The 49895-nt window shown below is 73.4% G+C and carries 36 protein-coding genes (1 of these 36 only partly in view); 10 read left to right on the top strand and 26 right to left on the bottom strand.

Annotated elements, in window-relative coordinates; all coding sequences use genetic code 11:
• From IE106_RS21475 to IE106_RS21430, 10 genes are all read right to left on the bottom strand, one after another.
• On the bottom strand, positions 1–658 hold a 658-nt coding region (locus IE106_RS21475; protein WP_189536524.1), incomplete at its 3' end, for a helix-turn-helix domain-containing protein.
• A gap of 103 nt (positions 659–761) precedes the next feature.
• On the bottom strand, positions 762–1964 hold the full coding sequence (locus tag IE106_RS21470) for a sensor histidine kinase (RefSeq protein ID WP_189536522.1): 1203 nt from the start codon (positions 1962–1964) through the stop codon (positions 762–764).
• Positions 1961–3694, bottom strand: a complete 1734-nt coding sequence (locus IE106_RS21465; RefSeq protein ID WP_189536520.1) for a sodium/solute symporter — start codon at positions 3692–3694, stop codon at positions 1961–1963. The genes IE106_RS21470 and IE106_RS21465 overlap by 4 nt, the downstream gene beginning before the upstream one ends.
• Before the next feature lie 9 nt (positions 3695–3703).
• A complete protein-coding gene (locus tag IE106_RS21460) occupies positions 3704–4105 on the bottom strand; it encodes a hypothetical protein (RefSeq protein ID WP_189536518.1) in 402 nt (133 codons plus the stop codon).
• Between the two features lie 120 nt (positions 4106–4225).
• Positions 4226–4510 carry a hypothetical protein gene (locus IE106_RS21455; protein ID WP_189536515.1) on the bottom strand — a complete coding sequence of 95 codons (285 nt, stop codon included), beginning with the start codon at positions 4508–4510 and terminating at the stop codon, positions 4226–4228.
• 136 nt (positions 4511–4646) lie between these two features.
• Positions 4647–5393: a LytR/AlgR family response regulator transcription factor gene (locus tag IE106_RS21450; protein WP_189536513.1), complete on the bottom strand. Its 747-nt coding sequence runs from the start codon at positions 5391–5393 to the stop codon at positions 4647–4649.
• A gap of 81 nt (positions 5394–5474) precedes the next feature.
• Positions 5475–6332, bottom strand: a complete 858-nt coding sequence (locus IE106_RS21445; RefSeq protein WP_189536511.1) for an amidohydrolase family protein — start codon at positions 6330–6332, stop codon at positions 5475–5477.
• A complete protein-coding gene (locus IE106_RS21440) occupies positions 6329–7294 on the bottom strand; it encodes an aldo/keto reductase (RefSeq protein WP_189536509.1) in 966 nt (321 codons plus the stop codon). Before IE106_RS21440 ends, IE106_RS21445 begins: the two co-directional genes overlap by 4 nt.
• A 102-nt stretch (positions 7295–7396) precedes the next feature.
• Positions 7397–9541: a SpoIIE family protein phosphatase gene (locus IE106_RS21435; RefSeq protein WP_189536507.1), complete on the bottom strand. Its 2145-nt coding sequence runs from the start codon at positions 9539–9541 to the stop codon at positions 7397–7399.
• A gap of 76 nt (positions 9542–9617) precedes the next feature.
• Positions 9618–10832: a DUF6777 domain-containing protein gene (locus tag IE106_RS21430; RefSeq protein ID WP_189536505.1), complete on the bottom strand. Its 1215-nt coding sequence runs from the start codon at positions 10830–10832 to the stop codon at positions 9618–9620.
• A 190-nt stretch (positions 10833–11022) separates the two neighbouring features.
• On the opposite strand from IE106_RS21430, the gene IE106_RS21425 reads away from it, so the two are divergent.
• Genes IE106_RS21425 through IE106_RS21415 form a run of 3 tightly spaced genes read left to right on the top strand, consistent with a single transcriptional unit; the run spans position 11023 to position 13879 of the window.
• Positions 11023–11880, top strand: coding sequence for a YndJ family protein (locus IE106_RS21425; protein ID WP_189536503.1), 858 nt, complete (start codon positions 11023–11025; stop codon positions 11878–11880).
• Positions 11877–12428 carry a DUF1990 domain-containing protein gene (locus IE106_RS21420; RefSeq protein WP_189536501.1) on the top strand — a complete coding sequence of 184 codons (552 nt, stop codon included), beginning with the start codon at positions 11877–11879 and terminating at the stop codon, positions 12426–12428. The genes IE106_RS21425 and IE106_RS21420 overlap by 4 nt, the downstream gene beginning before the upstream one ends.
• Positions 12429–12439: 11 nt before the next feature.
• The gene (locus tag IE106_RS21415; protein ID WP_189536499.1) at positions 12440–13879 is read left to right on the top strand and encodes a lipase maturation factor family protein; all 1440 of its coding nucleotides are present in this window, start codon (positions 12440–12442) and stop codon (positions 13877–13879) included.
• A 229-nt stretch (positions 13880–14108) separates the two neighbouring features.
• On the opposite strand, the gene IE106_RS21410 is transcribed toward IE106_RS21415, so the two are convergent.
• From IE106_RS21410 to IE106_RS21360, 11 genes are all read right to left on the bottom strand, one after another.
• On the bottom strand, positions 14109–14276 hold the full coding sequence (locus IE106_RS21410; RefSeq protein WP_189536497.1) for a hypothetical protein: 168 nt from the start codon (positions 14274–14276) through the stop codon (positions 14109–14111).
• A 287-nt stretch (positions 14277–14563) separates the two neighbouring features.
• Positions 14564–16030, bottom strand: a complete 1467-nt coding sequence (locus IE106_RS21405; RefSeq protein ID WP_189536495.1) for an SDR family NAD(P)-dependent oxidoreductase — start codon at positions 16028–16030, stop codon at positions 14564–14566.
• A gap of 51 nt (positions 16031–16081) precedes the next feature.
• The gene (locus IE106_RS21400; protein ID WP_189536493.1) at positions 16082–16861 is read right to left on the bottom strand and encodes a (2Fe-2S)-binding protein; all 780 of its coding nucleotides are present in this window, start codon (positions 16859–16861) and stop codon (positions 16082–16084) included.
• A 220-nt stretch (positions 16862–17081) separates the two neighbouring features.
• Positions 17082–18410 carry a transglycosylase family protein gene (locus tag IE106_RS21395; protein WP_189536492.1) on the bottom strand — a complete coding sequence of 443 codons (1329 nt, stop codon included), beginning with the start codon at positions 18408–18410 and terminating at the stop codon, positions 17082–17084.
• Positions 18411–19056: 646 nt separating this feature from the next.
• Positions 19057–19482: an aspartate 1-decarboxylase gene (gene panD / locus IE106_RS21390; RefSeq protein ID WP_189536490.1), complete on the bottom strand. Its 426-nt coding sequence runs from the start codon at positions 19480–19482 to the stop codon at positions 19057–19059.
• 651 nt (positions 19483–20133) lie between these two features.
• Positions 20134–26121: a hypothetical protein gene (locus IE106_RS21385; protein ID WP_189536488.1), complete on the bottom strand. Its 5988-nt coding sequence runs from the start codon at positions 26119–26121 to the stop codon at positions 20134–20136.
• Between the two features lie 88 nt (positions 26122–26209).
• On the bottom strand, positions 26210–28540 hold the full coding sequence (locus IE106_RS21380) for a hypothetical protein (protein ID WP_229840664.1): 2331 nt from the start codon (positions 28538–28540) through the stop codon (positions 26210–26212).
• On the bottom strand, positions 28537–32922 hold the full coding sequence (locus tag IE106_RS21375) for a DEAD/DEAH box helicase (RefSeq protein WP_189536486.1): 4386 nt from the start codon (positions 32920–32922) through the stop codon (positions 28537–28539). Before IE106_RS21375 ends, IE106_RS21380 begins: the two co-directional genes overlap by 4 nt.
• Positions 32840–34528, bottom strand: a complete 1689-nt coding sequence (locus IE106_RS21370; RefSeq protein WP_189536484.1) for a DEAD/DEAH box helicase family protein — start codon at positions 34526–34528, stop codon at positions 32840–32842. The genes IE106_RS21375 and IE106_RS21370 overlap by 83 nt, the downstream gene beginning before the upstream one ends.
• 677 nt (positions 34529–35205) lie before the next feature.
• The gene (locus IE106_RS21365) at positions 35206–35865 is read right to left on the bottom strand and encodes a nucleotidyl transferase AbiEii/AbiGii toxin family protein (RefSeq protein ID WP_189536481.1); all 660 of its coding nucleotides are present in this window, start codon (positions 35863–35865) and stop codon (positions 35206–35208) included.
• Positions 35862–36224 (bottom strand): hypothetical protein, encoded by a 363-nt coding sequence (locus tag IE106_RS21360; RefSeq protein ID WP_189536479.1) that lies wholly within the window; start codon positions 36222–36224, stop codon positions 35862–35864. The genes IE106_RS21365 and IE106_RS21360 overlap by 4 nt, the downstream gene beginning before the upstream one ends.
• A 346-nt stretch (positions 36225–36570) precedes the next feature.
• Between IE106_RS21360 and IE106_RS21355 the strand changes: the two genes are divergently transcribed.
• The gene (locus tag IE106_RS21355) at positions 36571–37791 is read left to right on the top strand and encodes a metallophosphoesterase (protein WP_189536477.1); all 1221 of its coding nucleotides are present in this window, start codon (positions 36571–36573) and stop codon (positions 37789–37791) included.
• 311 nt (positions 37792–38102) lie between these two features.
• Here the strand turns inward: IE106_RS21355 and IE106_RS21350 are convergent, their stop codons facing one another.
• Both IE106_RS21350 and IE106_RS21345 read right to left on the bottom strand, forming a co-directional pair.
• Positions 38103–38972, bottom strand: a complete 870-nt coding sequence (locus IE106_RS21350) for a universal stress protein (protein ID WP_189536475.1) — start codon at positions 38970–38972, stop codon at positions 38103–38105.
• Between the two features lie 244 nt (positions 38973–39216).
• Positions 39217–40104, bottom strand: coding sequence for a universal stress protein (locus tag IE106_RS21345; protein ID WP_189536472.1), 888 nt, complete (start codon positions 40102–40104; stop codon positions 39217–39219).
• 495 nt (positions 40105–40599) lie between these two features.
• Here IE106_RS21345 and IE106_RS21340 point away from each other — a divergent pair, with 495 nt between their 5' ends.
• The 4 genes from IE106_RS21340 (at position 40600) to IE106_RS21325 (ending at position 44126) form a co-directional block, all read left to right on the top strand.
• Positions 40600–41805, top strand: coding sequence for a globin domain-containing protein (locus IE106_RS21340; protein WP_189536470.1), 1206 nt, complete (start codon positions 40600–40602; stop codon positions 41803–41805).
• Between the two features lie 264 nt (positions 41806–42069).
• The gene (locus tag IE106_RS21335; protein ID WP_189536469.1) at positions 42070–42939 is read left to right on the top strand and encodes a universal stress protein; all 870 of its coding nucleotides are present in this window, start codon (positions 42070–42072) and stop codon (positions 42937–42939) included.
• A 201-nt stretch (positions 42940–43140) separates the two neighbouring features.
• On the top strand, positions 43141–43467 hold the full coding sequence (locus tag IE106_RS21330) for an STAS domain-containing protein (protein WP_189536467.1): 327 nt from the start codon (positions 43141–43143) through the stop codon (positions 43465–43467).
• Positions 43468–43610: 143 nt separating this feature from the next.
• A complete protein-coding gene (locus IE106_RS21325) occupies positions 43611–44126 on the top strand; it encodes a pyridoxamine 5'-phosphate oxidase family protein (protein ID WP_189536465.1) in 516 nt (171 codons plus the stop codon).
• Between the two features lie 65 nt (positions 44127–44191).
• On the opposite strand, the gene IE106_RS21320 is transcribed toward IE106_RS21325, so the two are convergent.
• A complete protein-coding gene (locus IE106_RS21320) occupies positions 44192–45889 on the bottom strand; it encodes a sensor histidine kinase (protein WP_444545531.1) in 1698 nt (565 codons plus the stop codon).
• Between the two features lie 295 nt (positions 45890–46184).
• Complete coding sequence (locus IE106_RS21315) at positions 46185–46904, bottom strand: response regulator (RefSeq protein ID WP_189536576.1); 720 nt, start codon at positions 46902–46904, stop codon at positions 46185–46187.
• A gap of 295 nt (positions 46905–47199) precedes the next feature.
• On the opposite strand from IE106_RS21315, the gene IE106_RS21310 reads away from it, so the two are divergent.
• A complete protein-coding gene (locus IE106_RS21310; protein ID WP_189536463.1) occupies positions 47200–47880 on the top strand; it encodes a CBS domain-containing protein in 681 nt (226 codons plus the stop codon).
• A gap of 475 nt (positions 47881–48355) precedes the next feature.
• On the opposite strand, the gene IE106_RS21305 is transcribed toward IE106_RS21310, so the two are convergent.
• Positions 48356–49219, bottom strand: a complete 864-nt coding sequence (locus IE106_RS21305) for a universal stress protein (protein WP_189536461.1) — start codon at positions 49217–49219, stop codon at positions 48356–48358.
• Between the two features lie 373 nt (positions 49220–49592).
• On the opposite strand from IE106_RS21305, the gene IE106_RS21300 reads away from it, so the two are divergent.
• A protein-coding gene (locus tag IE106_RS21300; protein WP_189536459.1) for a CHAT domain-containing protein crosses the window boundary here: on the top strand, positions 49593–49895 show its start. It continues 2625 nt past the right edge of the window; 303 of the gene's 2928 nt are visible here — the first part of the coding sequence; the start codon lies at positions 49593–49595; its stop codon lies off the right edge, out of view.

Here is a 49895-nt window from a genome sequence, read left to right as displayed (position 1 = left end):
CGAAGAAGGCGTTCGCCCGCTGCCAGAAGCCGGCGGCGGTTTCCTTGCGCTCGTCGGTGAGAACCTCGCTGTAGGCCAGGCGGGAGTGGTCGTCGACGGCGGAGTGGATGAACGAGTAACCGATCACCGGCTTGCAGCTGCGGCGTCGGTCGGTGGTGGCGAGTTTGTTGTCCATCGCCGAGCGGCGGTCCATGACCTTGTGACCGCCGCCGTCGGGGATGTTGCCGAGCTTTTTGATGTCGACGTGGACGAGTTCACCCGGCCGGGCGCGTTCGTAGCGGCGGACGATCACGCCGGTGGGCCGGTCGAGCCAGGCCAGTCGGTTGAGGCCGTGACGGGCCAGGATGCGGTGCACGGTCGAAGCGGGCAGGCCCAGAACCGGTCCGATGCGGGCCGGGCCGAGCTTCCGCTCCGTCCTCAGACGGCAGACCCGGGCCTCGAGCGCGGGTGGTGTGCGATGGGGTGTGGTTCGAGGCTTGCTGGAGCGGTCGTGCAGCCCGACCTCGCCCTCGGCCCGCCAGCGGCGGACCCACTTGTGGGCGGTGGGCCGCGATATGCCCATCTCGGCCGCCACGTGCGCGACCGGACGACCGGCCAGGACCCGCTCGACCAGGATCCGTCTGCCGTGAACGGTCAGACGGGCATTACGGTGGGACACGAAGACCTCCGTGTGCGGTGCAGCTTAGACACCTCCACCACACCGGAGGTCTTCGCCATGATCAAGACCCCGGCCCTGTTAACAACGCTCGTGATCAATACACCTAGGGCGGGTCGCGGTGGACGCCCGCCCGGTACTTGGGGACGCGGACGGTGACCTTCATGCCCGCGTCGATGCCCGTCTCCACCACCAGGCCGTAGTCGTCGCCGTACACCTGGCGCAGCCGCTCGTCGACGTTGGGCAGGCCGATGCCGGACGACTGCGGGCGCTCGCCCGCGAGGACGGCGCGCAGCACGTCCGGATCCATGCCGACGCCGTCGTCCTCGATGGTCACGACGGCCTCGGCGCCCGCGTCCCGGGCGGCGATGGTGATCCGGCACGTCCTGCGGGAGTCCTCCAGGCCGTGCTTGACGGCGTTCTCCACCAGCGGCTGGAGGCACAGGAACGGCAGGGTCACCGGCAGCACCTCCGGCGCCACCTGCAGCGTCACCTGGAGCCGGTCGCCGAAGCGGGCCCCGGCCAGCGCCAGGTACTGCTCGATGGCGCGCAGTTCGTCGGCGAGCTGCGCGAAGTCGCCGTGCCGGCGGAACGAGTACCGGGTGAAGTCCGCGAACTCCAGCAGCAGTTCCCGCGCCCGCTCCGGGTCGGTGCGGACGAACGACGCGATCGCGGCGAGCGAGTTGTAGACGAAGTGCGGGGAGATCTGGGCGCGCAGGGCGCGGATCTCCGCCTCGATGAGCCGCGTCCGGGACAGGTCGAGCTCGGCCAGCTCCAGTTGCACGGAGACCCAGCGGGCGACCTCCGTCGCGGCCCGCACGAGGACGGCGGACTCGTGGGACCCGTACGCGACGAGCGCGCCGACGACGCCCTCCTCGCCGGTGAGCGGGGCGATGACGGCCCAGCGCAGGGGGCAGCCGGGATCGGCGCACCCGGCCCGCACGCTCTGCCCGCGGCCCGAGGCGAGGACCTGCGCGACGTACTCCCCCACCTGCTCGGCGTGGTGGCCGCCGGTGCCGTCCCAGGCGAGGACGGCCGTGCGGTCGGTGAGGGCGAGGGCCTCGGTGCCCAGGAGGGGGCGCAGCCGGCGGGCGGCCTTGCGGGCGGTGTCCTCGGTGAGCCCGGCGCGCAGGGGCGGGGCGGCGAGGGACGCGGTGTGCAGGGTGTGGAAGGTGGCGCGTTCGACGGGCGTGCCCAGGTCGAGGCCGTCGCGCCCCTCGCGCCGGGCGGCGAGCCGGCCGAGGACGAACCCGGCGGCGAGCAGCAGCGTCCCGGTGGCGGCGAGCGCGGCGAGGAGCGTCCCGGTCACCGCTCGGCCCCCTCGGGGTGGGGGCGGCCGATCAGCCCTTCGGGCAGGTGCAGCCGGGCGAGGGTGGCCGGGGTGCCGGGCGGGACGTGGCGGGGGGTGGCCAGCGACACGCCGACCATGGTGAGGAAGCCGAGGGGTACGGACCACACGGCCGGCCAGGCCATCAGGGTGTGCGGCCAGCCGTCGGGGGCGAGTCCGGCGCGGGTCGCCATGACGGCCGTGAGCGCGGCGCCCCCGCCCGCGAGGAGGCCGGCGACGGCGCCCGGCGGGGTGAGGCGCCGCCACCAGATGCCCAGGACCAGCAGCGGGCAGAAGGAGGAGGCGGACACCGCGAAGGCGAGGCCCACCGCGTCGGCGACCGGCACGTTCGTCGCGACGACGCTCAGTCCGAGCGGCACGGCCATGGCGAGGGGGGTCGCCAGCCGGAAGTGGCGCACGCCCCGCGACGGCAGCACGTCCTGGCCGAGGACCCCGGCGACCGACATGGTCAGCCCGGACGCCGTCGACAGGAACGCGGCGAACGCGCCGCCCGCCAGCAGCGCCCCCAGCAGTTCCCCGGCCAGGCCGCCGACGAGCCGGTCCGGCAGGACCAACACGGCCGCGTCGGCGTCACCGGTGAGGGCCAGCTCGGGCGCGTAGATCCGGCCGAGCGCCCCGTACACGGGCGGCAGCAGGTAGAACGCGCCGACCAGGCCGAGGACGACGAGGGTGGTGCGGCGCGCGGCCCGCCCGTGGGGGCTGGTGTAGAACCGCACGGCGACGTGCGGCAGGCCCATGGTGCCGAGGAACGTGGCGAGGATGAGCCCGTACGTCGCGTAGAGCCGCTGCCCGTCGGGTTCGCCGGACAGGGAGCCGGACCAGCCGAGCGGGTCGTCCGGGTCGGGGGAGCGTTCGGGGACGCGGGCGCCGGACGGGAAGCCGAGGGTGGTGCCGGCCTCGACGCGGTGCAGGCCCTCCCCGAGGGTGGTCCGCCGCCCGTCGTACGTCGTGGAGTCGACCGTGCCGGAGACGGTCACGGTCAGCGGGGCGTCGAGGGCGAGGCGGACCGTGTCGTCGACGCGGACGGAGGTGTGCTCGCGGAAGACGGCGGGCGCGTCGAACCGGGCGCGCGGCGCGTCGTCCGCGACCCAGGCGGTGACCAGGAAGAGGGCGGGGAGGAGCAGCGCGGTCAGCTTGAGCCAGTACTGGAAGGCCTGGACGAAGGTGATGCTGCGCATCCCGCCCGCGGCGACGGCGCCGGTGACGACGAGGGCGACGAGGAGGCCGCCGAACCAGTCGGGCGCGCCGGTGAGGACCTCCAGGGTGAGGCCCGCGCCCTGGAGCTGCGGCAGCAGGTAGAGCCAGCCGATGCCGACGACGAAGAGGCTGGCGAGGCGGCGGACGTACGGCGACTCCAGGCGGGCCTCGGCGAAGTCGGAGAGGGTGTACGCCCCGGAGCGGCGCAGCGGGGCGGCGACGAGGACCAGCAGGACCAGGTAGCCGGCGGTGTAGCCGACCGGGTACCAGAGCATGGCGGGGCCCTGGAGGAGGACCAGGCCCGCGATGCCGAGGAAGGAGGCCGCCGAGAGGTACTCCCCGCTGATGGCGGCGGCGTTGAGGGCCGGCTTGACCGACCGGGAGGCGACGTAGAAGTCGGAGGTGGTGCGGGAGATGCGCAGGCCGAGGGAGCCGATGAGGACGGTGGCGGCGACGACGGCGGCGACCGCCGCCATCGCGTAGGTCTGGTTCACCGGCCCGGCTCACCTGCCTTCGACGAGGCCGGTGAAGTCGCGCTCGTTGCGCTCGGCCCGGCGTACGTACCAGCGGGCGATGAGCCACAGGACCGGGTGGACGACGGCGCCGAGCGCCGCCCAGAGGAACGGTTCGGCGGACGGGGCGGGGCCGTCGGGGGCGAGCGCGGCGGGGAGGGTGAGGAGCAGCGGCAGGGAGCCGACGAGCAGGGCGAGGGTGGCGAGGGCCGAGAGCGCGGCGCGCAGCTGGCTGCGCATCAGGGACCGGACGTAGGTGTGGCCCAGGGTCGTCTGCTCGCTGATCTCGGAGCGGGCGGGCGCGTGGCCCGGCGGCCGGCGGCCGGAGCGGGGCACTCCGGTGACGGTCTCGCGCCGGGGCCGGCGCGTCGCGGGCTGCGGCTCTGGGGGCATCGGTGTCCGGGGGTCGGCGGTGCGGCGGGGTTCCGGGGCCCTGGGGGCCCGGGGGGTGGAGTCTACGCAGATCCCGTCCGCGCAGGTAGGCGGATGGTCATACCCGTGACCCGCGGGTGCCTACCCCGCCCGGGTGGTGTCGCCGAGCGCGATCTCCAGCTCCACGTACGACTCCTCGGCCCTGCGGAACGCCAGCTCCAGGGCGGCGGCGCCGCACGGCCCGACCAGGCCCCGCGACGTCTCACGGAGTTCGTCCAGCACGTCCGCCCAGCGCCCGGCGGCGCTCCGGGCCCCGGCGAGCAGCGCGGCGAACTCCCCGGGGCGGGCCGGGTGCGGCGCGGGCAGGGCGCGCAGGGCGCTCAGTTCGCGCTGCAACGCGTCGATCTCCGCTTCGAGTTCCGGCACTCCGGCGCCCCCTCCCCCGCTCCGGTGATCAAGGGTAGGGGCGGTACCGCCCACCGGTGGCGCCGGCCCGGCGGGCGGTCGGCGAACGGCCCGATCCGCGCGTCGAACGGTCGGCTCCGCACGGGCGGCCCGCGGGCTACCCGCGCACGTGCCGCATCAGCAGCTCGCGCAGCTGGCGGGCGTGGCGGCGGCTGACGGACAGCTCGGCGCTGCCGACCCGTACCGTCGTGGCGCCGCCGTCCAGCCGCAGCTCGTCGATGCGGCCGAGCGCGACGAGGTGGCTGCGGTGTATGCGGACGAAGCCGCGCGCCGCCCAGCGCTCCTCCAGCGTGGACAGCGGGATGCGGACGAGGTGGCTGCCCTCGTCGGTGTGCAGGCGCGCGTAGTCGCCCTGCGCCTCGACGTACGCGATGTCGTCGACCGGGACGAACCGGGTGACGCCCCCCAGCTCCACGGGGACCTGCTCGGCCACCGCCGGGGCGGCCGGGGCGGGCCCGGACAGGTCGCTGACCCGGCGGACGGCCTCCGCGAGGCGTTCCCTGCGGACGGGCTTGAGGACGTAGTCGACCGCCTTCAGGTCGAACGCCTGCACCGCGAACCCCTCGTGGGCGGTGACGAACACGACGAGCGGCGGTCTGGCGAACCCGGCGAGCAGCCGCGCGACGTCCAGTCCGGTCAGCCCCGCCATGTGGATGTCGAGGAAGACCACGTCGATGGCGTCCTCGCCGTCCGGTCCCGCCTCCAGGGCCCGGCCGATGCGGCGCAGTGCCTCGGTGGCGTCGGTGGCGCCCTCCGCGCTGCGGACCCGGGGGTCGGAGCGCAGCAGGTACAGCAGTTCCTCCAGGGCGGGCTTCTCGTCGTCGACGGCCAGTACGCGCAGCATGCAGCGGAGTGTAGGCGGGCGCCCGTCGGGCGAGAAGCGGTCGCCGCGCGCACGGGTCCGGGCGGCCCGTGCCGCCGGCGGTCAGGGGGCCGGCAGGCCGTAGACGCGGGTGGCGGTGCCCGCGAACACGGCGGCGCGCTCGGCGGGTGAGAGCCCGCCGGTGAGGTCGCGGGCGGCGGTGACGACCTCGTCGTACCGGGCGGCGAGGAGGCACACGGGCCAGTCGGAGCCGAACATCAGCCGGGTGGGGCCGAAGGCGTCGAGGACGGTGTCGGCGTACGGGCGGAGGTCCGCGGTGGTCCAGGCGGCGTGGTCGGCCTCGGTGACGAGGCCGGAGAGCTTGCAGACGGTGTGGGGGAGCGCGGCGAGGGCGCGGACGTGCCCGGCCCACGGTTCGAGCGCGCCGGACGCGACGGGCGGTTTGCCGAGGTGGTCGAGGACGAAGGTCAGTCCGGGCAGCAGGGCGGCGGCGCGGGTCGCGGCGGGCAGCTGGTGGGGGCGGACGACCAGGTCGTAGGCGAGTCCCGCGGCGGCGACGGCGGCCAGGCCGCGCAACACCGCGGGGCGCAGCAGCCAGTCGGGGTCCGGTTCGTCCTGGACCTGGTGGCGGACGCCGGCGAGGCGGTCCCCGCCGGGCAGGGCGCGCAGCGCGGCGAGGGAGTCGGCGACGCCGGGCGCGGTGAGGTCGGCCCAGCCGACGACGGCGCCCACCAGGGGGTGACGGTCGGCGAGGGCGAGGAGCTCCGGCGTCTCGCCGGGCCCGGTGACGGTCTGGACGACGACGCTGGTGCGGACCCCGGCCGCGCGGGCCGCGGGTGCCAGGTCGTCGGCGGCGAAGGCGCGCCGCAGTGGGGCCGTGCCGGGCCCGTCGAGCCACGGCTGGTCGCGTACGGCGAGGTCCCAGACGTGGTGGTGGGCGTCGACGAGGCCGGCGGTCACGGCAGGATCCCCTCGGCGCGCAGGTCGTCCCAGACGGCGTCGGGCACCGGGTGGCGGTGGTGGGCGACCGCGTCGCGGACCTCGTCGGCGGACCGGCAGCCCAGGACCACGGAGGTGACGGCGGGGTGCCGCAGCGGGTAGCGCAGGGCGGCGGCGCGGAGCGGTACCCCGTGCCGTTCGGTGACGGCCCGGGCGTGCAGGGCCCGTTCGAGGAGGGCGAGGGGCGCGGCGCGGTAGTCGTAGCGGGCGCCCGGCCGGGGGTCGGCGAGGAGCCCGGAGTTGAAGACCCCGGCGGCGAGGACGCTCCGGCCGCGCGCGGCGGCCTCCGGGAGGAGCGCGTCGAGGGCGGACTGGTCGAGCAGGGTGAGGCGGCCGGCGCACAGCACGGCGTCCACGTCGGTGTCCCGCAGGAAGCGGGTGAGCATGGCCGTGCTGTTCATGCCGACGCCGACGGCCCGGACGACGCCTTCCCCGCGCAGCCGCTCCAGCGCCGGGTACGCCTCGCGGAACGCGGTGTCCTCGTGGTCGTCGGGGTCGTGGAGGTGGACGACGTCGACCCGGTCGAGGCCGAGCCGCAGGAGGCTCTCCTCGATGCCGCGGCGCACCCCGTCGGCGCTGAAGTCCCACACGCGCCGGTGCGTGGCGGGGACGGCGAAGCCGTGCGCCAGGTCGTCGCCCCCCGGGTCGCCCCCGTACGGGACGAGGAGCCGCCCGACCTTGGTGGCGACGGTGTACGTGTCGCGGGGGCGGCCGCGCAGGGCCTCGCCGAGGCGCCGCTCGGAGAGGCCGAGGCCGTAGTGCGGGGCCGTGTCGAAGTGGCGGACGCCCGCCTCCCAGGCGGCGTCGACCGCGGCGGCGGCGGCCTCCGGGGTGACGGGCGCGTAGAGGTTGCCGATGCCCGCCGTGCCGAACGACAGCTCGGTGACCGTGACCCCGCTCCGCCCGAGCGTGCCGCGCCGCATCGCCCCTCCCCCGTCCCGTACCGGCCGGTCGGCGGACGCAGCACGACCGCCGACCGCACTATTCATCCGAGGGATGCCGGTCGTCAAGACGTCCCGCGCACGCTACGACCGCCACCGGCGGCTGCCCGTTTCGTTTCCCGGCCCGACTGGTCCGATGTCTCGCCGGATCTCGCGGGCCTCCCCGGACCGGTCGGGGAGGGTGAACTCGCACCACACGCACTTCCCGCCGCCGCGCGACTCGACACCCCAGACGTCGGCCATCCGGTCCACGAGCAGCAGCCCGCGCCCCGACAGGCCGCTCGGATCCGCGTCGCGGCGGCGCGGCAGGGCGCTGGAGCGGTCCTCCACCTCGACGCGGAGCCGCCGTTCGTGCCCGGTGAGCATCCGCAGGGTGACGATGGCCCCGCCGTCGGTGTGCAGCAGCGCGTTGGTGATCAGTTCGTCGGCGGCCAGTTCGATCTCGTCGGACCGCTCCTGCCCGCCCCAGGCCCGGACGGCCGCGCGGATCATGTGGCGGGCGGAGCGCAGCGCCTCGGGGTCGTTCTGGGCGACGTGCTGCCGGAGCCTGCCGCCCGCCTGCGGGGCGTGGCCGCCCCGGCGGCGCAGCAGCAGGATCGCCACGTCGTCGTCGCCGCCCCGCTCGTCCACCACCTCGCACAGCTGGTCGGCGAGGAGCCGGAGGTCGGCGGGGCCGTTGCGGACGAGGGCGGTGAGCCACTGCATGCCCTCGTCGAGGTCGGTGCCGGGCTGCTCGACGAGGCCGTCGGTGTACAGGACGAGGGTCTGCCCGGGGTCGAGTTCGAGGACGCTGACCGGGTAGTCGAGCGCGCCGAACTCGGCGGACAGCCCGAGGGGCAGCGCGCCCGGCACGGGCAGCCGGCGGCAGTCGCCGTCCGCGTCGCGCAGCAGCGGGTCGACGTGGCCGGCCCGGACGACCTGGACGACGCCGGTCGCCAGGTCGACCTCCATGTAGGTGCAGGTGGCGAAGCGGTCCGTGTCCAGTTCGCGGAGGAAGACCGAGGCGCGGGCCATGACGGTGGCGGGGGTGTGGCCCTCGGCGGCGTACGCGCGCAGGACGATCCGCAGCTGGCCCATGACGGCGGCGGCGTGGGTGTCGTGGCCCTGGACGTCGCCGATGACGGCGCCGACGCGGCCGCCGGGGAGGGGGATCACGTCGTACCAGTCGCCGCCGATGTCCCGGCCGAGCCGGGCGGCCCGGTAGCGGACGGCGACCTGCGCGCCGGGGATGTCGGGGATGCGGCGCGGGAGCATGGCCTGCTGGAGGCCCTCGGCGAGGTCGTGCTCCTGCTCGAACAGCATGGCGCGCTGGAGGCTCTGGGCGATGCTGCTGCCGAGGGCGACGAGGACGTTGCGCTCGTCGGGCGTGAAGCCGTTCTTGTCGCTGTAGAGCAGCCCCAGGGCGCCGATCGGCCGGGCCTGCGCGATGAGGGGCAGGTAGGCGGCGGCGGTGATCCCGAGGTGGGTGATGTGCGGCCACAGGAGCGGGTAGGAGCCGGCGAAGTCCTCGGGGGACTCGATGAAGCGGGGGGCGAGGGTCCGGACGACCTCGCTCATGGGGTAGTTCTCGTCCACGCGCGTGTAGCGGGTGCCGGGGACGAAGGAGCCCTCGGGCCCGTCGGCGACGAGGTGGATGCGGCCGGCCTCCAGGAGGCCCATGACGACGCTGGTCGCGCCGAGGTGCTCCAGGCCGTGCGAGTCCTTCAGCACGTCGATGACGTCCTGGACGGTGCGGGCGTGGGCGAGGGCGGCGGTGGTGGACTCCACGACGCTGGTCTGGCGGCGGCGTTCGACGTCGACCTCCCGCCGGCTGGCGGACTCGGCCAGCTCCTGGGTGGCGTCGCGGACGATGCCGATGATCCGGTGGGGGCGCCCGTTCCCGTCGCGGCGGATGAACCCCTGGGTGTGGGTCCAGCGCAGTCCGCCGTCGCGGGTGCGGATGCGGAAGTACGTGCCGTAGTGCGTGCTGCCGTTCTTGAGGGCCTGCGCCACCATGCCGTCGAGGCGTACGGACTCACTGGGCGGGACCCTGCGCCCCAGGGACTCGGGCCGTCCGTCGTACTCGGCCGGGTCCATGTCGAACACGGCGAGGGCGACCTCGTCCATGTGCATCAGCCCGGCGTCGAGGTCCCAGTCGAAGCTGCCCATGCGGTTGAGGGACAGGCTCAGATCCGGGTGGGCGGGCCAGTCCTCGGGAAGCGACAGGGCATCCGCTGCCGGATCAACCATGGAGCCACTCTGCCATCATTTGTCGGGTTTATCGACCGATGAGGAACCGGGCGGGAGGGCGCGGCGCCCCTCCGCCTCACTCCTCGGCGGCCGGGTCCGGGAGCGGCCCGTACAGGGCGTCGCCCTCGGACGGCCCGTCCGACAGGGGCCCGTCCGGTACGGTCCCGTCCGGCACGGCCCCTGCCTCGGACCCGTCCGCCTCGGACCCGTCAGGCGCGTACCCGTCCGACCCGGACCCCTCGGGCTCGGGCGCCTCCCGGGGCGGGGCGTCGGGCACCGCGGCGTCCGGCGCCCCGGGGTCGGGCGCGGACGGCGGGTTCGGCGCCGGCGGCCCCGGGACCCGGGAGGTGGACGGCTCCTGCGGGGCGGCGGACGCGGCGGGACGCCCGCCCGCCTCCGCCCTGGCCCCGCCCGGCGCGGGCCCGTCCGCGACGTGCCGGTCGCCGGGGTCGTACGCCGGGGGGACGGCGGGCTTGCGGTCCTCGCCTCCCCGGGTGCCGGCCCCGCGCTCGAGCCAGGTGCCGTTGAGGACGTTCACGAGGAGGAGGCTGTCCAGGACCCGCTGGGTGGGGCTGATCAGCACGACCCGCTCGGGGCGGAACCCGGGCCAGGGCTCGCCCCGGTACCCGGTGGGCGACCGCGTCTCCGCGGGGGTGCGCAGCGGGTTGCCGCCGGCGCAGCGGACGCGGGGCGCGCCGTACTGGTCGACGAGGACCGCGGTGCCCGCCTGGAGGACGGCCTGGTACGGGACGGCCGCGCCGTCGCGGTAGCCGTGGCCGGTGACGCGGGTGTCGGCGCGCAGCATCACGGGCGTGAGGTCGCGCAGCCAGGCGCCGAGCCCGCTCGGGGTGACCCCGGCGGCCTGGGCGAAGGCGCGGGTCCTGGCCCCGTCGGCGGTGAGGAACCGCGCCTGCTGGTCCACGTCGCAGCTCGGCAGCGAGTGCGTACCGCCGTACAGGCCGGGGGTGGCGCCGTCGACGGCGCGCGGCGCCCGCCCGGCGGTGGCGGACGGGCCGCCCGGTCCGGCGGGGGACGGCGAGCGGTCCGCGGCGGGGCGGCCGGAGAGGTGCTCGGAGGCGGGGGCGGCGGTGAGGGCGGTGGAGGCGGTGAAGGGGTACGGCCCGGGTTCGGCGGCCGGCTGGAGGAGGGAGACCGGGTCGGCCGCGGCGGGGCGGGCGGCGGGGCGGCCGTCGTCGCCGCAGCCGGCGGCGAGCAGCCCGGCGAGGACCGCCAGGGAGACGGCTCCGGGGCGGCGGGCACGTGCCGAGGGTCGGCGTGTGGGTGGACGCACGCGAATCTCCCGCCTTTCCGCCGATCTGACCGTACGAGTCCTTCCATGTCTGCCGGACCGAGGGGCGGGCCGCAACCGGAGGTTCGCCTCCCGGGGGGCCGCACGGCCGACTTGAACATGTTCAAGTCGTGGCGCTACGCTCCGTGCGTCATCCTTGTTGAACACGTTCAAAGAAGGGGGGTGTGCCGCGATGGCGGTCCTCGTCGACCTGGTCGTGACGCTCGGCATGCTCGTGGTCGTCCCGCTGGGGCTGCGTCTGGCGGCCGTGCCCGAGACGGCCGCCGCCGTACGGCTCTGGCCGCTTTTCGCCATACCCGGCGCGGTGTCGCTGTGGCTGCCGCGCGGCGCCCTCGCCACCGCCCTCGCCTGCTGCTACGCGGCGGGCACCCTCCTGCCGGCGCTCGCCGCGCCGCGCCGCCTCGCCGCGACGCGGTCCCTCGCGCCCGCCGAGGTGGCCCTGTGCACCGCCCTGGTGAGCCCCGCCGTCGCCGCGACCGCGCTGGTCGCCGAGCGGTGGGGGTACCGGCTGTTCGGGTTCGACCTGGAGATCCTGGACCTGACCGTGCCGCACTTCCACTTCGCCGGGTTCGCCGCCGCGCTCGTCGCCGGGCTGGCGCACCGCGCCGCCCCCGGCCGCCGGCTGGGCGCGTTCGCCGCGCTGAGCGTCCCGCTCGGCACCCTGCTGGTGCTCCTGGGGTACTTCGTCGACGACTGGGCCGAGCTGGCCGGGGCCGTCGTGCTGACCGCCGGGATGTGGGCCGTCGCCCTGGTCACCTGGCGGGACGTGCGGGCCGGCACCGACGACCGGCTCACCGGGGCGCTGCTCGCCGTCTCCGCCGGCGTGCTGGTGGCGACCATGCTGCTGGCCCTGAGCTGGGCGGTCGGCGAGGCGACCGGGCTGCCCCACCCGAGCCTGGCGTGGATGACCGCCACCCACGGCGTCGCCAACGCCCTGGGCTTCGCGCTCTGCTCGCTCCTGGCCTGGCGCCGCCTGCAGACCCCCCGGCCCCGTACCACCGCCCCGGACCACGAGGAGGTCCCCGCATGAACCGGCCCGCCCCCGGCCCCCGCCGCCCCGGCGCCGCGTCCCCGCGCCGCTTCACCTACCCGGAGGTCGGCGCGACCCGCTCCCCCGCCCTCCCCGACGGCTACCACCACCTGCGCCACCGCACCCTGGTCGGCCACGGCCGAGGCGCCTTCGAGGCGGCGGGCGCCGCCGTCACCACCTGGCGGATGCACCGCGCGTCCGGCGCCCGCCTGCGGACCGACGCCGTCCGGGCGGAGCCCGGCGTGCGCGTGCGGGTCTCGGTGGGCGCGGGCCCGCTGCAGTACGGCGTGCCGTGCGAGGTGGTGTGGACCGCGTACGAGGAGAGGCGCACCGGCTTCGCCTACGGCACCCTCACCGGGCACCCCGAGAGCGGCGAGGAGGCGTTCGTCGTCGAGCAGCTGCCCGACGGCTCGGTGTGGTTCACGGTCACCGCGTTCAGCCGCCCCGCCCGCTGGTACACCCGGGTGGCGGGGCCGCTCGTCCCCGTCGCCCAGCGGTGGTACGCGCGCCGCCTCGGCCGCACGGTGCGCCGGATCGCGCGCGGCTGATACTGGAGGGGATGGAGCCGTTCGCCTGGTTCGCCTCGTCCGACCACTGGCTGGGCCGCCTGCTCTTCCAGCGGGGCCTCGCCGGTCTCTACCTCGTCGCGTTCCTGTGCGCCGCGCTCCAGTTCCGGGCGCTGATCGGCGAGCGGGGGATGACCCCCGTGCCGGAGTACCTCCGGCGGGTGCCCGCGCGGCGGGCGCCCAGCCTGTTCCGCCTGCACTACTCCGACCGGTTCTTCGCGCTCTGCGCCTGGACGGGCGCGGCCCTCGCCCTGGCGCTGGCCGCCGGCGCGGGGGACGCCGTGCCGCTGGCCGCGTCGATGGCGATGTGGGCGGTGCTGTGGGGGCTGTACCTGTCGATCGTGAACGTCGGCCAGACCTGGTACGGCTTCGGCTGGGAGTCGCTGCTGCTGGAGGCCGGCTTCCTCGCGGTCTTCCTCGGCAACGACGAGACCGCGCCGCCCGTGCTGGTGATGTGGCTGCTGCGCTGGCTGGTGTTCCGCGTCGAGTTCGGCGCGGGACTGATCAAGCTGCGCGGGGACCGGTGCTGGCGCGATCTGACCTGCCTGTACTACCACCACGAGACCCAGCCGATGCCGGGCCCGCTGAGCTGGTTCTTCCACCACCTGCCGCGCCCCCTGCACCGCGTCGAGACGGCCGCCAACCACGTCACGCAGCTGGCCGTCCCCTTCCTGCTGTTCGCCCCGCAGCCCGTGGCGACCGCCGCGGCCGGGCTGATCGTGCTGACCCAGCTGTGGCTGGTGCTGTCCGGGAACTTCGCCTGGCTGAACTGGATCACCATCGTCCTGGCCCTGTCCGCCGTCGACGGCACCCTCCTCGGCGCCCCGCCGGACCTGCCGCGGCCGCCGCTCTGGTACGGCGTCCTGGTCGTCGCCCTGACCGTCCTGGTCCTGGCGCTGAGCGTGCGCCCGGTGCGCAACCTGCTCTCCCGGCACCAGGCGATGAACCGCTCCTTCGACCCGCTGCACCTGGTCAACACGTACGGCGCCTTCGGCACGGTCGGCCGGGTCCGGTACGAGATCGTCGTCGAGGGCACCGACGAGCCGGTGGCGCACGCGGGGACGGTGTGGCGCGCCTACGAGTTCAAGGGCAAGCCCGGCGACGTGCGGCGGCTGCCGCGCCAGTTCGCCCCGTACCACCTGCGGCTCGACTGGCTGATGTGGTTCGCGGCGCTGTCCCCGGCGTACGCGGCGGAGTGGTTCGGGCCGTTCGTGGAGCGGCTCCTCGAAGGGGACCGGGACACCCTGCGGCTGCTGCGCCGCAACCCGTTCCCCGACGCGCCCCCGGCGCTGGTCAGGGCGCGGTTGTACCGGTACCGCTTCACGACCTGGCGGGAGCTGCGGTCCACGGGCGCGTGGTGGCACCGGACCCCGGTGCGCGACTTCCTGCCGCCGACGCGGCTGGCCGGGACGCCCCACCGGGCCCGGCCCTGACGCGCTGGGTGAAGCCCTGGGCAAAGCTGGTGGCCGGGGGTGGTCTCCGCTACGTTTCACCGGCAGTGAGCCGGGCCGAGCGGATGCCGATGACGCTCGGCCCGGCCGTCTGCCCCGTCGCGGCAGTCCCGTCCGGCGCTCCCTCCCGTGTGGGCGCCGGGCGGACAGAGACCCGTGCCCCCCGCCTCGGCGGCGGGGGGCACGGGTGGGGCACGGCGTGCGGGCCGGGTCAGTCGATGCCGGGCAGGATGTGCGGCTCCGCGAGGTCGTCCTCGTACCCGGCGAGGCGGATCGGGGCCGAACGGGCCCACACCTCCAGACTGCCGAGCTCGTCCGAACGGGTGGACCGGCCGGGGAACTCCGCCGGCTGCTCCTGCGTGGTCGCTTCTGGTGTCACCGCGCACTCCTTAGTGTCGCGAACCTGTGGGACGTGTACTGCCGTTCGGTCGCGGTGGCGCCGGTCTCCGGGCGGGACCGCGACCCCTCGGTGGCAGGCCGGTCCCGCGGTCGGCGCCAGGGAGTTCGTGGATCCCGGTCGGCCGACCGTTGGGCTCAGAGTAACCACATGAGCGCGATGCCGCTCGATGGAACGCGTCACACCATCGATAACCGGACACAGTGGCCCGGAGTGCCCCATCTCGGGGCACTCCGTGCCGTCTCACGGGGTGTGCGGGACGCCGGCCCCTACCACTTGCCGGGCGCGTAGTCCTTCAGGAAGCAGCCGTACAGGTCCTCGCCGGCCTCGCCGCGCACGATCGGGTCGTAGACCCGGGCGGCGCCGTCGACGAGGTCGAGCGGGGCGTGGAAGCCGGCCTCCGCGAGGCGCATCTTGTCCGGGTGCGGCCGCTCGTCGGTGATCCAGCCCGTGTCGACGGCCGTCATGAGGATGCCGTCCGCCTCGAACATCTCCTGGGCGCTGGTGCGCGTCAGCATGTTGAGCGCGGCCTTCGCCATGTTGGTGTGCGGGTGCCCCGCGCCCTTGTAGCCGCGGCCGAAGACGCCCTCCATGGCGGAGACGTTCACCACGTACTTGCGGCGGGCCGTGGAGGCGGCCATCGCCGGGCGCAGTCGGCTGATCAGGATGAACGGGGCCGTCGAGTTGCAGAGCTGGACCTCCAGCAGCTCGACCGGGTCGACCTGCTCGACGGTCTGGATCCAGCTGTTCACCGGCGCCAGGTCGGGCACCAGGCCGCCCGCGTCGATGGCGGTGCCCGCGGCGATCCGCGCCGGGGTCGCCGAACCGCTCACCAGCGCGAGGTCCGTGACGTCCTGCGCGGTCAGCGCGTCGCCGCTCCGCGCGGAGGGCAGGGCGGCCACCTTCTCGACGGCGCCGCTGCCGAACGTGCCGATGACCTCCGCCGCGGGCAGCTCACCGGCGGGCAGCGGGGCCGCCTCGGCGGCGAGCAGCTCGCTGTACGCGCGGCGGGACCGGCGCACGGTCTGCGCGGCGTTGTTGATCAGGATGTCGAGCGGGCCGGCCGCGGAGACGGAGTCCGCGAGGGCGACGACCTGCGCCGGGTCGCGCAGGTCGATCCCGACGATCTTCAGCCGGTGGATCCACTCGTCGCTGTCCGGCTGCGCCTTGAAGCGGCGGATCGCGTCGTTGGGGAAGCGCGTGGTCACCGTGGTGTGCGCGCCGTCACGCAGGAGCCGCAGCGCGATGTACATGCCGATCTTGGCGCGGCCGCCGGTGAGCAGCGCGCGGCGGCCCGTGAGGTCGGTGCGGGCGTCGCGGCGGGCCCGGTTCTCCAGCGCGCACGACGGGCACAGCTGGTGGTAGAACGCGTCGACCTGCACGTACCGGTCCTTGCAGGTGTAGCAGGACCGGGGGCGCTGCAGGATGCCCGCGATCTCGCCGGCGGTGGAGGAACTGGGCAGCAGGCCCTGCGTCTCGTCGTCGATGCGCTCGGCGGAGCCCGTCGCGGTGGCCTCGGTGACCGCCCGGTCGTGCGCCGTCTTCGCGGCCCGGCGCTCCTGGCGGCGGCGCTGCTTGACGGTCCGGTAGACACCGGCCGTGGCGCGCCGGACGGCGACCGCGTCCGGGTGGTCGACCTCCAGCTTGTCGAGCTCCTCGAGCACGCTCAGGCAGACGGCCAGACGCTCGGGGTCGATTCCCGGCCCGTACGCGTGGTTGTCTTCTGTCACCGTCATGGCCGCTGCCGTTCCTCGATCACTCGTTTGCCACGTTCCAAAAGTGGCACTTTACGGAGCCGACGCCCCACCCGCCAAACCCGGACCGGCGGCGGCGCTCCGCGGCGGGGCGTCGAAGACGCAGTCGCCGCACAGCCCGCCGCCCGGGCAGCGGTAGTACAGGCAGCAGGTACGGCGCCGGAGGGCGGGCCCCTGGAGCGTCCCGGCCAGGTCCGGGTGGTCGAGCAGCCCGGCGGCGAGCGCGGCGGCCCGCTCGGCCACGTCGGCGCGGCCGCGGCGGTGCGCCCAGCGGGTGAGTTCGCGCACGGCGCCGCCCAGCGCCGAGCCCGCGTTGCCCCACAGCAGGCGCGACGACACGGGCCCGGCGGCCCGCAGGGCGTCGCCGAGCGGGCGGAGGTGGCCCTCCTGGACCACCTGCCGCAGCTCCCGCGCGGTGCCGGGGCGGGTGGCGGTGCCCGACCACCACAGCTCGTCGGGCGTGGAGCGCGCGGGGTCCCAGTGCAGCGTCGCGGGAGACACGTCCGGGAAGGCCCCGTGCAGCGCGGCCGCGCCCAGCGTCACCGACCAGAGCCGCGCGGCGAGCCCGAGCTGCACGGCGGACGCCGCGACCCGGTACTCGGAGGTCCGCAGGCCCTCCGCGACCCGGGCCACCCGCACGGCGAGGGGCGGGCTCAGGCCCGGGGCGTCCTCCGCCGGCCGGGGGGCGTACGCCTCGGCGAGCGGGACGTACGCGCCGGGGCCCGGCGGCTCGGCGCGGAGCACGAAGAAGCCGCCCACCTCGCTCACGGTTCGCAGTCCGGCGGCGGTCGGCCCCCGCCCCTCCGCTTCCATCCCGCCCGCTCCTCCCCTGGGCCGCCGGCGTCCGGCCCGGCACCACCGTAGCGGCGCGCGCCCGGGGCACGTGCCCCGGGCTTCCTGCTTCGGTGCTCCGGGCTCCGCGCTCCGTGCTCCGGCAGCGGGACCCCGACGGCGCCGCGGGCGGGCCGGCGGCGGTCACGCGGCGCCGTGCCCCGCCGCGCCGCCTCCGGCCGGACCGCCGCGTGCCCGGCGGTCAGAGGCCGACGCCGCCCCTCCTCAGGTAGGCGAGGGGGTCGATGTCGGAGCCGTAACCGGGCCCGGTGCGCACCTCGAAGTGCAGGTGCGGGCCACTGCTGTTGCCGGTCGAACCGGACCGGCCGATGCGCTGGCCGCTGCCGACGCTCTGGCCCTCGCGGACGGCGAGCGCGGACAGGTGCGCGTACTGGCTGTACTTGCCGTCGTGGTGCCGGATGACGATCTGGTAGCCGTACGCCCCGGCCCACCCGGCGGAGACGACGCGGCCGGAGGCGACCGCCCTCACGGAGGTGCCGGTGGGCACCGGGAAGTCGACGCCCGTGTGGTAGCCGGAGGACCAGGCGGAACCGGCCTTGCCGTACGCCGTGCCGGGCGCGGAGTCGACGGGCGCGCTGAGGCCGCCGGTGCGGGGCTTGGCGGCGGCGGGCTTGGCCGCGGGCCGGGTGCGGGGCTTGGTCTTCGCGGCGGGCTGCGTCCTCGGCTTGGCCGCGGGCTGGGTCCTCGGCTTGGTCTTCGCGGCGGGCTGGGTGCGGGGCTTGGCGACGGGCGCGGGCTGCGTCCGGGGCTTCGGGTCGGCGCGGGGGACCGTGGCCTCCGGCTTCGGCTGGGTCCTGGGCTTCGGCTGGGTCCGGTCCTGGGACGTAGGCGCCGCCGCGGGTCTGTCCGGGGCCTTGGTGCCCGGCCGGGTGCCGGACCCGGGCTTCGCGGGCGCCGTCGCGCGGAGCGTCAGTCTCTGGCCAGGGAAGATGAGGTCCGGGTCCTCCCCGATGACCGTGCGGTTCTGCGCGTACAGCCGCTTCCACCCGCCGGGGAGGCGCTCGTCGTCGGCGATCCGGGAGAGCGTGTCGCCGTGGGCGACGGTGTAGCTCTCGCGGCGCTGGTTCGGGATGGTGGTCGGCGTGGTGGGCCGGTCGGCGCGGTCGCCGCGGGTCTCCGTCCGGACGACGGGCGCCTCGCCGCCACGGGTGAGCCCGGCCCGCTCGGAGCAGGTGGGCCAGGCGCGCGGGCCCTGGCCCTTGAGCACCTTCTCGGCGACGGCGATCTGCTGGTCCTTGGTGGCCTGGTCGGCTCGGGCCGCGTAGCGCGTGCCGCCGTACGCCTCCCAGGTGGACTGGGTGAACTGGAGCCCGCCGTAGTGGCCGTTGCCCGTGTTGGTCTGCCAGCGGCTGGTGGACTCGCAGGCCGCGACCTTCTCCCAGACGTCGACGGACGCCGCGTGGGCCGTCCCGGCGCCGATCAGCGGCAGGGCGCTGCCGATGGTGACGGTCAACGACGCGCGGTTGAGACGGCTCGGCTGCTGCCGGCGGTGTCGTCCCCGTACGGCCATGGCGGTTCCCCCCTGTGCACAGGTCAGCAGCCGCCCAAGCTAGAGGCGGGCGCCGAGGCGTGACAAGGGGGCGCACAGGGCGCAAGGGCGCGACTTGCCCGTCGGATGGCCGAAAGTCGCGGTGTCGGGGCGGCCCGCGGGTCGGGGGGAGCCCGCGGGTCCGCACGCGGGCACACGTACGGCGCGTCCGCGCTCCGGGGGCCCCGGCGGTCCGGCGACGCGGGCGTCAGGCGCCGCCGAGGGGGCCCGGAGCCGGGTCCGGGTCGGGCACGGGGTCCGGGCCGGGCGGCTTCGGGACGGGGTCCGGGGTGGGCACCGGCCCGGGCGCCGGGTGCGGCGGCGCCGGTGTCGGCACGGGCCCGGGGCCCGGGGCCGGCGGCTCCGGAACGGGGGCCGGGTCGGGCATGGGCGGCACGGGGTCGGGTCGGGGCTCGGTCATGGCCTCTCCCTGGGGGTGTTCGTCGCTCCCTGTCGGGGATCTCGTCCCGCGCGTTCCCCGGCACGCCGGAACCATGCCCGCCGCACCCGCCCGGACACCCGATCCGACGCGGAGCCGCCACCGAACGCGGTCAGTGGGGGCCCACCGCCGGAGCGGCGGGCGGCCGTCCCCGTACGCCTCCGGGCGGCCGCCCGCCGGCCCTCCCGGTCAGCGGGCGGCCGGTACGGCGTGGGGGCTGCGCGCGGTGTCGCTGCCCGGCACCGGGGCGGAGGCGTCGGAGCCGAGCTCCACGATGCGGTTGGCGGCGTCGACGTGGACGACGCGCGGCACGAGCGCACGGGCCTCGGCGTCGTCGACCTGGGCGTAGCTGATGAGGATGACCAGGTCACCGGGGTGGACGAGGTGCGCGGCGGCGCCGTTGATGCCGATGACCCCGGAGCCGCGCTCGCCCTCGATGACGTACGTCTCCAGGCGGGAGCCGTTGTCGATGTCGACGATGTGGACGAGCTCACCGGGCAGGAGGTCGGCGGCGTCCATCAGGTCGGCGTCGATGGTGACGGACCCCACGTAGTGGAGATCGGCCTGGGTCACCGTGGCCCGATGGATCTTGGACTTGAACATGGTGCGCAGCATGTTGAACTCCTGGAAGACGGCTCCCTGCCTGCTTTGTGCAGGTCAAGGGCGGTCTTCACTCTACACGGGCACGCCGGGGTCGATGATTGTGAGGAACATCGCTTCTCAGCGGGGATAGCGCTCCCTGCCTGGGCTTCCGCGCCGACCAGGCTGTTGGGACGCCATCGACCAAGCGCCTGCCGGACAGCCGTATCAGGCTGTTCGGGAACTGATGCTGACCAGATGCCGACTTACCTGACGCCACATCAGGTGCATGCGGGTCACAGGACGACTCGCTGACCGGGAGCACGACTGCAGCCCGAGAGCTCCGCGAGGAGCTCACACAGCCAGCGTCAGGCGCACGGCCTTCGTGTCGTACCAGCGGATTTCCGCAATCTTCACTTCGACAACCGAGAAGCCCCCGACGCTCTCTCGACCAGTGAACCGTCTCGTTCCGTTACCCCGACGGGGCCGACAGAATGCTTAACCCTCTCCCCGGTCATCGCTATCAGCGCCAAGGGTCTCCCATGGCAGAGCAAGCTCGGCAGCGAGTTGGAAAAGGGGCAACAGTAGATCGCCCCGTCGGCACTCCTATTGTGGCCGCCGACAGGACGCGAGTGTGCTTGTCGAGTCTCGGTGGGGCCAGGCGCAACCCCGGCCCCACCCGGTTGGTCAAACCTTGGCCTCAAGTACGCCCAGCGCCGTATGGAGAACCGACTCCACGCGCAGGCGCGTCCCGTCCCGGTCGAACACCTGGAGGGCTTCCAGGCAGACAACGGCCCGGCATGCCTCCCCGGACGAGAGACCTGCCATCTCGGCCGCGGTGACGAGGTAGGCGTCGTCATGCCAATCGGTACCGAGCTGCTCGACGACCCCGTCGTAGGCGGCCTTGAGGGTGTCGTTCTCCAGCAGCCCCACGGCATCGACGAACTGTTCGGCGCCGCTGCTCTGCCCAAGCCACGACGCCAGGTCCGCCAGCACCCGGTCCTGGTCCGGTCGGCGATCACGCAGGTGCAGCGCCTTGTCCAGCAGGTACGGCCAGCCACCGGTCGCCTTCGCCAGACGCATCAGCCGTTCCTCCGTCTCGCACAGGCTGTGGCGCTGCGTCCAGTCCTTCAGGCTGCGCAGGTCATGCCGGCGCAGCACCATGATGGTGTCGTGGTCGGCGTCGGGACCGGTGAGGAGGCCGGACCAGAAGCCGAGCTGTTCCACACCCGACACGAGGACCACCGAGCGGGTCGCCTCGGCGGCGTCGGGCAGCACTGCCCTGGCCAGGTCGAAGGACTCCCGGCAGGACTTCTCGCTGCCCAGAGAGAGATCGCTGATGAGCAGTCGCCGCTCGCCAGCGCGGCCAGCGGCGAGCTCCTTGCGGAACGTCTTGGCACTTCCGATGGCGGGCACAGACCAGCCCGCCACCCTGCCCGTCACCTCACGCAGGGTCCGTTCCACATCGGCGACGCCCGTCGCCTGTGTACCGAGAACAACGCGGACTTGGTTCACGTATTCGCCCAGCAGGTAGTCGATCTGGTTGACGGTGAGCGGGGCGGACCTGCCGTCGTAGAGGTCCGGACGGCTCTCCAGGACAACGGTCTCCTCAAGCCGGGACTCCGTCTCCGCCCGCAGCAACCGCGCCTCGATCTCCTGGGCGGTACCGATCATGCGCAGCGCGTTGGGCCCTCGCAGATGCCAGCCCTGACCGTCGTTGTTCGGCGCCAGGACACCGAGGCCGACCATCTCCTGCAGATAGGCGCGAAACCCCTCGCTGTCCAGGTGCTCGAAGCCGCGGGGCCACCAGCCAGCACATTCCTCCCGCAACTCCCTGTCACTGAGGCGGGTTTCCAGACCGTTGTCCCGAGCGTGCTGGGCAAGCACATTGGCGATGACGTGGTAGCGGTCGTCCAGGGCAAGGGTGTCCTTGAAGGCCGCGGTGATGTCCGAACGCAGCGAGGTGTCCTGTTCTACCGCGTCGACATCGGAATCCTCGATCGTGTATGGAGGCGGCGCGAGCGGTGCTCGCGCCCGCTTGTCCTGCATGACCTGCACCATCCTGCTGCCGAAGATCTGCAGCAGGAAGGGCTGGTACGAGCAGAAGCCGAGCACGCGGTTGACGAGGTCGACGTCAGCGAACTCGAAGCCGAGCGCACGCATCGGGTGCACGATCAGGTCGGCGGCGAACTGGGGGGCGAGCGGTCCCACGACCGTCGGGGTCTGCGCCAGGTGGCTGAACGGGCCGTTCCTGGCGAGCCGGGTGAAGCGCTGCACCGAGTGCAGACCGGCGAACACGACCTTGGCCCGGCCGCGCGAGTCCTCACCCAGACCGCGCAGCCGACGGGTCTCCGTGCACTCGGGAACGTCTGCCTCGAAGAAGCGGTCGCACTCGTCGAGGAGGATGAGCAGCCGCCGGTCGGGATCCTGAGCGAGCCACCGGGCGATCCCGTCGGTGACCCGTTGCCATGATTCCTGTTGTGGGCCCCGGCGTCGGGGCTCCTCCAGAACGCCCTGCCTGATCAGCTCCTGGTCGAGCGTGGGCCAGATGGCCTCGGCACCGAGTGCAGTGCCCCGGCCGATGCCGATCTTGTCCAGGTTGAGGTAGAGCTTGCGGTAGGCCCCCGGCCGCTGTTCCTCGAAGCGGTCCCCCGCGTCGGCAAGTAGGGCCGACTTGCCGAGACCCCGGCCGCCGTAGAGGATCTGGGTCCCCGCCGGGTCGTGGATGCTCTTGCGCTCGCGGTCCCGTCCGTAGAACATCTCCCGGCCGATTTGGCCCCGCTTCTCCTTGATGTATGGGTTCACCGCGGAGAACGGAAGCAGCGTCTCGGTCGTGGCGTCCACCCGCCGGTTGCCGTGCGCGATGAGGTAGGCCAGCGCGGCGTCGTCCACCACCATGACCGGCTTGGTGTCCTGGGAGGCGGCGGCCAGCTCATTACGGGTTCTGCTGTCCAGCGTCCCGAAGTGGACGACGAGCAGACTGCTCTCGTCGGGGTCCTGCAGAGCGCGAGTGATGAGCAGTTTGGCCGCGGGCCGGCCCCAGATCAACAGGGCGCGGAGCTTGCCGCCACGGTCCTTGATCTGCGATCCGAACGCGGGCGCCCAGGCACGGCCGGTGACGTGCACGGGCGCGAGTTCGAAGAACCGGTAGTCCTTACCACGCGGCAGATCGTCCAGAGGCCGTGCGCGCCGGGCCTCGTATCCGAGGAGAGCCAGAGCCGGATTGAGGCTCTCGCGCGGATTGATGTTGATACGGTCCTTCGTCGCGGCGAGCGTGCTCCACAAGTTCAGGGCCGCGGCGGCCCGTTCGGCCTCCTCCTCCGAGAGTCCTGCATAGTCCAGCACGGCGCGGTCGCCGTATCGGCCACGGGCGCGGACGGTCGCGATCAGGTCAGCGTCGATGCCGCCCGGCAACGAGTCCGGCACGGCGGGGAAGAACGCCTCCAGGTGCGAGTCCTCGGACCTGATCTCGGGTACCGGTTCGCCGAGTTCGAGGAAGTAGACGAGTTCGGCCGCGGTAGCCAGGCTGTCGGTGTCCAGGTTGCGCAGGACTCGTTCGCGGTCCTCCGCGCTCACGTCCGTCAGCGCCGCCAGCCGGGCGCGCAGCCGGTCGGCGGCTTCCTCACGGTAACGGGGCAGCAGTTCTTCGACTCGGTCGAGGTTGCGCCGGACTGCGGCCAGTTCGCCCGGCCGGTCGTGCTCCAGGTGTGCTCGGGCGTCGGCGAGCAACTCCTGGAGGCTGACGTCCTGTTCGACGGTGAGTGCCTCGTCGGCCTGGGACCGGCGGAGCCGGGCGGCCAGTTGCCGATGTTTCTCGGCGAGCGCGGCGCGGCGCTCCTTCTGGATCGCGCTGAGGCGTGCGCGACGCTCCTCCGAGAGCGACAAGGTGTGGGCTGCAGGAAGGACGTCGAAGTCCGCGAGGTCCGTGATGGTGCGAATCACGCCAAATTCGTCACGGGCGAGCTGCCGTTCGATCGCGTCGTCCCAGGTACGGTCCACTGCCTTCAGCAAGCCGTCCAAGGTCGGCTTCTCTCCCGGCACGGCCGACTCGGCCTTGTGGAGCTCGGCGTCCAGAACCGTCTGAACGTCCGGCTCGGATCCCGTCTCGACCGGTCGACTATTCGCATCCAACCCGTCGAAGACCTCGGCGAACAGGTCCCGCGCCACGTAGGCGGTGGCTTTCGCCAAGACGGCGGAGCTGCGTTCGGCCGCGGTGAGGTCGTCGGCGACCCGCTCGCGCAGGCCGAGGAGGGAGAGGCGCAGGGATGCAATGGACTGGAACGCCCACACATTCTCCTCGGAGCGTCCTGCTTCCAGGTCGCGCTTGACCGTACGCCACTGCCGAACGGCGTCCCGGACGCGGTCGAGGCAGTGGCGGACGTTGTTGCGGCCCGACCCCTGGATGCCACGACCGCCCGGCCCGCGCAGTGCAGCGTCCATCTCGTCGATCGCCGCCTCGACCTGAGCTCGGCGGGCGAGGTTTTCCAGCAGCTCGTCGGCCAGGTGCTCGGCGTCCGGGGCCCCGGCCACGATTGCGGTCAGCACGCTGCCGAGCAGACCGGTCGGCGCCAGCCAGCGCTGCACCATGGCGCTGGCCCGTTGGAAGCGCATTCGAGGGACAGTGAGCATAGCCTGGCAGGCGTCCACGGCCGCGCGCAGCTCGCCCTCGGTGTGGGAGACATCGGCGACAACGGCATGGGGCGGCGCGATGAGCAGTGCGCCCTGCAGTGCACGTTCTGCCACCATGGTGGCCACCTCGTGCAGGGCATCGGGCAGTTGCGGGGTGAGCGCCCTCAGCTGTGCACCGACCACGGGTGCACCCGTCACTAGGGCTGCCCGGACCAGCGTGGGCAGCAGGAGCAGGGACAGCGCGTCACTGTCGCTCTCCTTACGGGCCTCCCACTCGTGCAGCGCCTCTTCGATGATCTGAGCCGCTCGGCCGGTCCTGGAGTGCAGCAGTGTCGCCGCGGCGGCCAGGCGCAGGACCGCGGCCTCGGTGTCCGGGCGGTCGGCGGCCTGCGACAGGTGAGCGGCAAGTCCGAAGCGCTTCTCGGCGATGAGACGGGCGAGGACGGGTTCGATGCTCTTCGTTTCCGTGCCGTCGGCTGTTTCCGTGGTGGTGTCGACGGCCGCGGTCGCTGCGGGGGCGGCGAAGACCCGCCGTTCCGGCGCGTGCTGCTGCTCAGCGGTGTCGGCGGACCGGGGAGGTCGCTCGGCCGGGACGCAATCGGCGGTGCTGTGGTCCCGCGTTTCAGGCACGCCGGTGTCAGCCTGCGCGGCGGTGGCCGTCTCCGGGGATATGGCCCCTTCCGGCGCCTCGGGAACCTCGGCGGATTCCTCGCCCTGCGGGGCAGCGGCCGTGTCGGGGTGAGGGGTCCTGTGCTCGCTCAACGTGATCTGCTGGTACAGGACGGCGGCCACAGCGTACGGCGGATGTGCAACCGACAACTGCTGTTGGAGCTCGATGATCTCCTGCTGTGCGTCGGACCGGTCCTTCATGTCGGCGAGGCGCACCAGCAGCGTGAGAATGTGTGCGCACACGTCGTCCTGTTCGTCCCACTCTTGCTTCGCGAGCAGTGCCTCCGCGCTGTGCCTGGCGTCCGCGATCACCGCGGCCACCGCACTGTCCGGAGCGCAGCCCAGGGCCGTCACCGTCTGCACCACTTGACGGGCCTCGGCATTCCTCTCCTTCCGTTCGACGCGCGCACGAACCTCGTCGATCGACCTCAGGACATCGGTGAGGCGATCGGTGACGCCGGTGACGCCGAGTTCTGAGAGCACACCCCGCACGTGGGAGAACGCCGGGGCGACCGCGGCGAGCGGCACCAAATCAGTGTCGGTGGGCGGGCACCCGTCCAGCAGGGCGGCGCGCACGCGGTCGACGGCGCCTCGTGCCTCCTCGACGACGTGCTTGAGCTCCTCCTCGGCCGAGGCCAGATCGTCTAGGGAGCGCCCCTCACCAGGGGGCTGCTCTCCCTGCTGCGCTGAGGACTCGGCCAGTTCTGGAGCCGAGATGTGATCGGGCAGCCGGGGAGCCGGGACCGCAGCGGTCGGCTGTGGTTCCTCAGCCGCCGCGTCCTCGCCAAGCGCAGTGAGGTGGTCAAACCCGGGAGTCGCGTCGATTACCTGCTGAGCGGCCTTGAGTACTGCGGCCAGTGCCGCCTCGTCCGCCTCCATACCGAACCAGTCGTGTTCCGCGGCCCATACGAGCAGTCGGGCGTCGTGCGCCGAAGCCTGGAGGTGGGAGAAGAGCGCCAGGCGGAGCAGGCATGCGCCCCAGCGGCCCACGAGACCGGGGCTCGTACCCGCGGCCCCGTGCTCAGCGACCTCGTGATCGATGTCGTTCATGATCCGGGCGGTGAGGTGGGACACCGCATGCCTGTGGTGGGTCGGCTCCACCCGTTGCAATCGCTTGAGCACTTGCTCGCTGAGCACGCGCCCGAACCGCCGCGGTTCGACCTTGCGGAAGCCGAGAGCCCTCATGATGGCCTGACGATCCTTGGGCCCGAGGGAGTTCAGCGCGAGTTCCGTCTCGCCGACTGTGAGGGCGTCGAGGGCGGCGTCCAGGATCTGGCCGAGTCCGTCGAGCGTTACGGCGAGTTCCTTAAGCAGTCCAACCGGTGTGCCGTGCGGGGAGGACGGTGGTTTGGCGACCACGGCGTAGCTGGCGGTCATTCAGTCCCGATCTCTTGTTTCCTGTGATGTGGATGCGGGGGGTGTGGCGTGCGGCCCGCCCATGTCGGGCCGGTCCGGCCGGGGCGGGTCAGCGCCGGCGAGAGTGTTCCGTGACGAAGGTGTAGCCGGGTGGCAGTTCCCAGCCGTCCGCCTTTCCGACGTGGCGGCAGTGCTCGCGGTAGGCAGCGCGCTGTGCATTGGTCGGTTTCGAGCCCGCGGGCAGCCTCCGCAGAAAGCCGTGGACGAAGTGCTCCACGCCGTGGACCTGCGGCGGCGCGCCGGCACGCGAGCCCGGTCGTGGCACCACCACGGGGTTCGGCGCGTAACCGATCAGGGCGATGGGCGGCTCACCGTCGCGGGCAGGGTGGTGGGGCTCGCCGCCCACACCGCGGCTGCCGATGGCCGGGTACAGGTGGTGTTCGGCGAGGAGCTCGTCAACGACCTGCTCCAGTGCGGTGACTTGCTGGGGGGCGGGAGTTGTGTCGTAGACGCCTCGAGGGAGGGCGGCCCGGTCAAGGAGAGCATGTCCGTCGGGCGTGAGGCGGCCGAAGCGTCGTACGGTACGCAGGACGATACGCCGGGTGTCGAGGCCGGCGGACGAGTCGCCGTCCCGCTCACTACCCGGCGCTCCTTCCCGGGTGAGCACTCCCGAGTCGTAGCGATGCGCGACGAGCTGCCCGTCGATGTCGACAGGGTGTTCCAGTTCGACGGTGTGGACCCGGAAGACGGTACCGCCGCGCGGCCACTGGATGTACAGACACAGCCCGGGGAAGAAATCGATGGGCCACTGGACGTTCCGGAGCATGCCGGTCTCATCGGTGAGATCCAGAAGCACCTCCTGGACCTCCTCGGACGCGTCGAGCTCGCCGCCGGGATGGCTGAGTTCCAGGCGTACGCGCACGGAGCCGGTATCCGTGCCGAGATATGCCAACCCGTCCCGGGCCCTGGGGCTCAACGGCAGTCGGTCCTCCATGAGGTGGGCGAGCCGCAGCGGGATCTGCCAGCAGACCTCGCTGTCGTTGATCCTCAGGTAGTTCGGCGGACCGATCCGGTCACCGTCCGCGAGCGGGGTGTCCGCGGGTTCGGCATCGACGTACCTTTCGTCCTCCGGCTGTTCCTCTCGGGGGACGATCTGTGCGTGCGGCACCGCGACAGGCCGAGGCGGCGCGGGTGGATGCACCGTGTCATGCCAGCCGCGTCCCGCTGGGCGTAGCGGATCACTGTCGTCCGCCTCCTCCGAGCCCGGGTGGTGGGACCGCCAGATGCCACCGTTCTGGAAGTCGTCGTCGAGGGTGATCCGTACGTCGCTCCCGGCGCGTATGCCGTTGTCCGTGTCTCCCCGGACGAAGTCCGCGACCGCCAGGTTGGCGCGGCACACCGAGACCGCGTATTCCACTCCGCTCAGCAGTGGTTCGGCACCGTCGACGCCGCGCAGCCACGCCCCGATCGCCGTGTACACGGTGCGGGAACCGTTCACGCCGTGCCGTCGGTGGGTGGCAGGGGCCGCACTGCGTTCCAGGGAGCTGGCGAGGGCTTTCAGGTCGTCGCCGCCCAGCGGCCCGTCGTGGCCCAGGGCGGCCCCGATGCGGGTACGGGTCAGTGCGTAGTGGCCCCAGCTGCGCAGACTGTCGCTGGTGCGCAAGGCGTGATCGACGGTGTCCAGCAGCCCGCTGAGGGCGCTCTTCAGCCGCTCCTCCGTGCCACCCCCGGCCAGGTGGGCGACGGACGCGGGAACGAGGGGGCTCAGCAGTGCTTCGCGCTGGTGGGTCAGCAGATGCTGCACGAAGGCGGTGCAGTCGTCAAGCCCGGCGTGCGGCGCCGAGCCGTAGCGGGCGTCGACGACGACGTGGCCGTCCTTGTTGAGCCACTTCTGGCGGGACCGGAACCGCTGCAACTTCGCCTCGCTGAGCTGCAGCGCGGGGCCGAACGCCGTGAGATCAGGGACCAGCAGCTCCCGGCGCACTGGGTGCGGTGCCTCCGACAGCTCGCTCGGTCCTCGGACACCGGCCGGTACCCCGGACACCCACGCGGGTACGTCGGCACCCTCTTCGACGCCGGGGTGGCGGCCCTCCTTGTAGACGATCTCCGCGTACAGCGGGTCGGATCCTGTTTCGATGCGAACGAGTGCCCCGACGGGTACGGCCGGTACTTCGTCGCCCAGCGTCAGGGAGGGGAACGCGTCCAGGTCGAAGGGGCCGTTGCCGTGACCTTCGCCACTGAGCTCGTAGCCGAAATAGGCCGCATTGAAGGCGACCGCGGTGTGCACCGGACACACGCGGTCGGACACGACCGCCTCCAGGTAGCGACGCAACCGTTCCAGTTCCTCGGCGGGTGTGCTGCGGTGTCCGCCGGTCATGGCGGGAGTAAGCACAGGCTCGCCGTCGAACGGCCGCCAGATGTCCGGTCCAGTGCTGATCATCGTGGCCACGCCCAGCTGTCCTTCCGTTCGGGTCCGCTTCCCGCCCGGCGGGATCTCATGTTTCGGACTGGGCGGACAGCTCGCCAGAGGCTGTCCGGGCCCTCGACTGCGGCTCCGGCTGCGGCCAGCCGTGTGAGGCTCGCGCCCACCGCCGTATAGGACAGATCCGCACGACCGCCGAAGTGGCGGCTTTCCCGGATCGCCTTCGGCAGGGGGACCATCTTTCGATTCCTCGGGTTGTAGGAGGATTCGTCGCCGCGCAGTGCGTGCCAGAGCCGGCGCGGGTGTGCGCCCTGCGGCTGGAGCTGCAGCAGCCGGTGGACCTGGAGGTCGACGCGCTGGTCGCGCAGTGAGGTGTCGGTACCGCCTCCCTCGCGGGGGCGCGGGCTGTCGAATGCCTGGGCGACGGCAGGGCGCCGCTCCTCCACGGGCCAGCGGCCGGTGTCCCAGCAGGCCGAGCAGCGGCAGCGGGCCGTGGTGCAGCACCCCTCGGGCAGGTCGCTGACGCCGAAGTAATCGGCGAAGACCCGTTGGGCGCATACCGTGCTCGCGTCGAAGAAGTTTCGGAGCCTGGCCAGTTCCTCGGCGGCCCGGCGCCCGCGTCGGCCGAGCAGCGGGAGGAACCCGTCGGGCAGGGTGCCGGTGCGGGTGGTCAGACCGGTGACCAGGCGGCGGCTGGGTGCCGCTGAGACGTCCAGGAGCCCACGGTCGTGGAAGTCGGCGAGCAGTTCCCAGGTCGCCGACGGTCCATCGGCGACCGAGCGGTAGTCGGGGCACCGGGCGGCGAGTTCCCCGTCGAGAGCTCGGACGTCGACCTGTCGTGGGGTGTCCCAGGACAGGGCGGTGTCGATGACGGTCTGCTCCAGCCGCACGGACCCGGCCGCTTCCTCGTCGCGCTCCGCTGCAGTGGTAGGCGTCTGTCCCCCGCCGTGGCCGGCCGGTCGGAGGTCGCCGGGTTTGACCGCGCAGAACGGTGGGTGGTCGCCGAGGTCCTCGACGGCGCCGAGGTCGGCGAGCGCGCTGAATGCCCGCATGATGCCGCCCTGGTAGCGCTCCTGGGTGTGCCGGTCGTCCAGCTCAGCCTCGCTCAGCGCACCGCTCGCGGCGTCCTCGGCCATAAGCAGGTCGGCCAGCCGTACCGGATCGAGCGTGCCGTCCCGCTGGGCAAGGACAAGGTTGCCCATGCGCCGGAGCAGCGACGCGGGCAATTCCTGGCCCGTCATGAAACGGACCATGCGCAGGCCCCGGCTCGTCGCGAGGGCGAGACCGCTGTTGACGGGGCCGTCGTCGGCCGTCCCCCGGCCCGCGCCGTCCCGCCCCGCCCGACCCAACTGCTGGTAGAGCGCGGCCAGGTCGGTAGGCGGCGACACGCACATCACGGTGCGTACGTCGGGCCGGTTGACACCGAGCCCGAACGCGGAGGTGGCCACCACCACGACCGGGACGAAGCCGTCGTCGCCTCCCCGGGGCGCCTCCCGGAACTCAGTCATGACGGCCGCCTTCTCCGCCTCCGTCAGACGGCCGTGGAACCGCAGCACGCGGACGCCAGCGTCACCCACGTACTCGCGCAGGTGGGTGTAGAGGGTGTTGACCTCCTTGACGGTGAGGCAGTAGAAGATGGCGTGACCGTCGAGCGCGTCGACGACGCGCTCGACCAGCCCCGCCACACCTCCCTGTCCGAGTCGGTCGAGGGAGCGGCGGAAGACGGCGAGTTCGGGCCTAATCGGGTTCTCGCGCACCGTCAAAAGCCCACCGACGACTCCGGGATGCTCTGCTTCGGCGGTCGCCTCGGCCGAGGCGGGCTCAGGGACCTCGGCGGGCAGACCGAACAGTCCTTCGCGCAGCGCCTCGTGGACGGCCCTGTTAGCGGTGGCGGTCACCGCGGTGACCGCCACCCCGTGGTCCCGGCGCAGCTCGTCCAGGAACCTGCTGACCCGGCGCATGCTGGGCCGAAAATCCTCCCATTGCGGGAGGGTATGTGCCTCGTCCACGGCGATCCGGGTCACCCGGCCCGCCGCCGTGGCCGCGCGGACGGTCTCCCGGAAGCGCCGCTGGCACAGGCGTTCCGGGCTGACGTAGACCAGGCGGATACCGTGGTCGGCCCGACCGAGGAGCTGGTCCGTCACTTCTGTCTTGCCAGCCCTGCTGCTGGACTCACGCAGCGGGGAGATGAGTGCGCGGACCGCGCCACCGATGGACCGGTTCAGTTCGAGCGCCTGGTCGTGCATGAGAGCGACGAGCGGGCTGACGACCACGGTGACGCCGGGCAGGACCAGCGCAGGCAGCTGGAAGGTGAAGCTCTTACCGAAGCCTGTGGGAAGCAGTCCGAGTACGTTGCGCCCCTCGGTCACGGCGGCGATGACGGCCTGCTGGGCCGGCTTGAGGGCCACGGGTTCGTCGACGAGCCGCAGCAATCCTCCGATGCGGGCGCAGCGGTCCTTGATCTCCTCCACGAGCAGGCCCTGTTCCCGCAGCTTTTGAGTCTCCTCGGTGGTCAGGGCCAGTTCACGGATGCGCCTGGTGTGTGGTAGGAGGGTCTGTCGTTCGAGGGCTTCGTCGGTACACAGCTCCGCAGCCCGGGTGGGGTCCAGGAGGTTGTGGGCCGCCATGAACTCCCAGATACGACGCCATCCTTCGGCCATGGTGGCGACGTTGCCACCGCCGATGTCGCCGGTTTCCGGGTCGGGGCGCTGAAGTCCGTCATCGAGGCTGCCGAGGAAGGCACGCCGGTAGGAGCGACGCAGGCTGCTTGCTCCCGCAAGCTTGCGGTCGCTGATGACGACGACGCCACGGTGGCGGTCGGAGCGGATGAGCCGGCCCACCGCCTGACGCAGCTGAAGCGCGGCGAGCGGCAGGTAGTAGTGCTCGGTGGCGGCACCTTCCGGATCGGGGTGGCCGTCCTGCTCGGCGCGTTCGGCAACCGCCGCGCGCCGGGCCTCCACGATCGGAGCGGCGAACGGCGCGAAGGGCAGTTTGTTGATCCACACCAGACGCAGCCGCTCGGCGTCGGAGACGTCGACCCCCTGCCAGAGTCCCTTGGTGCCGACGAGAAACCCTCCGCCATCCCGTCGGTCGGTGAAGGCCTGATAGGCCCGGCCGTTGCCGAGAGTGAGCGCCTCGACGACCGGGGTGTCGAGGGCGCGGGAGCGCAGCTCCCGCACGAGGTGGAAGCCGATGCCCGCGGCGGTCGAGCGAGCGGTCGTGAGGATCACGCCGCCGCCATCAAAGCCGTTGCCGTCGGCGCGTCCACGTGTCATTTCGGTGGCGAATCCGGCGACGTGGTGGGCGACGGTCCGCAGGGCGCCCTCCTCCTGCTCCGCCCAGGAGGGGAAGTCGGAGAAGCACACGACCTCGGCCTGGCTGCGCAGGGCGAACGGGGAAGGCAGGGACAGCGTCGGCAGATCGTCGGGCAACCCGAGTCGGGTCCGCATGAAATCCCATTCTCCGGCGACACGCAGGGTCGCGGAGACGTAGTAGACACGGTCGAAGGACTCCAGGTAGCGCCGCCACTCCGGGTCTGCGGGCAGATCAACGGGACTGGTGGCGACACGGAAGCGGTAGGACCGCAGTTCCGCCTTGGGTTCGTCCACTTCCTCCAGATGTATGACGCGCGAAGGCGGAGCCTCGTCCAGAGTGAGGGCGGGGTCGAGAAAGGCGCGGATGTCGGTCGTGATCCGGTCGAGGGCCGTAGTGAGTGATTCGGTGTGCTCCGCGAGCGCGGTCAGGCGCTCGCGTACCAGGGGATCGATTCCGGCAGCGTGCTGGACCACGTACCGCTCCAGCGTGATGCGACAAAACACCAGCGCCTTGGCGATGCTCTCCAGCACCACCGACAGCCGCCGGGTGTGCCGGGTGCCGGAGGTGCCGACGTAGGGACTGGCGAGCGTGGTCGCCCGGCTGCCGATGCGTACGCCCACGCCCTTGGCCTGGGCGTCGAGGGCCTGCGCCGCCAGCCGAGGAAGGCGTTCATCATCGAGCAGTCGTTCGAGGTCTGCAATCGGTGCGACGGCCTGCTCCTTGGCGGTGCCCGGGTGCGCGTCCGCGATCCATGCCTGGTACTCCGGCAGTAGAGCTTCCAGATCCTGATAGTTGACGGTCACAGTCAGCGCGGACGTGGCGGCGTTCTCCAGCTCATGCGCCTCGTCGATCACGAGGAGCACCTCAGGTCCGACGGCACGCAGGTCGTCCAAGTGGGAGAGGACGAGTGCATGGTTGGCGAGGATGAGGCGGTGGCTGTCGATCGACTCCCGGACGGTGTCGGTGTGCATAGTGAGCGGATTGCCTGTGGCGGGGCCATAGTCACCGTCGCGCTGGGACAGCGACTCCAACCAGAGCGGCAGGCCGCGCCCGATGTAATCGATGAAGAAGGCGGGCAGGTCCACCGGGTCGACCGATCTGGCCGTCCAGGACTGGGGGGGGCTCCTTGGCCGCGAGCAGGCGCAGCGCGAGGAAGACGGCGAGTTCGCGAAACCGGATCCGCTGGGAGAAGCGGGCGCGGGCGGTGCCTGCGGAGCGGCGCCGACGCGTGGCCTCGGCGAGGGTCTTCGTCAGGGCTGCGAGAGAGAGCCGGTTGGACTTGCCCTTGACCAGGTCGGCGACCCCGAGGATGCCTGGCAGGGCCCGCTCCAGGTCCTGGACGTCCTTCGCCATCTGGCTCTGCAACTGTTTGGTGTACGTGGCAATTACAGCGGTACGGCTGTCGCCACCGGCGAGCCAGTCCAGCGCGGCGGCGAGTACGGCATAGCTCTTTCCGGTGCCGGTGGGCGCTTCCAGCAGGCCGCCGACGCCGCGGTCGGTCCAGTCATGCAGCGTCGCCGTCATCTCCTGCTGGGCGGGCCGGGGTTCAACGCGGGCGCCGTGCACGACCCGGGCGAGAGCGGTCGGCTCGACCCGTCCGTCGGCGCCCCGCAAGACGTCCGGCACGTCCACGGCGCCCTTGCCCGGTGCTCTTCCGCCAGGGGTTCGACGCGGCGTGTGCTGCTCGAACTCGGCACCCAACAGGCGGGTCACGTGTGCGTACTCCCACACTTGCGGCTCTCGATCATTGGCATCCTCGCCCTCGGCCAGTTCCCGCAGCAGTCGCCACGCGTCGGAGTCGGGGCAGACGTCGGCGATGAGACCGCGTAATTCGGCCGTCCTGCAGGCGAACTCGGCGGCGGCCCGCTCGAGGAGGCGCACCAGCAAGAGCGCGTCACTGTCCGCAGTATGGGCGCGCAGGCCCGAACGGGACACGTCGAGCTGGATCGCCAGGTCCTGAAGTCGGTGGGACGGGGCTGTCGGCCACATGGCGTGCGCGAGGTACAGGGCATCGACGGGGCGCACGGCGGAGAGCGGATCGCTGGTACCGGCCTCCTTCGCCGCTTCACAGACGACGGGAAAGTCCAGTGTCGTACCGTTATAGGCGACCACGACATCGGCGTCCGACAGGAAGTCACGCAGCTCCGTCCACGCCTGTTGCTGGGATACCCCCTGGCCAAGCACAGCGTCCCGCACGCTGCTGTCACGCAACTCCTCAGTGTCACCAGGGAACCTGAGGTATCGCCGCCAGCGGGGCGCCGCAGCGACCCATTCACGATCGGCGCCGAACCTGACCGCTGCCGCCTCGTAAACGTGCCGCTCCAAGTAGGGAGCGGTCGCCGTCGTCCGTACGACGCTTTCGACGTCGAGCGCGACGGTCCGCAGCACGGACGTCTCGTCCAGCCGTGCAGCAACAGCGGACTCAGCGCCTGGCTGGCGCCGTTCGGACGCCACCTGTGCCGGACGCACCAGTTCCTGCGGAGCAACAGGCAGGAGAAGGTCCCCCGAAGCGATCAGCAGACCTCCGCGGACCGCCTCGGCGACCAGCTTGACTAACCGCTGCTCCGGCAGTGTGCCGAACTGCCTCTTGGCCTCGACGACCAGTTCCCGCTCAGAAATTCCGGACGAGAAGGCACGGACCAGCTCTGCAACCTTCCGCGACGCCGCAGAAACCGTCTGCCCTTCGGGCATGTATACCCCCCTTGCACACGGCCCCGGCCAATGCTTGACCGCGCCGCTCCCTCGGCTCTCCCTCCCTGGAGACCGGGACGTGGCCTACATCATAGTTTCATTCATAAGGTTACGGACCTTTAGTAGAAATCTCGTGGGCGACAGACGGACACGGACAGGCGTGACGGTGTTCAGCTTCCACGAGCCGAACTGGCACATAGGGGGCACATAGTGAAAGATCGGCGTGCTCGCCCGTCCAGCACGCGGCCTCTTCCGCTGCCGCGGCCATCACCCCTTCGCGCATTCCCCCGCCATTTGCTGACCCCGCTCGCGGCGTGCCTTCACTACAGACGGGTCCATGCCCCTCCTCCACACACGACTTCGACAGCGGGGTGACGCCGAGGGATTCGGCGAGACTTTCCGGATCCAGCCGGAAGCCTTCCGACCAATTCTTCGAGCCGGCCGTTACCGAGTTCCACCGTCGGGACCCGGACTGGGCATGGGAGTGGGATGCAGTGTTTGACCGTTACCGCAGACCGGTTTCGCCGTGAGTCCACTGCGGTGTATCGCTCGGCTGCCCTGCACATCCGCCGTGCAGGGCAGCCACCGCCGTGGACGGCTCCGGGGTGGGACCTGCTGGCTACACCGCATCCTCTCGTTGCAACGGTGGTAGAGGGGATGGACGCGATGACCGCCTCTCAGGCGTTGTCGTCATGGATCCGCGCACCCAGATCCTCCGCCCACTCCAGCGCCCACGCCTTGAGTTCTTCGATCTGCCGGGAGGTGAGCCCGTACGCGGTGTAGTCCTCGTCCTCGTACCAGTCCGCGCCGATGAGCCGGTCCCGGAGGTCTTCGAGGCTGAACTCGTCGTGGGCGCGACGGCGGCCCAGGGATTCGAGGTCGGCGGTGGAGCGGTGGCGGGAGGCAGCCTGGACGTCGATGAGGTCACGGACGGTGCCGCGGTCGGCGAGGGCGCGGACCTTGGTGCCGATCACGTCATCGAGGGAAAGAACGGGGCCGTAGGGGGTCTGAGCGGGCGGAGCCCAGAACGCCTCCTTGAGGACGTCGACCTCGCACTCCTCGCCGGTGTCCGGATCGGTGACGAGGAACCGGCCGCTGAGCGGATCGGTCTGGACGTGCGTGGTCCGCCATCCGCGCGCGCTGAGGCCAGCTGTGAGTGAGGCGACGATCTCCTGCATCGGAGCAGGGTTCTCGGTGGCGACATCGAGGTCGCGGCTGAAGCGTTCGACCAGGCCGTGGGCCTGCACGGCGTATCCGCCGGTGAGGACCAGAGGGTAGGGGGAGCCGAGGTCGAGGATGTCGGCGAGGAGACGCTCGTGGAGCAAAGTGAGCTTCACGCGGCGGTCGCGCTGGTCGTAGCGGTGCGGAGCAGCTCTGGGAAGGCGTCCTCCCAGACCTCGCGGACGTAGGGACTGATCAAGCGCCGCAGCACGGGCCACTGCTCGGCGAGCAGCCGGTGGTGCAGGAGGGCCACCAGGTCCTCGCGCAGTCCTTCGGCGAGGACGGTCCGGTAGAGCGTCATGCGGGACTTCGGACGGTCCAGGCTGTAGCTCGTCCGCCCGGACCAGACGATGTGGAGCGGCAGGTCCACGTTGCCCTCGATGGGGCCGGCCAGCTCCTGCAAGCGCTCGGGCAGTCGGCTGCGGTAGCGGTCCCGCAGCACCTCGGCGCGGGGTGCGGTGATCGTCGTGTCCATGCATCCAGTATCACTGCTGGGAGGCGACGGCATGGCGGATACGGGGCTCCCCTGTCGTACGTACGGGTCGGGCGGCCGACCGCCTTTCCCTCGGGCATCTCCCCCAGCGGGCGCATGGCGCATCATGGCCTCTCCGTGCAGCCACCGGACGGCATGGCGACCGGCTGCCTGGCCGACCAGGGGACGGTCCCGCTCGCGGGTACGGGTGATCATGACGCAGCAGGTCACGCGGAGGGCCGCCGCGGTGGGGTCGGCCGCGGCTTCGGTCTCGGAAACACCGGTCCGACCGGCCCGGAGGCAAGCGGCTACAGTGCGCGAGACGGCAGCCTGGTCAGGGAGGGGAAGCGTGAGGGACACCAGTGACACCCAGCCCGCCGAGGGGGGAGCGCGAGCGCCGCGGCAGAGCCGGCTGCACCGCCTGCTGCGCTTCGTCCCCCTGATCGCCCCCGTCCTGCTGTGGGCCGTGCCCTGCTGGGTGCTCCTGCACGGCGGCCAGCGCTGGCCGCTGCCCGTCACGCTGGTCGGCACCGCCCTGTTCGTCCTCGGCCTCACCGGCATGCCGCTCGCGATGGCGCGCGGCCACGGCCGGCGCCAGCAGGATTGGGCGGCGATCATCGGTGACACCCTGCTGGGCGCCGGCTGGGTGCTGTTCACCTGGTCGGTCCTGTTCGGCGTCCTGTTGCGGCTCGCGCTGACCGTGGCCGGCGTCGAGGACGGTCAGGGCCGGGCCAGGATCGTCACGTGGGCCGTCCTCGGCGTGACCGCCGTACTGCTCGCCTGGGGGTACGCCGAGGCCCGTCGCGTGCCCCGCGTGCGCCGTCTCGACGTGCGGCTCCCGCGGCTGGGTGCCGGGCTGGACGGGCTGCGTGTCGTCCTCATCACCGACACCCACTACGGTCCGCTCGACCGCGCCCGCTGGTCGGCACGGGTGTGCGAGACCGTGAACGCCCTGGAAGCCGACCTGGTCTGCCACACCGGCGACATCGCGGACGGCACGGCCGGGCGCCGCCGCGCCCAGGCCGTCCCGCTCGGCACCGTGCGGGCCACCCGGGCCCGCGTCTACGTCACCGGCAACCACGAGTACTACAGCGAGGCCCAGGGCTGGGTCGACCTGATGGACGAGCTGGGCTGGGAGCCACTGCGCAACCGCCACCTGCTGCTCGAACGCGGGGGCGACACCCTCGTGGTCGCCGGTGTGGACGACGTCACCGCCGAGTCCTCCGGCCTGGCGGGCCACCGCGCCCACCTCGCCGGAGCCCTGGAGGGCGCCGACCCCGACCTGCCCGTCCTGCTCCTGGCACACCAGCCCAAGTTCGTCGACCGGGCGGCAGCCGCCGGCATCGACCTCCAGCTCTCCGGCCACACCCACGGTGGCCAGATCTGGCCCTTCCACCACCTCGTCCGCATCGACCAGCCCACCCTCGCCGGCCTCAGCCACCACGGCAACCGCACCGTCCTCTACACCAGCCGCGGCACCGGCTTCTGGGGCCCGCCGTTCCGCGTCTTCGCCCCCAGCGAGATCACCCTGCTCGTACTCCGCTCCCCGCACCCGCCCGCCTCGGCGTAGCGCCCGAGGGGCCGACGCATCCGCTCGCAGCGGTCCGCGGGCCGAGGGACGCGGACCGAGGGACGCGGCACCGTACGGCCGGGCCCGTCTCGCCGAGGACGCGATCCGGGCGTTCCGGGGGCGGCGGCCCGGCCGTCGTGGCACCGGCGGGGGTGCTCCCCCGAGGTCGGCTCCGCCCGCGGGCGGGAGGCCCGGCGTCTCCCGTCCCCCGCGCGGTCCGCGGGGTTCCGGGCGGGCCCACCGCCCACCGCGTCGTCCGGGCGCGCACCCGCCGGCCGGAGCCCCTGCCGGTGCCCTGCGGCGTGGGGAGCTCAGTCGTGGGGCACGACGGCCACGGGCGTGGTGGCGTGGTGCAGCACGGCGTGCGTGACGGACCCGAGGCGCCGCATCCCCTCTCCGTGGTCACGGCGCCCGACGACCACGAGCTCCGCGCGGTCGCCGCTGGACAGCAGGACCTCGGAGGCGGAGCCGAACTCGCAGTGCTCGACGACTTCCACCTGCGGGTACGCCTCACGCCACGGCTTGAGGACGTCGCCCAGGGCCGCCTTCTCGACCTGCTCCAGGTCGTTCGCCTGATCGGCCACGTAGAGCGAAGCGGGGCTCCAGCCCACGGAGGCCGGGAGGCTCCAGGCGTGTACGGCGCGCAGGGGGACCCCCCGCCCGGCAGCGGCTTCGAAGGCGAACCGCAGGACGGCGCCGCCGTCCCGTCCGGGGTCCTCGATTCCGACCACCACCTCGGCGGGGCCCGGACGCGCGGCGGGGCGGGCCGGTTCCCTGACCATGACCACGGGCCCGTTCGCCTGGCGGAGCACGTGCAGCGAGACGGAACCGACCAGGTAGCCGGTCAGGGTCCCGTATCCGCGGGACCCCAGGGCCAGCACCTCGGACCGCGAGGCCTCGGCGACCAGGGAGGGCACCGGGTCGCCGTCCAGCACCTCCGTGGTGACGTGCAGGTCCGGATGCGTCTCGGCCACCCGGGCCCGGGCCTCACTCAACGCCCGCCGTACCCAGTCCTCCTCCACCGCGCGGTCCGCGCCGTGCACCACGTCGACGGGGCCCCACTTCCAGGCGTGTACGAGCCGTAGGCTCGCGCCCCGGCGCTCCGCCTCGTCGGCCGCCCAGTCCGCTGCGGCCAGGGCGGGGTCGGTTCCGTCCAGTCCCACGGTGATGATGCCGGGCATGTCGCCTCCTGTTGGGTTCGGTGATGGGGCGTGGTCTCGTACGTCGTGCCGCTACGAAGTTCGCAGCTTCCCGCTCCGGGTGACAGGGCCCCTCGGCCGTGCCACGGCTCCGACGGTCCCGCGTCGCGCGGTCCGAAGGTCCTTTCCCGTACTGTCGGGGCCTTCGTCTTCCCGCTACCCCGTCGGCACGAACCGCACCGGGCACGGAAGCGTGCCACCGGACCGAGTGGCTTTCCCACCCGGGTCACCGGCGCGCGTCCGCTCCCCGTACCACCGCGACCGGGCAGTGGGCGTGGTGCAGCAGGGCCTGGCTGACCGAACCGAGCAGCAGGCCCGCGAAGCCGCCCCGGCCCCGTGCGCCGACCACCACCAGCTGGGCGGAGCGGCTGGCTTCGATCAGCGCCTTCCGCGTCTCCCCGTGCACCACCTCGTGCTCCACCGTCACGTCGGGGTACCGCTCCCGGCAGCCGGCGAGCGCCTCGGACGACAGGCGCCCCTCCTCCTCGGCCAACGCGCCCGGCGGGTTCGCGTACGGCGTCGACGCCTCCCGCGGGCCGGGCATCGGCGCGTTCCACGTGGTCCAGGCGTGCAGCGCGACCAGGGGGGCCTTCCTCGACCGTGCCTCGGCGAAGGCGAAGTCGACCGCCCTCGCTCCCTCGGCGGACCCGTCGACGCCCAGCACGACGGGACCGTCGCCACCGGCTCGCTCGCGTACCACGAGCACGGGACACCGGCCGTGTGCCGCCAGGTGGACCGCGGTCGATCCGATCAGCAGCCCGACGAATCCGCCCATGCCCCGGGATCCGACGACCACCAGCTCGGCCGCCCGCGACTGCGTCTCCAGCACCGTCAGCGGCTCCCCCGTCACCACTTCGCCGCTGACCTCGACCTCGGGTACGGCCGCGCGGGCCCGCTCGACCCCCTCGGCCACCAGCCGGTCGGCCATCTTCCGCAACCCGCCCTCGGGCGGCCCCAGGGGCGACGGGCCCAGCGGCACGTGCAGGGCGGGCCAGAGGAACGCGTGCACCACCCGCAGGCGCGCTCCCCGGGAACGCGCCTGCCGCACCGCCGCGTCCACCGCGGCCAGACTCGACGCCGACCCGTCCACACCCACGACCACCAGCCCGCTCATCGTGCCTCCCTCTTCCGGTCGTCGGAACTCCTGCCCCCACCCCACCCCCGGCCGTGTCCCGCCGCCATGGCCCTCCCGGCCCTGTCCGAGGGCCGACCGGGCCACGGATCCCCCGCCGCCGCGTGCTCGCGCGGCACCGGCGGTGACACCGGGGGTCCGGGAGCGTGCGGGTTCGGCCGGAACCCCGCGAAGCCGGCCGCGACGGTTCCGACGGCCGATCACGGCCGGCCGGGCGTTCCGGGGATGCCCGTGTGGGACCCCGCGCGGCCGGGCCCGCCGGCGGGAGCCGCTTCGCGCGGAGCGCGGTGAGGGCGCCCGACAGGGCCGGGCGGCCCCTTCTCGGGGCGGGGCGAGGGCGCAAGGTCCTCAAGGCCGGGACCATCGGCCCCGATGCCGCCGCGGACCGCTGGTTTCCCGCGACGCGGGTGCTAGACCGGTCGGCGTCCGCCCTGCGCCGAGACGACAGGCATTCGCCTTCCCCTCCGAGGGTCCCCGGTGTTGTCCATCGAATCGGCGTCCGTCATCCGGGCCACCCTGCCTCCCGTCGGCGGGGCGCTGGACGCCATCACGACGCGCTTCTACGCGAAGATGTTCGCCGAGCACCCCGAACTGCTGGACGGCCTGTTCAACCGCGGCAACCAGGCGGCCGGGACCCAGCGCCGTGCGCTGGCCGGTTCCCTCGCGGCCTTCGCCGGCGCGCTGGCCGCCGATCCCGGTGCCCGGCCGGACGCGCTGCTCGCCCGCATCGCGCACAAGCACGCCGCGGTGGGGGTCACCGAGGAGCAGTACGCCCTCGTGCACACGTACCTGTTCGCGGCGATAGCGGAGGTGCTGGGGGACGCGGTCACACCGGAGGTGGCGGCCGCCTGGGACGAGGTGTACTGGTTGATGGCGGGCGCCCTGATCGCGCAGGAGGCCCGGCTGTACCTGGAGGCACACGTACGCCCGGGCCACCCGTGGCGGCGGTGGACCGTCGTGGAACGCCGTGAGGAGACGGCGGACACGGTCTCCTTCCTGCTCCGCCCGGCCGACGGCGGCCCCGTGCCGGCGGCCCGTGCCGGGCAGTACGTGAGCGTCCGGGTGCCGATGCCCGACGGGGTGCGCCAACTGCGCCAGTACAGCCTCTCGTCCGCCCCGGACGCCGGGACCCGGCGGATCACGGTGAAGCGGGTGCACGGCCGTCACGCGCCCGAGGGGGAGGTGTCGAACCTCCTCCACCGCACCATCCGCCCCGGTGACGAACTCACCCTGTCCGCTCCCTTCGGTGACGTCGTCCTGGACGGGACCGACCGGCCGCTCCTGCTGGTGTCCGCGGGCATCGGCTGCACGCCGATGGTGGGCATGCTCGGGCACCTGGCCGCCACGGGCTCCCGGCGCCCCGTCACCGTGCTGCACGCCGACCGCTCCCCCGCCGACCACGCCCTGCGGGACGAGACGCGGCGGCTGGTGTCGCTCCTGCCCCGGGCCCGGGCCGTCCAGTGGTACGAGCGGTGTCCCGCGGACGCGGCCGGCGACGTCCGCGGCGGTCTGATGGACCTCGACGCGGTCGAGGTACCGTCCGACGCCGTCGTCTACCTGTGCGGCCCGCTGCCCTTCATGCGCGCCGCCCGTGCGCGGGTGCTCGAACGGGGCGTCCCGGCGTCCCGCGTCCACTACGAGATGTTCGGACCGGACCTCTGGCCGGCCGACGTCACGGCCTGACGGAAGTGCCCGGGGAGTCGACGCCCCTCCTGACCCGCCGGGGCGGCCCGCGCGGCCCGAACGGCCGACCGCCCTCGTGCGGTCGGCCGTTCCCGCGTCGGACGTCCCGGTGCGGCGGCCTTCGCGGCCACGGCCGAACGGCCGCGCGAGGAGGGCCGATCGGCCCTCCCCCCGCCCCGGTCACCGGGCCGATGCTGGGGTGAGGGGGCACCGGCCCGCAGGACCGCGCCCCGACCCGATCCCGACCGATGAGGAAGACGTGCGATGACCCCCGCGATCACCGTAGGAGTGGACGGCTCCCCCGAAAGCCTGGCGGCGGTGGACTGGGCCGCCGACGAGGCCGCGCTCCGCCGCACGCCTCTCCGCCTGGTCCACGCCTGGCTCTGGCAGCCCCTCGACGTGCCCGTCGTCCAGGACAGGGAGGCCCAGGCGCAGGCCGCCCAGGCCGTCCTGCGGGAGGCGGGGGCCCGCGTCGCGGGCCGGCATCCGGACCTGGCGTTCACCTCGGAGGTCCTGTCGGACACCGCCGTGTCCGCCCTGCTGGGCGAGGCGGGGCGCGCCGAGATGGTGGTGCTCGGCTCCCGCGGACACGGCCCCTTCCTCGGCTTCCTGCTGGGCTCGTACGGACAGCAGGTGATCGCCGCGTCCCCCCGCCCGGTCGTCTCCGTCCGCGCCGTGCCGGACCGCGCCGTACCGGAGGGCGGTGACGTGGTCGTGGGGCAGCAGGGGTCCCCGGAGGACAGCGCCGAGGTGCTGGGGTTCGCCTTCCGGGCGGCGGCGGTGCGAGGTGCCGCCGTCCGCGCGGTGCGGGCGTGGAGCCTGCCCCCGATCTACGCCTACAGCCCGGGCTCGTTGAGGCTGGCGGACGAGGCGGGCGGTCTGGTGCCGTTCGAGGAGAAGGCGCTGCGGGAGGCCCTCGCGCCCTGGCGCGACCGGTTCCCCGACGTTCCGGTCGTCGAGCACGTCGAGATGGGCAGCGGCGGCCAGGTGCTGCTGGCGGCGGCCGCCGGGGCGCGGCTCCTCGTCGTCGGCCGGCGCACCCGGCACTCGCCCATCGGGACGCGCATCGGATCCGTCGCGCACGCCGCCCTGCACCACGCGCCGTGCCCCGTGGCCGTCGTCCCCCACGTCTAGGGACGGGCGGCTGGACGAACGGCGGGGCCGGCGGGGCCGGGCCCCGCCGTGGGTACGCGGCGGGACCGTCGCGTACGGCCACGAAAAACCTTCGGCCCTCCGCCGAGGGCCTGCGGACCTGTCCCCCCTCCCTCCACCGGGTGGTGGGCCGGCCGACGTGAGCGGGCGCGTCCTCGCCCCCCGAGTCCAGGAAGGCAGTCCATGACCACCACCCCCATCACGCTGACGGTGCAGGTGCAGGACGACGGGTCGACGGCTCTGGCGCTCGCCGGTGAGCTCGACCTGGACACCGCCGCGCGGATCGAGCCGGACTTGATGTCGGCGACGTCGCGAAGCGGCCGGGACGTCGTCCTGGACCTGGCGGACCTCACCTTCTGCGACACCGCCGGGGTCGAACTCCTCCTGCGCCTGCAGCGGAGGTGCGCGGCGGGCGGGTGCCGACTCAGCCTGTGCCGCGTTCCACGCCGGCCGGGCAGGGTGCTGCGGGTCCTCGGCGTGGACCGCGCGATCCCGTGCACGTTCGGCTGAGGGAGGGCACCGTTCGGCGAGCGCCGGCCGCCGGGGCCCGCCGAAAGGTCCGTTCGGCCCTGGCGGGGGAGGGCGGATGCGGAAACGCTTGGTGCCGGAACCAGAGGCGATCGGCCTCACGGCCGCGGCGAAGGGTGCACACGATGAACGACCACGCGGGGGTTCGCCGTGAGGTGGCGCCGCGGTACCTGACGCCCCTGTCCCGGACCGAGGCGCTGCGGTTGCTGGGAACCGTCCCGCTGGGACGGATCGTCTTCACGCACCGGGCACTGCCCGCGGTGCGCCCCGTCAACCACTGCCTCGACGGCGACGACGTCGTCGTCGGGATCCACGACGGTACGACGCTCGCCTCCCTCACCGCCCCCGCCGACGGTCCGGGCCTGGTCGTGGCGTACGAAGCCGACGTGATCGACGCGGACGCCCGTACCGGCTGGAGCGTGGTCGTCACCGGATACGCGCGCCCGGTGACCGATCCCGACCGGCTGGCCCGCTACTCCTCCGTGCTCCGGCCCTGGGTGGCGGGCGCCGCGGATCGCGTCCTTCGCGTTCGGCCCGACCTCGTCACCGGGTTCCGGCTCACGGGCGACCCGCCCGCCGTACCCGCGCCCGGGACCGCCGGCACCGCTGCCGAAGCCGCCGTCGTACCGCCCTCCGGCTGAGCGCCCGAGCGCCTGAGCACCCGAGCGGCTGGGGAGCCGCGCGGAGGGCGGCACGACGGCCGGGGTCAGGCGCGGCCCGCGGCGGCCAGGGGGGCCCGCCACACGAGGCGGGTGCCGCCTGCCGCCGGTCCCTCGACCTCGAACGTGCCGCCGACCGCGTGCGCCCGCTCCCGCAGGTTCCCGAGGCCGCTGCGCCGGCCGCCCCGGGGAATGCCCCTGCCGTTGTCGGCCACCGTCAGGACGACCTCGTCGGCGGTGGCCCGCGCGGTGACCTCCACGCGCGTGGCGTGCGCGTGCCGGGCCGCGTTGCTGAGCGCCTCCGTGAGCGCGGCCATGACGTGATCGGCCACCTGCGCCGGCACGTCGGTGTCCAGCAGGCCCTCCATGCTGAGTCTCGGCGGGTGGCCGAGGGCCGAGGCGGCCTCCTCGACGGCACGGGCGATCCGTGCGCGCAGGCTGGGCCCGGTGTCCTCGTCGCGGGCCCGGAGGCCGAAGATCGTCGAACGGATGATCTTGATGGTCTCGTCCAGGTCCCCGACGGCCCGCTCGACCCGTTCCGCGGCGCCCTTGTGCTCCACCAGCCGCGCCGCGCTCTGCAGGGTCATGCCGGTCGCGAAGAGCCGCTGGATGGCCAGGTCGTGCAGGTCGCGGGCGATCCGGTCCCGGTCCTCCAGCAGGGCGAGCTGCTCGGCGTCGCGCCGGCGCTCGGCCAGCTCCAGCGCGAGCGCCGCCTGGCCGGCGAAAGCGAGCAGGGGGGCGAGTTCCTCGGACGTGAAGACCACTCCGTCCGTGGCCCGCGCCAGCAACAGGACACCCCGCGTGTCCTCGGCACCCGTGCCCAGCGGTACGGCCACCGCCGGTCCCAGCCCCTCGAAGCACCGGGGCCCGGCGTGGTACCGCGTGTCGTCGGCCAGTGAAGCCGTGGTCACGGGGCTGCCGGATCCGTAGGCGGCGCCGGACAGGGTGCCGTCGACGGGAACGACCAGGCCGCGCCGGGCGTCCTCGTCCGCTCCGATCGCCAGCTCGACCACCAGGTCGTCGCTTCCGCCGACGGGCACCGCCACGTCCGCGAGCCGGGTTCCGGTGATCTCCCGGGCACGCCGGGCGATCAGCTCCAGTACCCGGAGGCGGGGGCTGCCGGAGAGGAGGCTGTGGGTGATCTCGGCGTTGGCCTGGAGCCACCGCTGCTGACGTCGCGAGTCCTCGTACAGCCGGGCGTTGTCGATGGCCACGCCGGCGGCGACGGAGAGGGTGGAGATCACCGACTCGTCCTCGGCGTCGAAGTCCTGACCGCCCCGCTTGTCGGTCAGGTACAGGTTGCCGAAGACCTGGTCGCGGACGCGGATCGGCACCCCCAGGAAGGTGCGCATCGGCGGGTGGTGCGCCGGAAAGCCGTACGACACCTCGTGGGCGCCGAGGTCGCGCAGCCGTAGCGGTTCGGGGTTGCGGATGATCTCCCCGAGGAGCCCGTGACCGGCCGGGAGGGGACCGATCTTCGCGATCTCCTCGTCCGGGAGCCCGGTGGTCAGGAACTGCGACAGCGTGCGGCCGTCCGGCCCGATGACTCCCAGCGCCCCGTACCGTGCGTCCACGAGCTGGGCGGCGGCCTCGACGATGCGGCGCAGCACCTGCGCCAGGTCGAGTTCGCGGCCCACCGAGACGACGGCTTCGAGCAGGCTGTGGACACGGTCCCTGGTCCCGCGAGCGGCGTTGATACGCGCCTGCAGCTCCTCCAGCAGCTCGTCCAGCCGCATCTGAGGCATCCGCGACAACGGCTCCTCCACGCCCACAGACCCCTCCTCGAAACACCGCGCCCTGTCCTTCCCCACCCTATCCAGCCGTGACGGCGCTCCGGAGACGGCGGCGGACGCGGTGGGAACCCGCCGTCGCGGCCGGTGGCGAGGGGGATCGGCGGTCCCGGGACAGGGCCGGTCGCCACCGGCTCGCCCCGGTCGGCACGCGCTGCGCACCACGAGCAGGTCCCGGCACCACCACCGCACGACCGGGTCGAACCGTCACCGTGCCCCTCGGCAGCGGCGCCGCGGGCGGGCGGGACCGTCAGCGGTGGGGCCGGTCACCGCGCGGCGGGTCGGAGGCCGGGGTGCGGCCGGACAGCTGGGTGGCCAGGACGGCGGCCTGCACGCGGCGCTCCACGCCGAGCTTGGCCAGCAGCCGGGAGATGTTGTTCTTGACGGTCTTCTCGGCGAGGTAGAGGCGTTTGCCGATCTCCCGGTTGGTCAGCCCCTCCCCCACCAGCGCGAGGATGTCGCGCTCCCGTTCGGTGAGCCCGGCGAGTCCCGGCTGCTCCTCCTTCTGCGGGTCGCCCCCGCGCAGCCGGGCCATCACCCGGGCGGTCGCGCCGGGGTCGAGCAGGGACTGGCCGGCGGCGACGGTGCGTACGGCCGAGACGAGGTCGGTGCCGGTGATCTGCTTCAGGACGTAGCCCGACGCTCCGGCCATGATGGCGTCCAGGAGCGCCTCCTCGTCGTCGAACGAAGTCAGCATCAGGCAGTGGAGGTCCGGCATCCGGGAGCGCAGTTCGCGGCAGACGCTCACGCCGTCGCCGTCGGGCAGGCGCACGTCCAGGACCGCCACGTCGGGACGCAGGGCGGGAATGCGGGTGAGGGCCTGCTCGGCGGTGCCGGCTTCTCCGACCACCGTCAGGTCGGGCTCCCCGTCCAGCAGGTCGTGGACACCGCGGCGCACCACCTCGTGGTCGTCGAGGAGGAAGACCTTGACCGGTCCTCGCGTCGGGACACCGGTGGTGTTGTCCGTCATCATGCAGCTCCGTCATGCTCGGTCCGACACCCGAAAGCGGGGGCCTCCTGCAGGATCCCCCGGGCCGGGGCCGAAGGGCCAGGGCCGGATGGCCCTCCTTGCGGATGTGCCGTCCGGGCCGGGCCGTTCGGCCCCGGCGGGCGCCGTACGACGGGCCCGGCGCGAGAAGGACGAAGGGCCCCGCGTGTCGACCCCGACCGGATCTGCCGGTCCCCGGTGTCCGGCGGGAGGCTGGAGCCGACGACCGGGGCGCCGCCGATGGGCACCGGCGCCATCCGATGGAGGGGTGATCGCGGTGAGGACCCGCACCGTGGGCGAAGTGATGAGCGACGGGGTCGTCCGGGCACGCCCGGGCACCTCCTTCGAAGAGCTGACCAGGCTGTTCTCCACGCACCGGATCAGTGGTCTGCCGATCGTGGACGACGACGGCAAGGTGGTCGGCGTGGTGTCGCGGACCGACCTCACCCGGCGCCGGGCGGCGCGCCCGGCGCGAACGCGAACCACCATGGCGGGCGTGCTCGCCCGGTGGGGGCGGAGGGCTCGGGGCGACCGCTCCTCGCCGTACGCTCCGACGGCGGGAACGCTGATGACCACGCCCGCGGTGACGGTGCACCCCGAGCAGCGCGTCGCCGATGCCGCACGTGTCATGCAACGGTGCCGCGTCGACCGGCTTCCCGTGGTGGACGAGGAGGACCGGCTCATCGGCATCGCCACCCGCCGGGACCTCCTGGGCGTCTTCCTGCGGACCGATGACGACGTCCTTCGGGACGTCACCCACGCGGTACGGACCCTGGTACCGCTGCCCGTCCGCGACGGCGTCCGCGTCCGGGTCCGCGACGGGGTGGTACGGCTGGAGTTCCCCGCCCGCGAGGACATCGACGCGACCGCGCTGACGCGGGCCGCCTGGCGGGTGGACGGGGTGGTCGGTGTCGTGCACGGCTCGACGGCCACACCGGCGCGGAGCCCGGGCGCGTGATCGCGGGGACGGTGAAGGGGCCGCCGGAACGACCGTCCCTCCGGCCGGTGCCGGGGCTCCCCGGCCGGCCGCCGGCGACACCGCCCGGGGAGCCCCGGCCGAACGACCCGTCACCGAAGGAGCGGAAGGAGGGCGGAGGCGGTCAGCGGGCACGACACGGCAGCGGTACGGGCACCGGGCGGCCGTGACCGCCGCGCCGGGACGGGCGCCGGCGTCGCCGCGGACCGGCTCGCGCCGCCCGTCCGGCACCGGCCCACGCGGGTGGCAGCCCCCGCCCGCGCCGATCACCGCCGCGCTTCGACGAGGCGAACACCTCGGCGACGAACTCGCCGACGCCCTCCCGCGGCTCCTCGGTCTCCCCGGGATCCACGACCGGCGGCACGGGCCGCCCCACGCCGCCCGCCCGAACCCACCCGGCATGGGGCAGCCGGGTTCCCCTGCCCGCCCCGTGCGCGCGTGCCGTCCGCACCCCCGGTCATCGCCCGGACCCGGGCACGACGATGACGGGACACTCCGCCCTGCGCAGGAGCCCGTGGGCCACGGAACCCAGCCGCGTCCCGGCGCGGCCGCCCCGTCCGCGGCGCCCCACGACGACGGCCAGGGCGCGTGCCGAGGCGCGCGACAGCCGCTCCACCGGGTGGCCCCGCAAGACACCTCGCGTGACGTCGAGTTCCGGGTACTTCCGCAGCCAGGGCTCCAGGAACCCGGCCGGCACGCGCTCCTGCTCCTCCTCCCCCGGGGCGTCTCCGAGGCCGGCGAGGGGGCGGGGCCGCACCCGCACGGCGCGCACCGCCACGCCCCGGAGACGGGCCTCCGCGAAGGCGAACGCCACGGCGGCGCTCGACTCCTCGCTGCCGTCCACCCCCACCACCAGGAACGGCTCGTCTTCACTGGTGTGCTCCGGCTCCCGCACCACGACGACCGGGCACCGCGCCCGAGCGCTCACCGGCATGACCACCGAGCCGGTGCCGAAGGCCTCCTCCCACCGGCCGAGCCACCGGGACCCGAGGACCACCAGCCGCGCGTGCGCCGCTTCCCGGCAGAGCACCGAGGCGGGTACGCCGTCGAGCAGCTCCGTCGTCACGGGGACGCCCGGCTGGAGGGCGCGCACGGCCTCCGCCGCTGTGGCCAGGGCGTTCCTCCCCCGCGCGCACCGGGCCGTACGGTGCGGTTCCGCGTCGCCGTGCCACGTGTCGCGCGACGGCGGGACCGACAGCACCATCCGAAGGCCCAGCCCCCTGCGGACCGCTTCGTCGGCCGCCCAGGCCAGAGCCGGCAGGGACTGCTCCTCCGGGTCGACGCCGACGAGAATCCCCTCACGCCCAGCGGTGGTCGCCATGGCCCCTCCTCACGCACCCGACAGCCGTCGCACCGTGGACGGTCGCGCTCCTCACGCTGACACCGGGGCGGCGGCCGGGACAGGGGCGCTGGGTCCCGGCACGGGGCCGAAGGTCCTGACCACGTCCACTCGGTCAAGGACGATGGCAGAAGGCGGCTCCGGGGAGAGCCCTTCCGCTCACCGGATCGTCGGTCCGGCCGTGGGGGACGGGGGCCGCGCCGATGAAGCCGGGGGTGCCGTGAGTCGGCTGTGATGCGCGCGCCGGGTGTGTGACACCGTGCGCCCCCTGCCTTTCGTGCGGACGTGGTGGTTTGCTTCCCCTCGACCGAGTTCCCCGAGGCGGTCGCGTCACCCCGGCAGCGCAGGAGAGTCGTTGACCGCATCGAGTCCCACAACAGCGTTCCGGGAACGCCTCGACACCGCCCTTGCCGCCGGGAACGCCACGGCTCTCACCACGCCGGACGCCCTCACGGCCGCCACGGAACTGGCCCGGATGGTCCTGGCGGGGCTCTCCGAACGGGGAGGTCTCACAGACCGCCGACAGCCCGGCGACGGTGCTCCGCCGACGGCAGTCCTGCACCTGCTCGGCCTCTTCCACTGGTACCGGTACCTGGGACGCGATGACGACGGCCACCACCTCGACCGGGTGGCCGCTTCCTGGTGCTTCGCCGCCCTC

The sequence above is a fragment of the Streptomyces roseolilacinus genome (genome assembly GCF_014649335.1).
GTDB classification, from domain to species: Bacteria; Actinomycetota; Actinomycetes; order Streptomycetales; family Streptomycetaceae; genus Streptomyces; species Streptomyces roseolilacinus.
Note: the sequence above shows the minus strand (reverse complement) of the source record. Positions and strands in the feature narration are given on the sequence as shown.

What these genes read in the sequence shown, in the direction of transcription:
- IE106_RS21460 (WP_189536518.1), bottom strand. Translation starts at nt 4,105, where the DNA reads ATGCCCCCAGAGCCGCAGCCCGCGACGCGCCGGCCCCGGCGCGAGACC.
- IE106_RS21450 (WP_189536513.1), bottom strand. Translation starts at nt 5,393, where the DNA reads ATGCTGCGCGTACTGGCCGTCGACGACGAGAAGCCCGCCCTGGAGGAA.
- IE106_RS21440 (WP_189536509.1), bottom strand. Translation starts at nt 7,294, where the DNA reads ATGCGGCGCGGCACGCTCGGGCGGAGCGGGGTCACGGTCACCGAGCTG.
- IE106_RS21435 (WP_189536507.1), bottom strand. Translation starts at nt 9,541, where the DNA reads ATGGTTGATCCGGCAGCGGATGCCCTGTCGCTTCCCGAGGACTGGCCC.
- IE106_RS21425 (WP_189536503.1), top strand. Translation starts at nt 11,023, where the DNA reads ATGGCGGTCCTCGTCGACCTGGTCGTGACGCTCGGCATGCTCGTGGTC.
- IE106_RS21420 (WP_189536501.1), top strand. Translation starts at nt 11,877, where the DNA reads ATGAACCGGCCCGCCCCCGGCCCCCGCCGCCCCGGCGCCGCGTCCCCG.
- IE106_RS21415 (WP_189536499.1), top strand. Translation starts at nt 12,440, where the DNA reads ATGGAGCCGTTCGCCTGGTTCGCCTCGTCCGACCACTGGCTGGGCCGC.
- IE106_RS21405 (WP_189536495.1), bottom strand. Translation starts at nt 16,030, where the DNA reads ATGACGGTGACAGAAGACAACCACGCGTACGGGCCGGGAATCGACCCC.
- IE106_RS21400 (WP_189536493.1), bottom strand. Translation starts at nt 16,861, where the DNA reads ATGGAAGCGGAGGGGCGGGGGCCGACCGCCGCCGGACTGCGAACCGTG.
- IE106_RS21395 (WP_189536492.1), bottom strand. Translation starts at nt 18,410, where the DNA reads ATGGCCGTACGGGGACGACACCGCCGGCAGCAGCCGAGCCGTCTCAAC.
- panD (WP_189536490.1), bottom strand. Translation starts at nt 19,482, where the DNA reads ATGCTGCGCACCATGTTCAAGTCCAAGATCCATCGGGCCACGGTGACC.
- IE106_RS21385 (WP_189536488.1), bottom strand. Translation starts at nt 26,121, where the DNA reads ATGACCGCCAGCTACGCCGTGGTCGCCAAACCACCGTCCTCCCCGCAC.
- IE106_RS21380 (WP_229840664.1), bottom strand. Translation starts at nt 28,540, where the DNA reads ATGATCAGCACTGGACCGGACATCTGGCGGCCGTTCGACGGCGAGCCT.
- IE106_RS21370 (WP_189536484.1), bottom strand. Translation starts at nt 34,528, where the DNA reads ATGCCCGAAGGGCAGACGGTTTCTGCGGCGTCGCGGAAGGTTGCAGAG.
- IE106_RS21360 (WP_189536479.1), bottom strand. Translation starts at nt 36,224, where the DNA reads ATGGACACGACGATCACCGCACCCCGCGCCGAGGTGCTGCGGGACCGC.
- IE106_RS21350 (WP_189536475.1), bottom strand. Translation starts at nt 38,972, where the DNA reads ATGCCCGGCATCATCACCGTGGGACTGGACGGAACCGACCCCGCCCTG.
- IE106_RS21345 (WP_189536472.1), bottom strand. Translation starts at nt 40,104, where the DNA reads ATGAGCGGGCTGGTGGTCGTGGGTGTGGACGGGTCGGCGTCGAGTCTG.
- IE106_RS21335 (WP_189536469.1), top strand. Translation starts at nt 42,070, where the DNA reads ATGACCCCCGCGATCACCGTAGGAGTGGACGGCTCCCCCGAAAGCCTG.
- IE106_RS21330 (WP_189536467.1), top strand. Translation starts at nt 43,141, where the DNA reads ATGACCACCACCCCCATCACGCTGACGGTGCAGGTGCAGGACGACGGG.
- IE106_RS21325 (WP_189536465.1), top strand. Translation starts at nt 43,611, where the DNA reads ATGAACGACCACGCGGGGGTTCGCCGTGAGGTGGCGCCGCGGTACCTG.
- IE106_RS21320 (WP_444545531.1), bottom strand. Translation starts at nt 45,889, where the DNA reads ATGCCTCAGATGCGGCTGGACGAGCTGCTGGAGGAGCTGCAGGCGCGT.
- IE106_RS21315 (WP_189536576.1), bottom strand. Translation starts at nt 46,904, where the DNA reads ATGACGGACAACACCACCGGTGTCCCGACGCGAGGACCGGTCAAGGTC.
- IE106_RS21305 (WP_189536461.1), bottom strand. Translation starts at nt 49,219, where the DNA reads ATGGCGACCACCGCTGGGCGTGAGGGGATTCTCGTCGGCGTCGACCCG.